Annotated in this window: 53 protein-coding genes and 1 pseudogene (2 of these 54 only partly in view); 35 read left to right on the top strand and 19 right to left on the bottom strand. The window is 58.5% G+C overall.

What is annotated here, in order from left to right; translation table 11 throughout:
* The 6 genes in view from ACIQAL_RS19510 to moaA are tightly spaced (at most 13 nt apart) and all read left to right on the top strand, a layout consistent with a single transcriptional unit that may run on beyond the window.
* Positions 1 to 3676, top strand: partial view of a nitrate reductase subunit alpha gene (locus ACIQAL_RS19510; protein WP_401148439.1) — the 3' portion only. The gene continues 92 nt to the left of window position 1, outside the view; the window shows 3676 of its 3768 coding nt (coding positions 93-3768); the start codon falls outside the window, past its left edge; the stop codon is at positions 3674 to 3676.
* Positions 3677 to 3687: 11 nt separating this feature from the next.
* Entirely contained in the window at positions 3688 to 5226 is a 1539-nt protein-coding gene (gene narH, locus ACIQAL_RS19505) for a nitrate reductase subunit beta (protein ID WP_401148438.1), read from the top strand.
* 2 nt (positions 5227 to 5228) lie between these two features.
* Positions 5229 to 5984: a nitrate reductase molybdenum cofactor assembly chaperone gene (gene narJ / locus ACIQAL_RS19500; protein WP_401148436.1), complete on the top strand. Its 756-nt coding sequence runs from the start codon at positions 5229 to 5231 to the stop codon at positions 5982 to 5984.
* The gene (gene narI / locus ACIQAL_RS19495; protein ID WP_401148433.1) at positions 5977 to 6657 is read left to right on the top strand and encodes a respiratory nitrate reductase subunit gamma; all 681 of its coding nucleotides are present in this window, start codon (positions 5977 to 5979) and stop codon (positions 6655 to 6657) included. The genes narJ and narI overlap by 8 nt, the downstream gene beginning before the upstream one ends.
* A 10-nt stretch (positions 6658 to 6667) precedes the next feature.
* Entirely contained in the window at positions 6668 to 7564 is an 897-nt protein-coding gene (locus ACIQAL_RS19490) for a peptidylprolyl isomerase (protein WP_401148431.1), read from the top strand.
* Positions 7565 to 7577: 13 nt separating this feature from the next.
* On the top strand, positions 7578 to 8570 hold the full coding sequence (gene moaA / locus ACIQAL_RS19485; protein WP_401148428.1) for a GTP 3',8-cyclase MoaA: 993 nt from the start codon (positions 7578 to 7580) through the stop codon (positions 8568 to 8570).
* Positions 8571 to 8594: 24 nt separating this feature from the next.
* On the opposite strand, the gene ACIQAL_RS19480 is transcribed toward moaA, so the two are convergent.
* From ACIQAL_RS19480 to ACIQAL_RS19470, 3 genes are all read right to left on the bottom strand, one after another.
* Positions 8595 to 9908 (bottom strand): MFS transporter, encoded by a 1314-nt coding sequence (locus ACIQAL_RS19480; RefSeq protein WP_401148426.1) that lies wholly within the window; start codon positions 9906 to 9908, stop codon positions 8595 to 8597.
* Positions 9909 to 9981: 73 nt separating this feature from the next.
* Positions 9982 to 10782 carry an IclR family transcriptional regulator gene (locus ACIQAL_RS19475; protein ID WP_401148423.1) on the bottom strand — a complete coding sequence of 267 codons (801 nt, stop codon included), beginning with the start codon at positions 10780 to 10782 and terminating at the stop codon, positions 9982 to 9984.
* 165 nt (positions 10783 to 10947) lie between these two features.
* Positions 10948 to 11355, bottom strand: coding sequence for a RidA family protein (locus tag ACIQAL_RS19470; protein ID WP_401148420.1), 408 nt, complete (start codon positions 11353 to 11355; stop codon positions 10948 to 10950).
* Between the two features lie 183 nt (positions 11356 to 11538).
* On the opposite strand from ACIQAL_RS19470, the gene ACIQAL_RS19465 reads away from it, so the two are divergent.
* From ACIQAL_RS19465 to hpaI, 4 genes are read left to right on the top strand one after another with little or no spacing between them, the layout of a single operon-like run.
* Complete coding sequence (locus ACIQAL_RS19465; protein WP_401148418.1) at positions 11539 to 12426, top strand: amidohydrolase family protein; 888 nt, start codon at positions 11539 to 11541, stop codon at positions 12424 to 12426.
* Entirely contained in the window at positions 12423 to 13289 is an 867-nt protein-coding gene (locus tag ACIQAL_RS19460; RefSeq protein WP_401148415.1) for a fumarylacetoacetate hydrolase family protein, read from the top strand. The genes ACIQAL_RS19465 and ACIQAL_RS19460 overlap by 4 nt, the downstream gene beginning before the upstream one ends.
* The gene (gene hpaH, locus ACIQAL_RS19455) at positions 13286 to 14104 is read left to right on the top strand and encodes a 2-oxo-hept-4-ene-1,7-dioate hydratase (protein WP_401148412.1); all 819 of its coding nucleotides are present in this window, start codon (positions 13286 to 13288) and stop codon (positions 14102 to 14104) included. The genes ACIQAL_RS19460 and hpaH overlap by 4 nt, the downstream gene beginning before the upstream one ends.
* 32 nt (positions 14105 to 14136) lie before the next feature.
* Positions 14137 to 14925, top strand: a complete 789-nt coding sequence (gene hpaI, locus ACIQAL_RS19450) for a 4-hydroxy-2-oxoheptanedioate aldolase (RefSeq protein WP_401148410.1) — start codon at positions 14137 to 14139, stop codon at positions 14923 to 14925.
* 77 nt (positions 14926 to 15002) lie between these two features.
* Here the strand turns inward: hpaI and ACIQAL_RS19445 are convergent, their stop codons facing one another.
* On the bottom strand, positions 15003 to 15758 hold the full coding sequence (locus tag ACIQAL_RS19445) for a DNA-3-methyladenine glycosylase I (RefSeq protein ID WP_401148407.1): 756 nt from the start codon (positions 15756 to 15758) through the stop codon (positions 15003 to 15005).
* A gap of 33 nt (positions 15759 to 15791) precedes the next feature.
* Positions 15792 to 16727, bottom strand: a complete 936-nt coding sequence (locus tag ACIQAL_RS19440) for a LysR family transcriptional regulator (RefSeq protein ID WP_401148405.1) — start codon at positions 16725 to 16727, stop codon at positions 15792 to 15794.
* Between the two features lie 133 nt (positions 16728 to 16860).
* Between ACIQAL_RS19440 and ACIQAL_RS19435 the strand changes: the two genes are divergently transcribed.
* A complete protein-coding gene (locus ACIQAL_RS19435; RefSeq protein WP_401148402.1) occupies positions 16861 to 17250 on the top strand; it encodes a tautomerase family protein in 390 nt (129 codons plus the stop codon).
* A gap of 75 nt (positions 17251 to 17325) precedes the next feature.
* Here ACIQAL_RS19435 and ACIQAL_RS19430 read toward each other — a convergent pair whose 3' ends face one another.
* Positions 17326 to 18210 carry a LysR substrate-binding domain-containing protein gene (locus ACIQAL_RS19430; protein ID WP_401148400.1) on the bottom strand — a complete coding sequence of 295 codons (885 nt, stop codon included), beginning with the start codon at positions 18208 to 18210 and terminating at the stop codon, positions 17326 to 17328.
* Between the two features lie 174 nt (positions 18211 to 18384).
* Between ACIQAL_RS19430 and ACIQAL_RS19425 the strand changes: the two genes are divergently transcribed.
* Both ACIQAL_RS19425 and ACIQAL_RS19420 read left to right on the top strand, forming a co-directional pair.
* The gene (locus ACIQAL_RS19425) at positions 18385 to 19227 is read left to right on the top strand and encodes a class II aldolase/adducin family protein (protein WP_401148398.1); all 843 of its coding nucleotides are present in this window, start codon (positions 18385 to 18387) and stop codon (positions 19225 to 19227) included.
* A gap of 46 nt (positions 19228 to 19273) precedes the next feature.
* Entirely contained in the window at positions 19274 to 20581 is a 1308-nt protein-coding gene (locus tag ACIQAL_RS19420; RefSeq protein ID WP_341957961.1) for an MFS transporter, read from the top strand.
* Between the two features lie 111 nt (positions 20582 to 20692).
* Here the strand turns inward: ACIQAL_RS19420 and aldA are convergent.
* The 4 genes and pseudogenes from aldA to ACIQAL_RS19400 form a co-directional block, all read right to left on the bottom strand.
* Positions 20693 to 22124 (bottom strand): annotated as a pseudogene (aldA, locus tag ACIQAL_RS19415) (aldehyde dehydrogenase).
* Between the two features lie 18 nt (positions 22125 to 22142).
* On the bottom strand, positions 22143 to 22940 hold the full coding sequence (locus ACIQAL_RS19410; protein WP_401148395.1) for an HpcH/HpaI aldolase/citrate lyase family protein: 798 nt from the start codon (positions 22938 to 22940) through the stop codon (positions 22143 to 22145).
* 22 nt (positions 22941 to 22962) lie between these two features.
* Positions 22963 to 24147: an L-rhamnonate dehydratase gene (rhmD, locus tag ACIQAL_RS19405; protein WP_341957955.1), complete on the bottom strand. Its 1185-nt coding sequence runs from the start codon at positions 24145 to 24147 to the stop codon at positions 22963 to 22965.
* 16 nt (positions 24148 to 24163) lie between these two features.
* Positions 24164 to 25462, bottom strand: a complete 1299-nt coding sequence (locus ACIQAL_RS19400) for an MFS transporter (RefSeq protein WP_401148392.1) — start codon at positions 25460 to 25462, stop codon at positions 24164 to 24166.
* A gap of 275 nt (positions 25463 to 25737) precedes the next feature.
* Here ACIQAL_RS19400 and ACIQAL_RS19395 point away from each other — a divergent pair, with 275 nt between their 5' ends.
* On the top strand, positions 25738 to 26682 hold the full coding sequence (locus ACIQAL_RS19395) for a LysR family transcriptional regulator (protein WP_401148389.1): 945 nt from the start codon (positions 25738 to 25740) through the stop codon (positions 26680 to 26682).
* 272 nt (positions 26683 to 26954) lie between these two features.
* Here the strand turns inward: ACIQAL_RS19395 and ACIQAL_RS19390 are convergent, their stop codons facing one another.
* From ACIQAL_RS19390 to ACIQAL_RS19370, 5 genes are all read right to left on the bottom strand, one after another.
* Positions 26955 to 27842, bottom strand: a complete 888-nt coding sequence (locus ACIQAL_RS19390; RefSeq protein ID WP_401148388.1) for a dihydrodipicolinate synthase family protein — start codon at positions 27840 to 27842, stop codon at positions 26955 to 26957.
* Between the two features lie 30 nt (positions 27843 to 27872).
* Entirely contained in the window at positions 27873 to 28655 is a 783-nt protein-coding gene (locus ACIQAL_RS19385; RefSeq protein WP_166594532.1) for an aldolase, read from the bottom strand.
* A gap of 158 nt (positions 28656 to 28813) precedes the next feature.
* A complete protein-coding gene (locus tag ACIQAL_RS19380) occupies positions 28814 to 29542 on the bottom strand; it encodes a type 1 glutamine amidotransferase (RefSeq protein ID WP_401148386.1) in 729 nt (242 codons plus the stop codon).
* 80 nt (positions 29543 to 29622) lie between these two features.
* A complete protein-coding gene (locus tag ACIQAL_RS19375) occupies positions 29623 to 30666 on the bottom strand; it encodes a homoserine dehydrogenase (protein ID WP_401148383.1) in 1044 nt (347 codons plus the stop codon).
* A gap of 13 nt (positions 30667 to 30679) precedes the next feature.
* Positions 30680 to 31111, bottom strand: a complete 432-nt coding sequence (locus ACIQAL_RS19370; protein ID WP_166594530.1) for a VOC family protein — start codon at positions 31109 to 31111, stop codon at positions 30680 to 30682.
* Positions 31112 to 31312: 201 nt separating this feature from the next.
* Between ACIQAL_RS19370 and ACIQAL_RS19365 the strand changes: the two genes are divergently transcribed.
* A complete protein-coding gene (locus ACIQAL_RS19365) occupies positions 31313 to 31663 on the top strand; it encodes a GntR family transcriptional regulator (RefSeq protein ID WP_401148381.1) in 351 nt (116 codons plus the stop codon).
* Positions 31664 to 31676: 13 nt separating this feature from the next.
* Complete coding sequence (locus ACIQAL_RS19360; RefSeq protein ID WP_401148378.1) at positions 31677 to 32801, top strand: PLP-dependent aminotransferase family protein; 1125 nt, start codon at positions 31677 to 31679, stop codon at positions 32799 to 32801.
* Positions 32802 to 32954: 153 nt separating this feature from the next.
* Here the strand turns inward: ACIQAL_RS19360 and ACIQAL_RS19355 are convergent, their stop codons facing one another.
* Positions 32955 to 34334 carry an NAD-dependent succinate-semialdehyde dehydrogenase gene (locus tag ACIQAL_RS19355; protein WP_401148376.1) on the bottom strand — a complete coding sequence of 460 codons (1380 nt, stop codon included), beginning with the start codon at positions 34332 to 34334 and terminating at the stop codon, positions 32955 to 32957.
* Positions 34335 to 34818: 484 nt separating this feature from the next.
* Here ACIQAL_RS19355 and ACIQAL_RS19350 point away from each other — a divergent pair, with 484 nt between their 5' ends.
* From ACIQAL_RS19350 to ACIQAL_RS19290, 13 genes are all read left to right on the top strand, one after another.
* Positions 34819 to 36072, top strand: coding sequence for an OprD family porin (locus tag ACIQAL_RS19350; protein WP_401148374.1), 1254 nt, complete (start codon positions 34819 to 34821; stop codon positions 36070 to 36072).
* Between the two features lie 191 nt (positions 36073 to 36263).
* A complete protein-coding gene (locus tag ACIQAL_RS19345; protein WP_401148372.1) occupies positions 36264 to 37484 on the top strand; it encodes a CaiB/BaiF CoA transferase family protein in 1221 nt (406 codons plus the stop codon).
* Positions 37481 to 38272 carry an enoyl-CoA hydratase-related protein gene (locus tag ACIQAL_RS19340; protein ID WP_401148369.1) on the top strand — a complete coding sequence of 264 codons (792 nt, stop codon included), beginning with the start codon at positions 37481 to 37483 and terminating at the stop codon, positions 38270 to 38272. The genes ACIQAL_RS19345 and ACIQAL_RS19340 overlap by 4 nt, the downstream gene beginning before the upstream one ends.
* Before the next feature lie 30 nt (positions 38273 to 38302).
* A complete protein-coding gene (locus ACIQAL_RS19335; protein WP_401148368.1) occupies positions 38303 to 39094 on the top strand; it encodes an enoyl-CoA hydratase/isomerase family protein in 792 nt (263 codons plus the stop codon).
* A 53-nt stretch (positions 39095 to 39147) separates the two neighbouring features.
* Entirely contained in the window at positions 39148 to 40473 is a 1326-nt protein-coding gene (locus tag ACIQAL_RS19330; protein ID WP_401148365.1) for an MFS transporter, read from the top strand.
* Positions 40474 to 40509: 36 nt separating this feature from the next.
* Positions 40510 to 41409 (top strand): LysR substrate-binding domain-containing protein, encoded by a 900-nt coding sequence (locus ACIQAL_RS19325; RefSeq protein WP_401148362.1) that lies wholly within the window; start codon positions 40510 to 40512, stop codon positions 41407 to 41409.
* A gap of 72 nt (positions 41410 to 41481) precedes the next feature.
* Positions 41482 to 42420, top strand: coding sequence for an AraC family transcriptional regulator N-terminal domain-containing protein (locus ACIQAL_RS19320; protein ID WP_401148361.1), 939 nt, complete (start codon positions 41482 to 41484; stop codon positions 42418 to 42420).
* A 325-nt stretch (positions 42421 to 42745) separates the two neighbouring features.
* Positions 42746 to 43093, top strand: a complete 348-nt coding sequence (locus ACIQAL_RS19315) for a hypothetical protein (protein ID WP_401148358.1) — start codon at positions 42746 to 42748, stop codon at positions 43091 to 43093.
* Positions 43094 to 43304: 211 nt separating this feature from the next.
* Positions 43305 to 45206 carry an integrase gene (locus ACIQAL_RS19310; RefSeq protein ID WP_401148356.1) on the top strand — a complete coding sequence of 634 codons (1902 nt, stop codon included), beginning with the start codon at positions 43305 to 43307 and terminating at the stop codon, positions 45204 to 45206.
* Positions 45203 to 46168, top strand: a complete 966-nt coding sequence (locus tag ACIQAL_RS19305) for a TniB family NTP-binding protein (RefSeq protein ID WP_401148354.1) — start codon at positions 45203 to 45205, stop codon at positions 46166 to 46168. The genes ACIQAL_RS19310 and ACIQAL_RS19305 overlap by 4 nt, the downstream gene beginning before the upstream one ends.
* A 362-nt stretch (positions 46169 to 46530) precedes the next feature.
* Positions 46531 to 48303, top strand: a complete 1773-nt coding sequence (locus tag ACIQAL_RS19300; RefSeq protein ID WP_401148351.1) for a hypothetical protein — start codon at positions 46531 to 46533, stop codon at positions 48301 to 48303.
* Positions 48304 to 49168: 865 nt separating this feature from the next.
* Positions 49169 to 49684, top strand: coding sequence for a hypothetical protein (locus ACIQAL_RS19295; protein WP_401148350.1), 516 nt, complete (start codon positions 49169 to 49171; stop codon positions 49682 to 49684).
* Positions 49677 to 49937 (top strand): hypothetical protein, encoded by a 261-nt coding sequence (locus ACIQAL_RS19290; RefSeq protein WP_401148348.1) that lies wholly within the window; start codon positions 49677 to 49679, stop codon positions 49935 to 49937. Before ACIQAL_RS19295 ends, ACIQAL_RS19290 begins: the two co-directional genes overlap by 8 nt.
* Positions 49938 to 50113: 176 nt before the next feature.
* On the opposite strand, the gene ACIQAL_RS19285 is transcribed toward ACIQAL_RS19290, so the two are convergent.
* The gene (locus tag ACIQAL_RS19285) at positions 50114 to 50581 is read right to left on the bottom strand and encodes a helix-turn-helix domain-containing protein (RefSeq protein WP_401148345.1); all 468 of its coding nucleotides are present in this window, start codon (positions 50579 to 50581) and stop codon (positions 50114 to 50116) included.
* 1008 nt (positions 50582 to 51589) lie between these two features.
* Between ACIQAL_RS19285 and ACIQAL_RS19280 the strand changes: the two genes are divergently transcribed.
* The 3 genes from ACIQAL_RS19280 (at position 51590) to ACIQAL_RS19270 (ending at position 53747) form a co-directional block, all read left to right on the top strand.
* Positions 51590 to 52324: a metallophosphoesterase gene (locus tag ACIQAL_RS19280; RefSeq protein ID WP_401148343.1), complete on the top strand. Its 735-nt coding sequence runs from the start codon at positions 51590 to 51592 to the stop codon at positions 52322 to 52324.
* A 23-nt stretch (positions 52325 to 52347) separates the two neighbouring features.
* A complete protein-coding gene (locus ACIQAL_RS19275) occupies positions 52348 to 52659 on the top strand; it encodes a hypothetical protein (RefSeq protein WP_401148600.1) in 312 nt (103 codons plus the stop codon).
* A gap of 404 nt (positions 52660 to 53063) precedes the next feature.
* On the top strand, positions 53064 to 53747 hold the full coding sequence (locus ACIQAL_RS19270) for a DUF6957 family protein (RefSeq protein WP_401148340.1): 684 nt from the start codon (positions 53064 to 53066) through the stop codon (positions 53745 to 53747).
* 83 nt (positions 53748 to 53830) lie between these two features.
* On the opposite strand, the gene ACIQAL_RS19265 is transcribed toward ACIQAL_RS19270, so the two are convergent.
* Positions 53831 to 54232, bottom strand: a complete 402-nt coding sequence (locus ACIQAL_RS19265) for a hypothetical protein (RefSeq protein ID WP_401148338.1) — start codon at positions 54230 to 54232, stop codon at positions 53831 to 53833.
* 648 nt (positions 54233 to 54880) lie between these two features.
* Between ACIQAL_RS19265 and ACIQAL_RS19260 the strand changes: the two genes are divergently transcribed.
* The gene (locus tag ACIQAL_RS19260; RefSeq protein WP_401148336.1) at positions 54881 to 55231 is read left to right on the top strand and encodes a hypothetical protein; all 351 of its coding nucleotides are present in this window, start codon (positions 54881 to 54883) and stop codon (positions 55229 to 55231) included.
* Between the two features lie 322 nt (positions 55232 to 55553).
* Here ACIQAL_RS19260 and ACIQAL_RS19255 read toward each other — a convergent pair whose 3' ends face one another.
* Positions 55554 to 55748 carry a CopG family ribbon-helix-helix protein gene (locus ACIQAL_RS19255; protein ID WP_401148334.1) on the bottom strand — a complete coding sequence of 65 codons (195 nt, stop codon included), beginning with the start codon at positions 55746 to 55748 and terminating at the stop codon, positions 55554 to 55556.
* Positions 55749 to 55857: 109 nt separating this feature from the next.
* On the opposite strand from ACIQAL_RS19255, the gene ACIQAL_RS19250 reads away from it, so the two are divergent.
* Together ACIQAL_RS19250 and ACIQAL_RS19245 are read left to right on the top strand one after the other, a co-directional pair.
* A complete protein-coding gene (locus ACIQAL_RS19250) occupies positions 55858 to 56190 on the top strand; it encodes a hypothetical protein (protein ID WP_401148331.1) in 333 nt (110 codons plus the stop codon).
* 98 nt (positions 56191 to 56288) lie between these two features.
* Positions 56289 to 56719, top strand: the 5' portion of a protein-coding gene (locus ACIQAL_RS19245; RefSeq protein WP_401148328.1) for a ProQ/FinO family protein. It continues 79 nt past the right edge of the window; only the first 431 of its 510 coding nucleotides appear in the window; the start codon lies at positions 56289 to 56291; its stop codon lies beyond the right edge, outside the window.

Below are 56719 nucleotides of genomic sequence, written 5' to 3'. Positions count from 1 at the left end.
CTGGGAAAACGTCTATCGGTCCCGCTGGCAGTACGACAAGATCGTGCGCTCGACCCACGGCGTGAATTGCACCGGTTCCTGCTCGTGGAAAATCTACGTGAAGAACGGGCTGATCACCTGGGAAACCCAGCAAACCGACTACCCGCGCACGCGCAACGACCTGCCCAACCACGAACCGCGCGGCTGCCCGCGGGGTGCCAGTTACAGTTGGTACATCTACAGCGCCAACCGGCTGAAGTACCCGAAAATCCGCAAGCCGCTACTCAAGCTGTGGCGTGAAGCCCGGCAGACCCTCGCACCGGTGGAAGCATGGGCGAGCATCGTCGAAGACAAGGCCAAGGCTGAGTCCTACAAAAGCAAGCGCGGCATGGGCGGCTTCATTCGTTCGACGTGGGACGAGGTCAACGAGATCATCGCCGCGGCCAACGTCTACACCGTCAAGCAATATGGGCCGGACCGGGTGGTGGGGTTTTCCCCGATCCCGGCCATGTCCATGGTCAGCTACGCTGCCGGTGCCCGTTACCTGTCGTTGATCGGCGGGACCTGTCTGAGTTTTTACGACTGGTACTGCGATCTGCCACCGGCTTCGCCCATGGTCTGGGGCGAGCAGACCGACGTGCCGGAGTCCGCCGACTGGTACAACTCCAATTACATCATCGCCTGGGGTTCGAACGTCCCCCAGACCCGCACGCCGGACGCGCACTTCTTCACGGAGGTGCGTTACAAGGGCACCAAGACGGTGGCGATCACCCCGGATTACTCGGAAGTCGCCAAGCTCACTGACCTGTGGCTCAACCCCAAGCAAGGCACCGATGCTGCTCTGGCTCAGGCCTTCAATCATGTGATCTTCAAAGAGTTTCATCTGGACCGGCCCAGTGCGTATTTCACTGAGTACGCCAAACGCTACACGGATTTGCCCGTATTGGTGCTGCTCAAGCCGATGCTGGGGGGCGCGCCAGGCAATGGCTACCAGCCGGACCGTTTTCTGCGGGCTTCTGATCTGGCCGGCAACTTGGGTCAGGAGAACAACCCGGAATGGAAAACCATCGCCCTTGATGCGGACGGCGAACTGGTGTCGCCACAGGGCTCGATCGGTTATCGCTGGGGCGAGCAGGGCAAGTGGAACATCTTGCCCCGTGAAGGCGGGGCCGGGCGCGATGTCGATCTGACCCTGAGCCAGATTGGCGGTGACGTGGCCGAGGTTGCTTTCCCGTACTTCGGGGGGCAGGCCCACGACCACTTCCAGCACGTGGCCGGTGAAGCGGTGCAGTACCGCCGGGTGCCGGTGCGCAACCTGATTCTGGCGGACGGGCGGCAAGTCAAAGTGGCCACGGTGTTCGACCTCTCTGCGGCAAACCTGGCCATCGACCGAGGCCTGGGCGGTGCCAACGTCGCGCGCTCCTATGACGATGCCGCCGTGCCGGGCACCCCGGCCTGGCAAGAGCGAATCACCGGCGTCAGCCGTGAAAAAGCGATCCAGATCGCCCGGGAGTTCGCGGACAACGCCGACAAGACCCGTGGCCGCTCGATGATCATCGTCGGCGCGGCGATGAACCACTGGTACCACATGGACATGAACTACCGCGGGCTGATCAACATGCTCATGCTCTGCGGTTGCGTGGGTCAGACCGGAGGTGGCTGGGCGCATTACGTCGGCCAGGAAAAGCTGCGTCCGCAATGCGGCTGGCTGCCGCTGGCGTTCGGTCTGGACTGGAGCCGTCCACCCCGCCAGATGAATGGCACCAGCTTCTTCTACGGCCACAGCTCGCAATGGCGGCACGAGAAGATGAGCATGCACGACGTACTCTCGCCCCTCGCCGACAAACGCGAATTCCCCGAGCACGCGCTGGATTACAACATCCGCGCCGAACGTGCGGGCTGGCTGCCGAGCGCGCCGCAATTCAACACCAATCCGCTGAACATCTGCCGAGACGCCGCCGCTGCCGGGATGCCGCCCAAAGATTACATGGTCAAGGCGTGGCAGGACGGCTCGATCCGTTTCGCCTGCGAACAGCCAGACAACCCGGTCAACTTCCCGCGCAATATGTTCATCTGGCGCTCGAACCTGCTCGGGTCGTCCGGCAAGGGGCATGAGTACATGCTCAAGTACCTGCTGGGCACCCGAAATGGCGTGTTGAACGAGGACATCGGCCAGGTCGGCGCGTGCAAGCCGACAGAGGCCGAGTGGGTGGACGAGGGCGCCATCGGCAAGCTCGATCTGGTCACCACCCTGGATTTCCGCATGTCCTCGACCTGCGTGTATTCCGACATCGTGCTGCCGACGGCGACATGGTACGAGAAGGACGACATGAACACCTCGGACATGCACCCCTTCATTCATCCGCTGTCCGCTGCCATCGACCCGGCTTGGGAGTCTCGTTCGGACTGGGAGATCTACAAGGGCATCGCCAAGGCCTTTTCGTCCATTGCCGAAGGGCATCTGGGCGTCGAACAGGATCTGGTCAGCGTGCCCTTGCTGCACGACAGCGTCGGTGAACTGGCGCAGCCGTTCGGCGGCACGGACTGGAAAACCGCAGGCGTCCCACCGGTGCCCGGCAAGAACGCCCCAAACCTGCAGGTGGTGGAGCGTAACTACCCCAACATCTACAAGCAGTTCACTTCACTGGGGCCGCTGCTGGAGAAGCTCGGCAACGGTGGCAAGGGCATCAACTGGAACACGGAAGAGGAGGTGAAATTCCTCGGCGAGTTGAACTACCGCAGCACCGACGAGGGCATCAGTCAGGATCGTCCGAAGATCGAAACCGCCATCGACGCCGCTGAAGTGATCCTGTCCCTGGCGCCGGAAACCAACGGCCATGTGGCCGTAAAGGCCTGGGCGGCACTGTCGAAGTTCACCGGCATCGACCATAGCCACCTTGCCTTGCCCAAGGCCCACGAAGCGATCCGGTTCCGGGATATTCAGGCGCAGCCGCGCAAGATCATTTCAAGCCCTACCTGGTCGGGTCTGGAAGACGAGCATGTCAGCTACAACGCGGGCTACACCAACGTTCACGAAAACATTCCGTGGCGGACGATCACCGGGCGCCAGCAGTTCTATCAGGATCACCCGTGGATGCAGGCGTTCGGTGAACAATTGATGAGCTACCGGCCGCCGGTCGACACCCGGACCATCGCGGGCGTGAAGGGCAAACACAGCAACGGGCAGACCGAAATCGTCCTGAACTGGATCACCCCGCACCAGAAATGGGGCATCCACAGCACGTACAGCGACAACCTGTTGATGCTCACCCTGAGCCGCGGCGGCCCGATCATCTGGCTGTCCGAGGTCGACGCGAAACGCGCGGGCATCGAAGACAACGACTGGGTCGAGTGCTTCAACGCCAACGGTGCGCTGACCGCCCGTGCGGTGGTCAGCCAGCGGGTCAAGGAGGGCATGGTGATGATGTACCACGCTCAGGAACGCATCGTGAATGTGCCTGGCTCCGAGACCACCAAGACCCGGGGCGGCCACCACAACTCGGTCACCCGCGTGGTGCTCAAACCGACCCACATGATCGGCGGCTATGCGCAGCAGGCCTACGGTTTCAACTATTACGGCACGGTCGGTTGCAACCGCGACGAATTCGTCGTGGTGCGCAAGATGGCCAAGGTCGATTGGCTTGACGGATCGGACGGCGATGACCTGCCGCGTCCTCTGCCAACCGAGATCGAGTGAGGAGCGCTGTCATGAAGATTCGTTCACAAGTGGGCATGGTCCTGAATCTGGACAAATGCATCGGCTGTCACACCTGTTCGATCACCTGCAAGAACGTGTGGACCAGCCGAGAAGGCATGGAATACGCCTGGTTCAACAACGTCGAAACCAAACCCGGCATCGGCTACCCGAAAGAATGGGAAAACCAGGATAAGTGGAAAGGCGGCTGGCTGCGCAACGCCAACGGTTCGATCACGCCGCGCATTGGCGGCAAGTTCCGCGTGCTGGCGAACCTGTTCGCCAACCCCGATCTGCCGACCCTCGACGACTACTACGAGCCGTTCGATTTCGACTACCAGCATCTGCACACCGCACCGCTGGGCGTGCATCAGCCAACAGCACGCCCCCGGTCGCTGGTGTCCGGCAAGCGCATGAAAAAAATCGAGTGGGGCCCGAACTGGGAAGAAATCCTCGGCACTGAATTCGCCAAACGGCGCAAAGACAAGAACTTCGATCAGATCCAGGCGGACATTTACGGCGAGTACGAAAACACGTTCATGATGTATTTGCCGCGCCTGTGTGAGCACTGCCTCAACCCGGCGTGCGCAGCGTCCTGCCCCAGTGGGGCGATCTATAAGCGCGAAGAAGACGGCATCGTCCTGATCGACCAGGAAAAATGCCGTGGCTGGCGCATGTGCATCAGCGGCTGCCCGTACAAAAAGATTTACTTCAACTGGAAAAGCGGCAAGTCCGAGAAATGCATTTTCTGCTACCCGAGGATCGAAGCCGGCATGCCGACCGTGTGTGCCGAAACTTGCGTCGGGCGGATTCGTTACCTGGGCGTGCTGCTGTACGACGCCGATCGCATCAGTGAAGTCGCGAGCACCCCTCACGAGCGAGACCTTTACGAGCAACAACTGGAGATTTTCCTCGATCCGAACGATCCGGCGGTGATTCGCCAGGCCCTGGAAGACGGCGTACCGCAATCGGTGATCGACGCGGCGCAACGCTCGCCGGTCTACAAAATGGCGGTGGACTGGAAGCTGGCGCTGCCGTTGCACCCCGAGTACCGGACGCTGCCGATGGTCTGGTACGTCCCGCCGCTGTCGCCGATTCAAAACGCCGCCGCAGCGGGCACCGTTGGCATGAACGGGGTGATCCCGGACGTCGACAGCCTGCGCATTCCGTTGCGCTACCTCGCGAACCTGCTTACGGCGGGCGATGAGAAACCGGTGAAGCGGGCGCTCAAGCGCTTGCTGGCCATGCGCGCCTACAAACGCTCCGAGCAGGTCGATGGCATCCAGGATCTTCAGGTTCTGGACGATGTGGGGCTGAGCGTGAGCCAGGTCGAAGAGATGTACCGCTACCTGGCCATTGCCAATTACGAAGACCGGTACGTGATCCCCAGTGCACACCGCGAAGAGGCCATGAGCGATGCTTTCGCCGAGCGTTCCGGGTGTGGCTTCAGTTTCGGCAGTGGCTGCAACGGGACGTCGGATACCAATCTTTTTGGCGCGAAGAAGGCCAATCGCCGGGACATCATCAACACCGTTCAGCTGTGGGAGGAGTGAGCATGCGCATTCTAAAGGTGATTTCATTGCTGTTGGACTACCCGGCTGAACACCTGGTGGACGGCAGGGCAGAGTTGGAGCAAGCCATCCTTCAAGCGCGGGAAATCAGCCCGTCTCAACGGGGCGCGTTGTTCCAGTTGCTGGCGCTGATCTGCAATCAGGACTTGATGGATGGCCAGGAGCACTACGGTGCGCTGTTCGGCCGAGGCCGGGCGCTGTCGTTGCTGCTGTTCGAACACGTCCATGGAGAGTCCCGCGACCGGGGGCAGGCCATGGTCGACATGCTTGCCCAGTACGAATCCGCCGGGTTTGCCATTGGTGTCAAGGAGCTGCCGGACTACCTCCCGTTGTACCTGGAATACCTGTCCACGCGCCTAGATCTGGAGGCTCGCGAGGGCCTGGCCGATATCGCCCACCTGTTGGCGTTGCTGGCTGCGCGGCTTGAAGAGCGCGAAAGCGCCTACGCCAGTTGCTTCCGGGCGCTGCTGCAAATCGCCGGTGCCGAACCCGTAGAGGCCGTTGCCCAGTTGCGCGAAAAAGTCGCGGCCGAACCCCGGGACGACTCTTTGGAAGCGCTGGACAAAGTGTGGGAGGAAGAGGCAGTGGACTTCATGCAGGCGGAGCAGCAGGACCGCTGTGGCGTCACGCCAAACGCACCGGGCAAGGCCCGGGAAGAAAGCGCTGTGCCGTTGCACTGGGTGGATTTTCAGGATCAAAGACCGGCCAGCGCGCCGGACGAGGAGGTGGGTCATGTCTAAATGGAATTTGCTGGCGTTCGGCGTCTATCCCTACGTGGCACTGGCCGTCTGCCTGATCGGCAGTTGGGCGCGGTTCGACCTCTCGCAGTACACCTGGAAAGCCGGGTCCAGCCAGATGCTCTCCAACAAGGGCATGCGCTTGGCGAGCAACCTGTTTCACATCGGGGTGTTGTTCGTGCTGGCCGGACATTTCGTCGGTCTACTGACCCCGGCGCCGATCTACCACACGGTCATCAGCACTGAAAACAAGCAGCTGCTGGCCATGGTTTCCGGCGGCATTTTTGGCGGGTTGTGCCTGATCGGGTTGCTCATGCTGATTCATCGACGGCTCACCGACCCACGGGTTCGTGCGACGTCGAGCGTGTCGGACATCCTGATTCTGTTGGTGCTGCTGGCTCAGTTGGTGCTCGGTCTGCTGACCATTGTCGCCTCCACCCAACACCTGGACGGCTCGGTCATGGTGTTGCTCGCTGAGTGGGCGCAGAACACGGTGCTATTGCGTCCTGAAGAGGCCGCGGCCGCCATCGCGCCGGTCAGCCTGGTGTACAAGCTGCACGTGTTTCTGGGGCTGACGCTGTTCGTGCTGTTTCCGTTCACGCGGTTGGTGCACGTGGTCAGCGCGCCGATCTGGTACCTCGGTCGACGCTATCAGATCGTTCGGCAGAGAGCGTAAGGAGACGATCATGTCAGAAGCATGTGGATGCGGCAGCGGTTGCGGCTGTGCGCCTCAAGAACCGTTGAATGCCGCTGCGTCGGAGTCGCCGGCCCCTCACGCCGAGGTGATTGCCAGCAGCGAGCAGGAATGGCCCATCGTCTCGGTCAACGAGGTGCCGATTACCCCTCAGGCCATAGCGCTGGAAGTGCAATATCACCCGGCGGGCAGTCGTGAAGAGGCGGTCTACAGTGCGGCGCGGGCATTGGTGATCCGTGAGCTGTTGCAGCAACGGATCGCTGCGCTGGGCCTGTCATTGCAGATCGGCCCAGGAGAAAACGAAGAGGAAGCGGCCACGCGGTTACTGCTGGAACGTGAGGTGCCGGTGCCCGTCTGCGACGAGGCCACCTGTCAGGGTTACTACGAACGCAACCAGGCGCGCTTCCACAGCGCGCCCTTGCTCGCGGTGCGGCACATCCTGCTCGAATGTGCCCCGGACGACGATGAGGCCCGCAGCTTGGCGTTGACCCACGCAGAAGCCTTGCAACAGAAATTGAGCCAGTTTCCCGAGCAATTCGCGGAGCTGGCGAAGGCTCATTCCGCGTGCCCGTCGAGGGCACAGGGAGGGTCTCTGGGGCAGATCAGCAAGGGCCAGACCGTTTCGGAGCTCGAACGTCAGTTGTTCGCCTTGCCGATCGGTTTGGCCGACGCGCCGTTGGAGAGCCGTTATGGCTGGCATGTGATCAGCGTCGATCAGCGGGTCGAAGGTCAGCCGTTGCCCTACGAGGCCGTCGCACCCGCCATTCGCACTCTGTTGCAGCAAGGGGTATGGCAGAAAGCGGTGGTGCAGTACCTGCAAACCCTCATCGGTGCAGCGGATATCCGCGGCATTCAACTGCGAGGCGCCGACTCGCCGCTTGTGCAGTAAAAGGAGGCAGAACATGAACACGCTGATGCAGGACGGCTTTGGTCGACACATCGATTACCTGCGGCTGTCAGTGACCGACCGCTGTGATTTTCGCTGCGTGTATTGCATGGCCGAACACATGACCTTCCTGCCCCGCCAACAGGTGCTCAGCCTTGAGGAACTGCATCGGGTGGCCGCCGTGTTCGTGGGATTGGGCGTGCGCAAGATTCGGCTGACCGGAGGTGAGCCCCTGGTTCGCCCTGGCATTGTCGAGCTGTGCCGCCGCATCGCAGCGTTGCCAGGGCTGCGCGAGTTGGTGATGACCAGCAACGGCTCGCAGTTGCAGCGGCTGGCGCGGCCTCTGGCAGAGGCCGGTGTCAAACGCCTGAACATCAGCCTCGATAGCCTGGACCCAGAGCGCTTTCGGGCGATCACTCGTCACGGCGACCTCGATCAGGTGCTGCGCGGGGTCGAGGCCGCAACAACGGCCGGATTCGAGCGGGTCAAGCTCAACTGCGTGGTGATGAAGGGACGCAATCTGGATGAGGTGCTGCCGTTGGTGCGCTACGCCATCGAGCAGGGCATCGACATCACCTTCATCGAAGAAATGCCGCTGGGGGAGGTGGGGCGGGCGCGGCAAGAGGCGTTCTGTTCCAGCGATGAGGTTCGGCACCTCATTGCCCGTGAGTTTTCGCTGCATGAAAGTCTGGAAAGCAGCGGTGGCCCGGCGCGCTACCTGCGTCTGACCGATCACCCGGACACCCGAATCGGTCTTATCTCGCCCCACAGTCAAAACTTTTGTGCCAGTTGCAATCGGGTGCGGATGACCGTCGAAGGGCGTTTGCTGTTATGCCTCGGCCATGAAAATGCCCTCGACCTGCGCGCGTTGCTGCGGCGCCACCCGCTGGAGGACGGGCCGTTGATCGACGCCGTGCAGGACGCGTTGCGCAGAAAGCCGCTCCGGCATGAGTTCGACCCTCACGGCGACGTCCAAGTGGTGCGCTTCATGAACATGACAGGAGGCTGAACCCGCCCTCTATCTTTTAACCTCTCAAGCAGGTTTCGAATACCTGAGCATTACGACCACCGCTCCCAGCAACAGCGTCACCGCGATCAGATAAATGCCAGCGGCATAGAAACCGGTAGCGCTTTTCGACCAGCCGATAATCGCCGGACCGATCATGCCCGCGACGTTGGCCAGTGCGCTGATGGCGGCGATGCCGATGGCGGCCTGTTGTTTGCTCATGACCGACGCCGGGATGCTCCAGAACACCGGCATCGCGCCATAGGTGAAAAAAGCCGCGAGCATCAGCACCGAATACGAGCTGAAACCCGATACCCATTGCGAAGCGATGACGCTGTAGGCGAGGGCGCCTGCCACCAGGGCGGCGGCGACGAAGCGGCGTCGCTGCATGTAGCGATCGGACAACCACCCCATCACAATCATGCCCATCGCACCCACGGCGTACAGGCCTGCCGACAGCATGGCAATCGTGCTGGTGGTGCCGCCGACCGCTTCCTTGATGAAGGACGGCGCCCAATAATTCAGCACGACCATCGACATGACTATGGCGAAGTAGACGAAGCCCAGCGCCAGGGTCACGGGGGACCGCAGCGTAGTCAGCAATCGGTGGTTGACGACGGTTTCGCGGGGGCCGGTCTGCTCGCGTTCAATGGCGTCGATCAGCGTCTGTTTTTCGTCGCTGTTCAGGTGTTTCGAGGTGGAGGGTTTGTCATCGAGTACGACCCACGCCAACACGCCCAACAGCACGGTGATGCCGCCTTCCATGATGAACATCCATTTCCAGCCGCTCAGACCGTGCCAGCCGTTGAAATAGACCATCAGAAAACTCGACAGCGGGCTGCCGATGACCCCGGCAACGGGAATCCCCAAAGTGAACCACGAGGTGATCCGGCCGCGCCGTGATGCCGGAAACCAGTAGCTGAGGTAAAGGATCATGCCTGGCAGAAACCCGGCCTCGGCGATGCCCAGCAGGATCCGCGCCAGGTAAAACCCGCCGACGCTTTGGACCAGCATGAAGCCCGCCGTGACCAGCCCCCACAGCACCATGATCCGGGTCAGCGTGAAACGTGCGCCGAAGCGTTCCAGCATCATGTTGCTGGGCACTTCGAAGAGGATGTAGCCAATGAAAAACAGCGATGCGCCCAGCCCGTACTGTGCCGCGCTCAGGCCAATCTCGGCACTGAATTCCAGGTGCGCGATGGCGACGTTCGAGCGATCGATGTTGCACAGGACGTAGCAGATGAACAGGAACGGCAGGATACGCCAGGCGATCCGGTTCAATAGCGCGTCCGAGCTGGACACGGCGGGTTCTACGACAGAGCGATGCAGGTCGGTGCGCATCTACGGTTCCTCTTATTATTCGAGTGGGAACAGAAATCGGAATGAAGCGGATTGGTGCAGTTGAACGTGCGAACTAGTGCTCTCGGGCGGTGAGGCGTTTGCTGATCAAGGCGGCCTGTTCGGCCAACGTGGCGGCCGTCGCGGGCACCCGGTCTTGCGTCAGGTTGCTGGCGACAGCGGCCACGCTCAGGGCGGCAACGATTTCTCCCGCAGGCCCGTAAATCGGCACCGAAACAGCGGCCGTGCCTTGGGTGACGCCTTGCGCGGCGTAAGCAAACCCTCGTGCCTTGGCGGCAGTGATGCGTGATTTGATCTCGTCAAGGGTGAGGTTGGACGTCTCCAGACGCGCCTTGTCCAGTTGCAGCAGGTATTCGGCCTCTTCATCGGGCAGGCCGCACAGCAGCACCACACCGGCGACGCCGACACCCAAGGGCCTGCGGGTGCCGACGTCGATGGACATCACCTTGATGGGGTAGCTGCCGAGACGCCGGTCCAGGCACACCGAGTCTCGACCGCTGCGCACAGTGATGAACACCGTGTCGCCCAGTTGATCGCTCAAATACTGCAAGTGCGGCTCAGCCAGTTTGCGCAGCGGCGAACGGGAAGGGCGGGCCAGCGCCAGCATGGAAATCTCTCCGCCCACTCGGTAGCGGCGGGTCACCGGGTCCTGTTCCGCCGCATTTTCATCGATCAGCGCTTGCAGCAGGCGGTGCACCGTGGGCCGCGACAGTTGCGTGTGACGCACCACGTCGACCAGCCGCATGCCTTGCTCCTGGCCCAAAGCCAGGATGCGCAGCACCTGAAAGGCTCGGGTCAGCGAGCGCACGGTCGACGTGTTGTCACTCATGTCAGTGGGTGTTGGCTGACGGCTCATCGGCGCCTCGAAGCGGGTGGTCGGTCAGTTGAACGTGCCCGCGATGAACGCGGCGTTGGTCTTCACGTTGCTCTTCACGTTGCTCTTCACGTTGTTCTGCATAGTGGTGCGGCTCACACGTCCTGAACAGACGTGGCGGAAGATTTCGTTCCGCAGCGTGGACTTTTATCTGGCCTGTGGGGTGCGGATTTCATCGACCCAGGCGGTGAACTCACACTGGATCAGAAATTTTGAGGGCGTCGCGGCCTGAATGGCGTGGCGTGCCGGGCGGTTGTCCGGATCAGGAAACAAACTGAGCCAGTGCGCGTTCAAGGGGCCGCGCTGATCCCGGTCCTGCATCCAGACGGTCATTTTCACCATGTCGTCCGGAAAGGCTCCAGCGGCCTGCAAGATGGCTTTGATGTGGCTGAACATGTGCTGGCATTGGCTTTCGAGGTCCTCGGGCAATTCCCCGGTTTTCGGGTCGTTGCCATTGATGATGCCGGTCATCAGCAGCGGGCCGCGGCGGCAGGCGGCCGGAATCGGATTGGTGTGGGAAAACTGATCCAGGTGAATGGTTTGGCGATGGCTCATGACGTACTCCGCAAAACGCGATAAGGCAGAAGGGTGACGTTATTGATAGCGATCCCTGCCGCGGTGCCACAAGCCGCATCCTTGCAAAGAGTCCACCAGCCGGAATCAAATCCAAGAGGCCCGTTGCTGGACTGCCGAGCCGTTCTTACAGTCGGATCAGGTTCTCCAACACGAGCACACCCCATGCCTGACTACCTGCCGTTTGATCCCCATCCCCGTGCACCGGTGCCCCTGCCGCCGGCGTTGTCCTGCGATAGCCAGTTTCACGTGTTCGGCCCTCGGGACCGTTACCCGATCCAGCCGGAAGCCGCGTACAGCATGCCGTCCGCCACGTGGGAAGTGGCCCGCGATCTGCATCGCACATTGGGCATCCAGCGCGGTGTGATCGTGCAGGCCACCACCTACGGGGCCGACCACAGCGTCGTGTTGGACGCTCTCGAAGGCCTGAATGCCGGTGGAGGCCCCCGTCGTTACGTAGGCTGTGCAAACGCCGCCGTATTGATGGACGGCCATGAACGCCAGCTTCAACGCCTGCACGACGCCGGGGTGCGCGGTGCGCGATTCAGCCGCGCCGGGCTGGGCATCAGCTTTTCCCCGGCAGAACTGCGCCGGGCGCTCGACCTTGTTGCCGAGTTGGGCTGGTACGTCAAAGTGCAGCCCTCGGCGGACGGCGTCGTCGAGCAACTGAAAGATTTCGAACACCTCAAGGTGCCGGTGGTCATCGATCACATGGGGCGCGCCAAACCCTCGCTGGGGCGAACCGACCCGAGTCTCGACAGGGTGCTGGGACTGCTGGGCGAAGGCCATTTCTGGGTAATGCTGTCGCTGTCCGAAAAAATCTCGACTCAAGGCGAACCGTGGGACGACGTTCTGCCGCTCGCCCAGACGCTGATCGCCGCTGCACCCGAACGTTGCCTGTGGGGCAGCGACTGGCCGCACCCCCTCTCAACGAAACAACCGCCGAACGAGGGGGCGTTGATGGAGCTGCTGTATCGCTTCGCCCCTGACCCCACGACCTTGCAGCGCATTCTGGTCACCAACCCTGCCCACCTCTTTGGATTTGAGCCATGAAACTGATCACGTACACGCACGCAGGTATCAGCACGTGGGGCGCCGTGGTTGACGACGGCGTGATCGACCTCGGTCAGCGCTTTCCTGAGCTCGACGGCGTCGCTGCGCTGCTGGGAGCACCGGCTCAAGTGCTGGCCGACGTCAACACCCTGGTCGCGGGCGCTCAGGCGGACTGCCCGTTGTCCGCCGTCACGTTGCAACTGCCGGTCCCGGCGCCGAAAAAGATTTTCTGCATCGGGGTCAACTACGCCCAGCGCAATGCCGAATACAAGGACGGCAGCGAGCTGCCGAAATACCCGAGCATTTTCATGCGCGTGCCGGATTCCTTTTCGGCCCCGGATCAGGCGTTGCTCCAGCCCCATGAGTCCCGGCAGCTGGATTACGAAGGGGAGATTGGTATCGTCATCGGCCAGGGCGGTCGCCGCATCCCGGCCGATCAGGCGCTGGCTCATATCGGCGGCTTGACCTGCGTCAACGAGGGCACGATTCGCGACTGGGTACACCACGCCAAATTCAACGTGACCCAAGGCAAGAACTTCCACCGTTCCGGCTCCTATGGGCCGTGGGTGGTGACGGCTGACGAATTTCCGGAGGGCTACGGCAATCTTCATCTGCTCACGCGCGTGAACGGCGAACTGCGCCAAGAGGACACGACAGCCCGTTTGATGTTCGATTTCGGCCACCTGATTGCCTACCTTTCGACGTTCACCACGCTGGAAACCGGTGACCTGATCGTGACCGGCACCCCGACCGGGGCTGGCATCCGTTTCGACCCGCCGCGTTTCCTGCGACCGGGCGATGTGGTGGAAGTCGAGGTGGTGGGCGTGGGCGTGCTGCGCAACCCTGTGGAGCAGGAATCATGAAGCCGGTGCTCACGCTTGAGCAAACGTGGCACGCCGTCAGGCAACTGGCGCACGCCGAACAGCACCGCCAGCAATGTCGGCAGTTTTCCCTGCAATACCCGGACATGAACCTGGCGGACGCCTATGCCATTCAGTCGGCGTGGATCGAACACAAAGTCGCCTCGGGCCGCCAGGTGAAGGGGCACAAGATCGGCCTGACGTCCAACGCCATGCGTCGCGCCGTTAACATCGATGAGCCGGATTTTGGCGTGTTGCTGGACGACATGTTTTACGCCGACGGCGCACGCATTCCGACTGAGCGTTTCATTGAACTGAAAATCGAGGCGGAACTGGCGTTCGTGTTGAGCAAGCCGCTGTCCGGGCCGGACTGCACGCTGTTCGACGTGCTGGAGGCGACGGCCTACATCACGCCCGCGCTGGAAGTGCTGGATGCACGCATCCAGCGCCGGGACAGCGAGACCGGACGCACGCGCACGGTGCTCGACACCATCAGCGACAACGCGGCCAATGCCGCGATCATTCTCGGCGGACGGGCGTTCAAGCCGAGCCTCGTCGACGCGGACATCCGCCGGATTGGTGCCATCGTCAGCAAAAACGGCGAGGTCGAGGAAACGGGACTGGCCGCCGGCGTGTTGAATCACCCGGCGTACGGCGTGGCCTGGCTGGTCAATCGACTGCACGCCCACGGCGTGGGGCTGGAGGCCGGGCAGGTGATCCTCGCCGGATCGTTCATCCGGCCCATCGATGTGGTCCGTGGCGACACCGTCATGGCTGATTACGGCGAGTTCGGCACGGTGTCGTGCCACTTCGCCTGACCCGCTTTGTTTTTCCACCGCAGGTGACGCCCATGAACGAATTCAAACAGCGCCTGATGGCACGCCAACCGCAGATCGGCCTATGGCTGGGACTGGCAGATCCTTATTCTGCCGAGCTGGCGGCCAATGCCGGCTTCGATTGGCTGCTGATCGATGGCGAGCATGCGCCCAATGACCTGCGCAGTGTGCTGAGCCAGTTGCAGGCGGTCGCGCCTTACCGATCCCGGCCTATCGTGCGCCCGATGTCCGGCGACGCTGCGCTGATCAAGCAACTGCTCGACATCGGCGCGCAAACCTTGCTGGTGCCCATGGTCGACACCGCCGACCAGGCGCGAGCGCTGGTGCGTGCCGTGACCTATCCGCCTCAGGGCATTCGTGGCATGGGAAGTGGCATGGCCCGGGCGTCTCGCTGGAACGCCATCGCGGATTACCTGGATCAGGCGGACGACGCGGTATGCCTGCTGGTGCAAGTGGAAAGCCTGGAAGGCCTGGCCAACCTTGACGCGATCATCGCGGTCGAGGGCGTGGACGGGGTCTTTATCGGTCCCGCCGATCTCTCGGCTGCGATGGGCCATCGCGGCAACCCCGGGCACCCCGACGTGCAGGACGCCATCGAGCACGCCATCTTGCGGATCTGCGAAGCGGGCAAAGCGGCGGGCATTCTCACCCCAGACGAACGTCTTGCACGGCGCTATCTGGAGCTGGGCGCGACGTTTGTTGCCGTGGGTGTCGATACGACGGTACTGATGCGCGGCCTCAAGGCGTTGTCCAGCCGATTCAAGAGTCTGGATACGCCGCCGTCGCCGACTGGCGGGTATTGAGCACCCGACGGTGGCCTGTCGCTGCATCGCTCTACCGACGGCTGCGCCTCGACAGCGGAAGGGACGACGGCAGCGTCCTATGTTCGAGGCGCGCCAGGCGTTGAGCGACCCACATGGCGTGGTACACCAGAGCTGCTCCACACCCCCGAACTGCCACGGCGGTGGCTCTGCATCAGGTGGGTGTCCACGATGCCGGTGGCTTCCATCAAGGCGTACATCGTTGTTGGTCCCACGAAGGCGAATCCCGCTTTCTGCAACGCTTTGCTCAGCGCCAACGACTCGGGCGAGGTCGTCGGCACTTCGGCCATGGTCCGGGGTTCAGGCGTTACCTCGGGCTGGAACGACCAGATGAATGCCGCCAAGCCACCGCGTTCGCGAAGCGCGAGGGTCGCTTTGGCGTTTTTGATGGTGGCCAACACCTTCGCGCGGTTGCGAATGATCCCGGCATCGGCCATGAGGCGCTCGATGTCGTGCTCATCGAATGATGCGACCACCTCCGGATCGAACTGCTTGAACGCACGCCGGAAGGCTTCACGCTTACGCAGGATGGTGACCCAGGACAACCCGGACTGAAACGCCTCAAGGCTGAGGCGCTCGAAGAGCCCTCGTTCGTCACGCACAGGCATGCCCCACTCGGTGTCGTAGTAATCGCGCAGAAGCGGATCGGTCGTCGCCCAGGGCGGCCTCACCAGACCGTCTTCGCACTGGACGGCGTGAACGGGTTTGGCTTGTGCAACGCGTGGCGCCCGTTTGCCTGCACCAGCACCTGTGCCTGGCCCGGTCGCCGGGGAGGTCGATGGGCCGACGTCGGTTTTAGGAGATTCGTCTTTCATGGATCAGCGCTACCGAGGTTGGCATTCATGGGTCTAAAAACCTGTGTGGAAACATGACCGTAAGTATTCCACCAGCGCGGTCACCGAACGAGGGATCTGGCGAGAATAGGGGCGAATCAGATAAATCTCTTCGGCGAATGCGCCTTTCAGCGCCCAATGCCCCAGTACCGGCACGAGCGACCCATTGTCCAGGGCGGCCTGCGCGCTGAAGTCCGGAAGCAGGGCGATGCCCAGGTGTTGAAGCGCGGCATCGCGGAGGGCCTCGCTGTTGTTGGTCGCGAAGTTCCCGGTGATGGGCACCGTCAGGCGTTCCCCGGCGCGCTTTCCCTTGGCGGGACGTTCGAACGTCCAGGCGGGGGCATCCACGCCGCGTGGGTAAAAAAGACAATTGTGATCAACCAGCCCCATCGGGTTATCGGGTTGGCCGTGGGTTGCGAGGTAGGCAGGGGTAGCCACCAGGACCGATCGTGTATCGCAGAGTTTCCAGGCGACATGAGTGTCGGGCACCTGATAGCTGTGGCGCACCGCCAGGTCATACCCTTCAGCCGCCATGGAACTGAGATGGTCCGAGACGTCCAGTTGCACGCGCACGTCCGGGTGCCGCGCAAGAAAACCCGACAGCCGAGGCACGAGGTGTTGGCGAGCGAAAGCCACTGGCGCGGTGAGCCTCACCAGACCGCGTACGGCCCCGGCAGAATCCCTCACTTGAGAAAAACTGTCGGCAATGTGCGCGAACGCGCCACGGACTTCCCGCACCAGAGACTGCCCTGCATCCGTCAGGCGAACGCTGCGGGTCGTGCGTTGCACCAAACGATGCCCGGTGGCTTTTTCGAGCTCTGAAATCCGCTGGCTCACCGCTGATTTACTGACCCCCAAGCGCGTGGCGGCAGCCGTATAGGTGCCGACCTCTTCGAGAATCGCCAGCCAGTGGATGTGGGACCACAGGCCTTCCGCGTCAGATTTCTGCATGATTCGATTGTTCTCTACAGGAAACAATGAATTCAATAATCCCATCTCGTCCAGAACAATACAAAGGGCTATCGTCGCTTCATCGCCTGGCTTTGACCGGGCACACCCCTGAGCCATTGTTGAGGTAACTGTCATGCCACTGATCACGATTGACCTGGTTGAAGGCCGCTCGGATGAGCAACTTCAAACCCTTCTGGACACCGTGCACCGCGCCATGGTCGACGCGTTCCAGGTGCCTGAGCGCGATCGTTACCAGATCGTCAACGAACGACGTCCGGGGCGACTGATCGTTGAGGACACAGGGCTGAATATCCCCCGGACCCACAACGTGGTGGTCATCAGGGCGGTGAGCCGACCCCGTACCGAAGAGTCGAAAACCAGGTTCTACCAATTGTTGGCTCAGTTGCTCAAAGAGCGTTGCGGCATCGAGCCATCCGACCTGATGGTGTCCATCGTTACCAACTCGGATGCGGACTGGAGCTTTGGGCATGGCCGCGCCCAGTTTCTGACGGGAGAGCTCTGACTCGAACATGGCGATGTTCAGAACCGTGACCCGCCAGGCGACTGAGGAGGAGGGCATGCCCCTTTTTCCTGGGACCTAGTGAATCTTGCTGAACAGCCAGGTGGAGAACAGTTTTATTTTTTCCAGATTGCGCTCACTCGTCCGGCACGACAGAAAGTGCGTTTCGCATTCGATGGCTTTGAACTGCCCCGCGCCCAGTTCGACCAAGGCGCCGCTGGCCAACTCGCGTTCGGCCAGTCGCACGGTTTCCAACGCAATCCCCATGCCGTCGACGGCGGCGGAAATGGCCAGGGCCCCCCGGTCGAACGACTGCCTTGGCCGATCAGGAAAGGTCAGCCCGTTGAGCTTGAACCAGTCTTTCCACGTCACGCGGCTCAGTTGCGAATCGATCAGGGTCAGGCGGGTCGCCAATTCCCGGGCCGAAAGGTCGGCCCGCAAGGAAGACGGCGCCACCATCGGGATAATCCGCTCGACGCCCATTGGCTGCACCACGATGCCAGAACGGCTGACGGCCGTCTTGTATGAAATGGTGAGGTCGATCTCGCGCATCTGAATCAGGTCGATGGGTTCGGCGCCCGTGGACAAGCGAATGGTGATGTCCGGGTGTTGCTGCGTGAACTCCGGCAGGCGCGGCCCCAGCCATTTTGCCGCCAGACTGGGGGCGCAATGCAGCGCGAGAACTTGGGCGCCGCGTTCCAGCGAGACATCCTGGCACGCCGCTTCGAGCACATCGAAAACCCGCTCCAGGCTGTCGTAGAAACGCTTCCCTTCGGCGGTCAGTTCGACCCGTCGGTTTCGGCGGTAGAACAGCGGACGGCCGAAGTATTCCTCCAACTCCTTGACCTGATGGCTGATCGCCGATTGTGAACGGTGCAGCTCCTCTCCCGCCTGCGTGAAGCTTTCCAGTCGGGCGGCGGCTTCAAAGGCGCGCAACAGCACAAAATTGGGGATGCGTCGCATCAGTTATGTCCCATTAAATCGTTAATCCCTGAATGGCATTCATGCTTCTATGCATAGACATCGTTTGTCAAGGATGCCCCGCGTGCCGATCATGGCCCCCAAGCGCGACGCGTCATTTACGCCCGAAGCGAACGCTGGCGCGCAATCTCCATAACAATAAATGAGGTGCCTGACATGTCTGAAGTCCTGGATTTGCCGTTGAAAGCGGTTTCCAAACCCGAAAAAGTGTCGATCTATCAGCCTGATCAGGTGGGGCTGACGTTTCCCGAACTTCCCGTGTTTTCCAGCCACGCCGAACACCGCCAGCACCTCAAGGAGCGTCTGGTCGCCGCCTGCCGTGCCTTCGCGATTCATGGTCTGGATTACGGCTTCGCCGGTCACCTGACGGTCCGCGATCCTGAGCATGCGCACCTGTACTGGACCAACCCGATGGCCGTGCATTTCAACAAGGTCAAGGTGTCGAACCTGATCTGCGCCGACCACCATGGGAATGTGGTCGAGGGCAGCTACGCGATCAACCGCGCCGGGTTCGTGTTGCATGCGGCGGTGCATGAGCAGCATCAGGACATCGTCGCCATGTGCCACGCGCACACCGTCTACGGCACGGCGTTCGCGTCTCTGGCCAAGCCTCTGTTGCCCATCTCGCAGGACGCCTGCGCGTTCTTCGAGGACCACGTGGTGATCAGCGATGAAGCAGGGAAAGTGGCCGTGGAAGTGCAGGGCGGTAACAAAGTCGCCAACGCGTTTGCCGGGGTGAAAGCCGCCATTCACCAGAATCACGGCCTGCTCACGGCCAGCCGCCACAGCATCGATTCGGCTGCGTTCTGGTTCATCGCGCTGGAACGTTGCTGCCAGCAGCAGCTGCTGATCGAGGCCACCGGCGCGACCCCAAAACTGGTAACTGAAGAGCGTGCGCGCTACAGCCGCGAGCATGTGGGCAGCGAATACATCGGCTGGCTGCATTTCCAGACGCTGTGGAGCGACCTCGTCGAGACCCAGCCGGACATGTTCGACTGACTCCGCATCCCCGTCCTGACAATAACAATAAGTGGGAGATAGACCGATGGCCGAAGCAGCCCCTGCCGTTTTCGCGACCGGCGAAACGCGCACGCACGACAGACTCTATGGGCGCCTGACCCTCAGGCTCCTGCCGTTCCTTTTCATGTGTTACGTGTTCGCCTACCTGGACCGGGTCAACGTCGGGTTCGCGAAATTGCAGATGCTCGATGATCTGGGGTTCAGTGAAACCATTTACGGCTTTGGCGCCGGGGTGTTTTTTCTGGGGTATTTCCTGTTCGAAGTCCCCAGCAACATCCTTCTGCACAAGGTCGGAGCGCGTCGCTGGATCGCCCGGATCATGATCACCTGGGGCATAATTTCAGCGTGCATGGTGTTCGTAACGACGCCGATGATGTTCTATGTGCTGCGTTTCCTGCTCGGCGTGGCCGAGGCCGGATTCGTACCGGGCATTCTGCTGTACCTGACGTACTGGTTCCCGTCCTCCCGGCGCGGAAAGATCACCGCGATGTTTCTCACCGGGATTCCCATGGCGGGTGTGATTGGCGGGCCACTGTCCGGGCTCATCATGTCAACGACCCAGGGCTGGCACGGTCATTCGGCCTGGCAATGGCTGTTCTTTCTGGAAGCGATTCCCTCAGTGCTGGCCGGTATTGCGGTGCTGTTTTACCTGCAAGACAAGATCGACGATGCGAAATGGCTGACCCAGGACGAGAAGCGAACGCTGCAACAGAACCTCGCGGCCGAGGCCACGCAATCCGACGACCATTCGGCGTTTGGCGCCTTCAAAAACAAAATGGTCTGGCTGCTGAGCCTGGGGTATTTCGGGCTGATGATGGGCCTTAACGGGATCACGTTCTGGCTGCCCTCGCTGATCAAAGGCGCGGGCATTCAAAGTGCGGCGACGGTTTCGATCATCACCACCATCCCCTACGCCTGTGCGGCCATCGCCATGATCATGATCGGTCGTCGTTCTGATCTGCACCGCGAACGTCGCTGGCATGCCGCGATTCCGGCGCTGGTCGGCGCTTTCGGACTGGTGCTCGCCACCTGGGCTGGCGCAAACCCGGTGCTGTTGACGATGTCGCTGGCCATTGGCGCGATGGGCGTCATGAGCGGCATGAGTCAGTTCTGGTGCCTGCCGCCTGCGTTTCTCAACGGCGCCGCTGCCGCTGCCGGGATCGCGATGATCAACTCCATCGGCAACCTCGCAGGTTTCGCCAGCCCGTACATGATCGGCTGGGTCAAGGATGCAACGTCCTCCACCGACTATGCGCTTTACGTCATCGCCGCTGCGCTGGTGCTGGCCGCCGGGGTGTGCTTGTCGTTGTCGAAGCAGCAGGTGAATCGGTAACCAAACGCTCCGGACCGGGAAGTTTGGCCAGGGCAACGGAATGCGCTGAAACAGCGGTAGGGAAAGGGCGAGGAGGGGCATCACGCTCGCGCAGAAATGCCCCTCAGCGGGTCAGGCTTGCAGGTAGACGACGTGGGTATGCGTGTACTCATAGAGGCCATGTTTGCCGTCAGCCCCACCCACACCCGACTTGCGGACCCCGGCATGGAAGCCTTGCATCGCCTCGAAGTTTTCACGATTGATGTAGGTTTCGCCGAAATCGATTTCCCGCATGGCGTACATGGCCTTGCCCAGGTCTCGTGTGTACAGGGAAGAGGTCAGCCCGTATTCGCAGTCGTTGGCCATGGCGATCGCTTCATCCAGATCATCGACGATTTGAATCGGCAGCACCGGCCCAAAGATCTCTTTGCGCATGATCTCCATCTCGGCGCGGCAGCCGGTCAGCACGGTCGGTTGGAAGTGAAATCCCTGCCCCAGGTCCGCGACCTTGCCTCCGGTCACCAGCGACGCCCCTTGCTCTTGGGCTTTCTTGACTTTGGCCGCCACGCTGTCCAGCCCTTGACGATTGATCAGCGGCCCCATCTCCACGGTGGTCGGCCAATGGGTCGCCGTAGCGAGTGGCGGCCATGGCAGCGCTTATTTTTTCAATGAATTCGTCCGCCACTCGGCGCTCGACGTAAACCCGTTCAGCGCAGTTGCACACCTGGCCTGTGTTGATGATGCGCGAGTCGCGGATCGCCTTGACCGCCAGCGCTATGTCCGCATCGGCAAGCACGATGGCCGGCGCCTTTCCCCCTAGCTCCAGATTGAGCTTGGTGATGTTGGGCGCGGCGGCACTCATGATCCGCGCACCGGTTTCAACGCTCCCGGTGAAGCTGATCATGTCGACGCGTGGGTTCGCCGTCAGTGCAGCCCCAACGCGGCCGTCACCGCATACCACGTTGAACACGCCTGGCGGCAGGTCTGTTTCAGCCACCAACCGGGCGAACTCGAAGCAGTTGTTGGGGGTTTCCTCGCTGGGCTTGATCACGATGGTGTTGCCGGTGACAAGCGCCGGGGCCATTTTGCGGGCAATTAAAAAGAACGGGAAATTCCACGGCAGGATGCCTGCGACGACGCCCAGCGGTTTGCGAAACATGAAGATGTTCTCGCCCGGCCGGTCGCTGGTGATGATCTCGCCTTCGATGCGACGCGCCCATTCGGCCATGTAATCGAGATAGTCGGCGGTAAAATTGACCTCGACCTCCGCCAGACCATACGTTTTGCCCTGTTCCAGCGTGATGGTGCGGGCCAGATGGGGCACGTTTTCACGCAGTTTTTTCGCAATGCTACGCAGGTGCCCAGCCCTTTCGTTGGCGGGCTTGCGAGCCCAGTCCCGCTGTGCCGAACGGGCGGCAGACAGCGCCTGGTCGACGTGATCGGCATTCGAGGCCGGTACTTTGGCCAGCAGCGCACCGGTGGCAGGGTTAAGCACATCAAAATGCTCGGTGCCGGGGACGAACTCACCGTTGATGTAGTTCTCGTACACGGGTACTGACGTCATGGTCGGGCTCCTTTCCAATCAATAGGTTTTGGATGCAGCGTGTTGTTCAGTGTTGCGGTAACGCGCCAGGTTGCTGAGCGCCGCCTGGCGCATCAGGCTGATGTCGATGGCCACCGCAATGAACTGACAACCCCATTGTTGGTAGCGGCGTGCGTCTTCTTCAGCGGGTGCGAGAATTCCACAGACCTTGCCCGCCGCAATCGTTGCGTCAACGGCACGGCGAATCTTCTCCTGCACGTGCGGGTGTGATGGATTGCCAATGTGTCCCAGGCCCGTAGAAAGGTCCGCCGGGCCAATGAAGATCGCATCGACGCCCTCAACAGCGGCGATCTCCGCCACATTGTCGACGCCTGCGCGGGACTCGATCTGCACGATCAGACAGAGTTCTTCATGGGCGGTATTGATGTATTCCGGTACACCGTCCCAACGCGTGGCCCGGGTCAGGCCACCGCCGACGCCGCGAATACCATGGGGTGGATAGCGGGTGGCCTGAACCAGGGCGCGGGCCTGTTCGGCCGTCTCGACCATGGGGATCATCAACGACTGGGTGCCAACATCCAGCAGCTGTTTGATCAGCACCGGATCATGGCCCACGGCGCGAACGATGGGCGCGGTGGAGTAGGGCGCAACCGCCTGGAGTTGCGCCAGGATGGACGGCACGGTATTGGGGGCGTGCTCTCCGTCGATGAGCATCCAGTCGTAGCCAAAACCTGCGGTGATTTCCGCAGCGTAGCCCGTCGCAAATCCGGCCCATATCCCGTATTGCGGTTCACCTTTGGCCAGTCCGGCCTTGAATGCGTTACGCGGCATTTTCATGTCGAACTCCTGTCGAGCTTCATCAGTGCTGGTAAGGGCGATGCAACGCGCACTCGGGATTCAACGTGACACCAAATCCCGGCTGATCCAGTCTAGACAGGCGCATGCGACCGTTTTCCGGGACCGGCTCGCCCAACAACTGTGGGTGAAACATCGGCACCACCTGATCGGCTTTGGGCGCCATCATCAGAAATTCCGCGAACGGACTGTTGGTGCGGGTTGCAACAAAATGGTAGCTGTACACCGAAGAACCGTGGGGCACGACCATGGCGCTGTGGGCATCGGCCAACGCGGAAATCTTGATCAGCTCGGTGATCCCGCCGCACCAGCCGACGTCCGGCTGGATAATGTCGCAACAACCCATTTCCAAGAGCATGCGGAAGCCCCAGCGTGTCGCTTCGTGTTCGCCCGTGGTCACCAGCATGCCCGGCGGGACCGCTTTTTTGAGCGCGGCATAGCCCCAATAGTCGTCAGGGGACAGCGCTTCCTCGATCCATTTCAAGCCAAACTCCTGAGCGCCGTGAGCCAGTTTGGTGGCGTAGTTCAGGTCCAGGCTCATCCAGCAATCGAGCATCAGCCAGAAGTCTTTGCCGACGCGCTCACGCATCACCGCCAGCGCTTCCAGATTCTTGCGCAGACCTTCCTCACCTTCGGCCGGGCCGTGGTGGAGCGGCAACTTGCCGCCAATAAAACCCATTTTCTGCGCGAGGTCCGGACGGGCGCCGGTGGCATAGAACTGCAATTCGTCCCGGACGGCGCCGCCCAGCAACTGGTGCACGGGTTCCTTGCGCACTTTCCCCAACAAGTCCCAGAGCGCCAGATCGATGCCGGAAATCGTGTTGATGACCAGGCCTTTGCGGCCGTAATACTGGGACGAGAAATACATCTGGTCCCAGATCCGCTCGATGTCCGTGACCTTGGCGCCCTCGACGAAGCGAGCCAAGTGTTTCTCGACGATATAGGCGGCTGGCTCGCCACCAGTGGTCACCGCAAAACCGACGTTGCCTTCGGAATCCTCGACCTCCACCACCAGGGTGCCGAGGACGTTAATGCCGAAACTGCGGCGGCTTTGACGGTACTCGGGGTACTTGCTCATGGGCGTGGCGATGTGATCGTCAATCCAGTGACCGTCGCCTTGATCATGGTAGTCGGCACCGCCCCCCCGAAGGACAAAGGCACGAACATGTTTGATGGTTGGAGTGGCCATAATGCGTTCCTTGGAATCAGATCTGGAAGGTGGGTTGCTTGTGAGAACGGGTCGCGCGAGGAGGACGAATGCCCATCACCAGCGCGGCGGAGATCAGGGTCGTGACCGCCAGCAGGTAGAGCCCGGCCGCCGGTGAGTGGAATGCGCCTTCCGCCCAGTTTTTCAGGATGGGAGCAATGAAGCCGCCCACAGCGCCAAAGGAATTGATCAGCGCAATGGCGCCGGCGGCGGCAGAACCGGCGAGGAAGCTGCCGGGAAACGTCCAGAACACCGGTTGCACGGCAATGAAGCCCGAAGCCGCAAAACACAGGGCCAAAATGCCCAGCAACGGACTGGCAAAAGAGACGGACGCCGCGATGCCTAGCCCCGACACCACAAGAGTCAAGGCGGCCACGGTGCGGCGCTGACCCGTGCGGTCGGCAATCGCCGGTATCTTCCACGCCGCGACCAAGGCGCACAGCCAGGGCACGGCGCTGACCAGACCGACCATCAGCCCGACTTTGGTGCCGAGCAGGCCTGCGACCTGACTCGGCAAGTAAAACACCACGCCGTAGACGCTGGCTTGAATCAGCAGATAGATCAGGCTCAGGTACAGGACGGCAGGCTGAAACAGCACTTTGAGCACGCTGCCATGGGACTGTTTGTGGCTGTCCTCGGTGTCGAGCACGGCCTGAAGCTGATGGCGCTCCTGGGCCGTCAGCCACTTCGCATCGGCAGGCCTGTTATCCAGATAGAAATACGCCCAGATGCCCACGGCCGTCGCCATCAAACCCTCGACGGCGAACAGCCATTGCCAGCCATGGCTGCCCAGAACGCCGTCCAGCTCCAGCAGCAGTCCGGACAACGGACTGCCGAAGATGAACGCCAACGGCGCACCGAAATAAAAGAACCCCATGGCCTTGCCGCGCGCGGCGCCAGGAAACCAGTAAGTGAGGTAAAGGATCACGCCGGGAAAGAATCCGGCCTCCGCGACGCCTAGCAAAAAGCGCAGCACATAGAAGCTGGTTTCAGTGTGAGCGAAGACCATCGCCGCCGAAATCAGCCCCCAGGTGACCATGATTCGGCACATCCACAAGCGCGCGCCCACTTTGTGCATGATCAGGTTGCTCGGCACTTCGAGCAGCGCGTAGCCCGCGAAGAACACACCGGCGCCAAACGCGAACGCTGCATCACCGATCCCGGTGTCGGCCTGGAATGCCTGCTTCGCAAAACCAACGTTGGCGCGGTCAAGGAAAGCCATGATGTACATCAGCAGCAGGAACGGAAGCAGCCGCCAGGAGACCTTGCGCAACAAGGACGCGGGAAGAGTGGTCACGTCAGTATCCTTTTTTGGAGTTATTTGACTGCGTAATGTTTAACGAATGACAGGAGGGGGGGAAGCTCCTCAAACGGGCTCAGGCGCAGAGAGGAGGGCCGGTGAACTTCGATCCGGCAAGGCAACGAATGAATAGGGGGCGGGAATAACGTTCATGGTGTGCACCTCAATGGGTGTTGTTTTTTGTTGAGTCGACTGTATGCCTCGTTACGATGCATGACCAATCGAATTAAGCTTATATTCGATACCTTAAGGTTATCGCTCGGGAAAACGGTATGAACAGCGAACGGTCGTCTCACCATCTTTTTGGCCGACTGCGCTACAAGCATCTCCAGATGCTGGTGGTGCTCGGATCAAGTCTGAATCTGCATCGCGCGTCAGTCAGCATGAGCATGTCGCAACCTGCGGCAACACGAATGCTTCAAGAAATCGAAGACATGTTTGGCTGCGAACTGTTCGAGAGGCTGCCCAGAGGGATGCGTCCCACCGCATTGGGAAGCGAACTGTTGCGCTTTGCGGAAGCGGCGCTCAGCGGCCTGGACCGTTGCGCTGCCGACATCGCGGTGCGCAAGCAAGGCGGGTACGGGTATCTGTCCATCGGCACCATCATGGGAGCAGCGCCCGACCTTGTGATGAACGCCGTGGCAGAGCTCAAAGGCCTGAATCCCCAGTTGCGCATCCGCATCATGGGAGACACCAGCGACCAAGTGGTCCAGCTACTGGAACAGGGTCGCATCGACGTCGCAGTGACACGGCGCAACCTTGTGACCGAGCGAGAACAGTATGAATTTGAAGCGTTAGGCAACGAACAGCTGATCGCCGTCGTTCACCGCGGACACCCCTTGGCGAAGCGTCGCAAACTGGAGTGGCATGAGCTGGTCAAGGATTGGCCCTGGATTCTTCAGCCTGAAACCAGCCCGGCGCGCATTGCCATCGATCAGGCACTGCAACAACTGAATCTGCCAACCCCGGCAGACATCATCGAGTGCAGCTCCGTCTACTCGATGCAACAACTGGTTCAGTTGACGGACGCAGTGATGGTGCTTTCTGAATCGGCCATGCGCGATTACCTCAAGATGGGACTGGTCACAGCCTTACCCGTCACACTCAACGCGCAGATGGCGCCGTTCGGTTTGCTGCGTCGCAAAGGAGAACCCGTGAGCCGAGCGTTGCAGCACTTCATGGATTTGTTGCGCAGGAGGAGTGGCAAAAGCGTTTGATGGAAACATGAGTCAGGCACTTTTATCCTCACGGGGAATGAGTCTCCTCAAGCAGGCGCTACCCGCTTTTTCGCGAGGTCGTTCACGCTCGGCCACAAAACTGGCCAGGCTGCCAAACGCAAAACTGTTCCCTCGACAGCCATCCTTCGCCGTTACGGGCGATGGGCTAAAGCCAACCGGATTTTGAAAAAAAACCAACTTGTCGTGACCGCCGCTTTGAGGTTTCTCGGCGGTCTCTGCGAGTAAGAAGGGGCGCCCTCCAAGCCGTTGAGTCAGCGCAGGCTGGTCAGCAGTTTTTGCAAGGCCTGACGGCCTTCATCAGACAGCGGAAATACCGGCAGGCGCGGGTTACCAACGTCGAGGCCACTGGCGCTTAACCCAGCTTTGATCGTCGCCGGTAAGCCACCTTTGAGGATGAAGTCCAACAGCGGCAGTTGCCGATAAAACAACGCACGCGCCTTGTGCAGATCATTGGCCAGCACGGCCGCGTACAAATCGAGATTGAGCTGAGGAATAAGGTTTGGGGCAGCAGTACACCAACCTTTTGCGCCTGCGGCAAATGCTTCTAGCGCCAGAGGATTGCTGCCGTTGTAAAACGGCACTTGGCCGTCGCCGAGCACTTGCAGCTTGTGCATCCGTTGGATATCGCCGGTGCTTTCCTTGACCATAGTGACGTTATCAACGGCATTGAAAATGCGGAGAATCAACTCAACCGACATGTCGGTGCCGCTGGTGGCCGGATTATTGTAAAGCATGATGGGCAGGCCGATGCTCTCACCAATGGCGCGGTAATGAGCGAGGATCTCTGCTTCGCTGAGTTTCCAGTAAGACGCCGGGAGCACCATCACGACGTCGGCCCCATGGGCTTCGGCAAATCGCGCGCGACGCACTGCTTTGGCGGTCGTCAAGTCTGACACGCTGACGACCGTAGGGACGCGCCCGGCCACACGCTTGATGCTGTATTCGCTGACTTGATCCCATTCTGAATCGCTCAGGTATGCACCTTCGCCGGTGCTACCGAGCGGCGCGATAGCGTGAACGCCGCTGGCGATCAGGCGATCAATGGATTGTCCGAGCGCGTCTAGGTTGATGCTGTCGCCGTCGACCGAGAACGGGGTGATTGTGTAACCGATGATGCCGTGAATGGGTGAAGTGGACACAATGTCTCTCCTTATGAAAAAGCGGTGAATTCAGCTCAGGCAGTCAGCGTGCTGACGCAGGGTTTGCCGGACGTAGTAGTTGAAAGTCGCAGCGTACCGTTTGGGTCTTGCGATCCAGTCGTGCGCTTCGCGGCCTAGCTCGGGTTGGATGGGCTTGATGTCGCCTGCGGCCATCGCCATGAGTTGAAGCCTGGCGGCGCGCTCTATCAGTTGCGCAATGACGCAGGCTTCTTCGATGCTCGTCCCTGTTGACAGCTGACCATGATGCGAGAGCAGGACTGCGCGCTTGTCGCCCAGTGCACCAGCGATCAGTTCGCCTTCTTCGTTGCCCACTGGAATACCCGGCCATCCTTCAAGAAACGCACAATCTTCGTACAGAGGACAAAGATCCATGTGTGAGACTTGCAGCGGCACTTCAAGCATCGACAAGGCTGCGACATGAGTAGGGTGGGTGTGAATGATGCAGTTCACATCCGGTCGAGCACGATACACCCAGCTGTGGAAGCGGTTGGCCGGGTTAGCCATGCCATTGCCTTCAAGCACGGTGAGATCTTCGTCTACCAACAGCAGATTACCGACAGTGATTTCGTCGAATCCGAGGCCTAATTGCTGTGTGTAGTACGTGCCTGGTGTAGGGCCTCGAGCAGTGATCTGACCTGCCAGCCCCGAATCGTGTCCGTTCTCGAACAGGATGCGGCACGTCAGCGCCAGTTTTTGGCGGGCGGTCCAGGTCGTGTCTGCGAGGTTGTTTTGCATCTGGCTCAACGCTTGGCTGACCAGTTGGTCCTTGGATAATTCGAGTGTCGTTGCCATACCGTATCCTCTGAATCATGGGAACTTGACGAAGTTTCCGTTCGGGGAGTTCTAACGACGTGCGAGTGGCTTTACACGCGCGCAGGCGTTAGCTCAATAACGCCTCTGGCGCCATAGAGATGCATTGCTTGAAGAGCGTTGGAGTCGTGAAGTGAGACTCAGCGGGTCATTGCTAGCAGGTGGTGTCCAGACCGCTTATCGATACCTTGGGTGATATAGGAGAGCAGCTCTGCCATCAGATGTTCCAGTGCGCTGAAGCGCTCGTTGGACGCGGCGCGAATGACCTGTTCCGATTGCACGAAGTTGCCTTCCGTCAGGTCGCCAGCGCAATGAACAAGCATTTTCTCGATGCTTTCACGGGTCATTTCCATATGGAACTGCAGGCCAATGACTCGACGCCCCAACTGGAAAGCCTGGTGTTTGCAGACGACGCTCTCGGCGAGGTTGACCGCTTCGTCAGGCAGGTCGAATGTTTCGCCATGCCAATGCAAGACGCTGACCGTGTTCGGGAAGTTGAAGGTGCTTGAAGAATTATCCGTGGCATGGATAGGGTGCCAGCCAATTTCCTTTTCAGGGCCGGGATACACGCGCTTCCCCATCGCGGAAGCAATGAGTTGGGCACCCAGACAAATTCCGAGGACTGCAACACCTTCTCTGATCGCCTGAGCAATGAACTGTTTTTCCTGAATAAGCCATGGCAACTCCGCCTCGTCGTTGACACTCATGGGGCCGCCTAAGGCAATGATTAAATCGAGCTGTTCCACCGCCGGGAACTTGGCCGCTTCATAGAGGCGGGTATAACTGATGGTGGCCCCTTGTTGTTTGAGCCAGTTTTCAATGTTTCCCAAGCCTTCAAAGAAGGCGTGTTGCAAGACATGGACGCGCATGTGAATTCCTCTTGCGCACAGTTGACGGTGCGGGAGTGGTGATGAAGATTTGATAAAAACTTTGAAGACCACAACTCAATTCAATACTGTGCGGCCATCAGCAAGTGCTCGAAGTCTTTCAATGCCGCAGCCGCAGTGGCAGATGGGCTCGTCAGACCGATGGCAGAGATTTCTCCCATGACGTCGGTACTGACTCGAATTGCCTTCATCCGAGCGCTCACCTGGGCAAATGGATGGTCCAGCGGATAGGTTCTCAGCTCTACCGATGCCGTGACCCTCGGCCCGGTGTTGTCAATGCGACCGACAAGTTTGGGGACGACACCGGCGACCTTCCAACGCTGTATATCTGAAGGTGTGATCTGATTGATGCCTTCGCGAGGGATGTCATGGAGTTTCAAGTTGGCGCCGAAGCCTGCATTGGCCAAGATATTGATCTTGCAGGCTGTGTCCCAGCCTTCCAGATCGAAGCGTGGGTCCGGCTCCGCCATGCCGAGTTGTTGCGCCTGAACGACTGCATCGGCGTAGCTGACCCCGTGCATCAACTTGCTGAGGACGAAATTGCTGGTCGCGGTGACGATTCCTTCGATCTCGAGAATCCGGCAACCGACAAGGTTGTATTGCAGCAGGTCAATGGTCGGCAACGCTGCGGAAGTCGCACCACTGATCTTCAGCTGTGCGCCATTGGCCCGAGCCAGCTCTGCGAGGCCTGGAAAGTCAAAGACCAGCGCACCTTTGGAAATCGAAATGGCATGCGAGCCGGCGATTAATGCTTCCCGCAGATAACGATATCCCGAGCCACCCGTCTGGTAATCCGTTGGACCCGCCTCAATTACGACGTCAGCCCCGGCGCGCTGCAAGAAGCCGTCACCGGTCAGGCCAGGCTGCAATGCCAGCGCTGCCAAGTCATCCAGAGGCAGCCCTTCGTGGTTGATCAAGCCTGCACGGGAGCCGCACACCGCCACGATACGAACGTCGGCATCGTAAAGTGTCTTATAGCGCTGATTACGCTGGTGGATCATCTGGGCCACGGTTTTGCCGATAGCACCGAAGCCGGTTATGGCAATGTTCCATCTTCGCATGGTGGGCGTCTCGTTTTCAGAAGTAGGCGGGTGCGGATAAGCCATTCAGGCGTTCGGGTTATTTGGCGAACAAACTATTTATATCCGCGAATGCTTTGAACTCAAGCGCATTGCCGCTTGGGTCCAGGAAGAACATGGTGGCCTGTTCGCCAGGCTCACCCTTGAAGCGAATGTACGGTTCAATAATGAATTGCGTGCGCGCCGCCTTGAGCCTGTCGGCCAGTGCCGTCCATTGCTCCATCGTCAGCAACGCACCGAAGTGGCGGACAGGCACACCATGACCATCAACGCTGTTGGTCGGGCTGACCCCCGTTTCTTCCGGAGCCAGATGAGCGACAACCTGATGACCATAGAAGTCGAAATCAACCCACTGAGCAGAGCTACGGCCCTCGGAGCAACCGAGCAACTCACCATAAAATTGGCGGGCAACGGCAATGTCGTGCACAGGAAACGCAATGTGGAACGGGAGAAGCTGTGGGGTCGTCTGCATACTGGTTTCTCGCCTATAGGTAACTTAGTCAACGGAGATCCGCGCCGTTTGCGCAGTCAGCTTATCTACCAAGCGTTCAAGTAAGGCATCAGTTGGATGCTGTCCGTGCGCTAGGGATGACTAAAATGCTACCTTCTGCCTGGACCCTTTGAATCATCCAGATTAAAAAACCTGAATGGTCCAGAAGTTGGAGATTCGTTCATGACTAACAGTTGGGATATCAGTATCGACATCGACCGCGCTGCGAGCACGTCGCTCAATATGCAGATCGTGGCTGCATTGACGGACCGTATCAGGTCAGGGCTATTACGGGCAGGAGATGCTATGCCAAGCACCCGCGAACTGTCGGCCCGGCTCGGTGTGAATCGGAAGACCCTGATCCTGGCTTACGATGAATTGATAGCCCAAGGCTGGCTGGTCAGCCACGAAAAACGCGGCACGTTCGTTTCGCCGGAGCTTCCGGTGTTCAAGCAAGAGCAGCGAGTGGCGGCAGTAGCACAACGACTGTCGGGCCGTCTGGCAGAGCCCGCCTACCTACCTACCTTACGGTGATGAACATCTGCCGGTGAGCGTACTTGATGAGGACTCAACGGATTTTAGCGATGGGGCACCCGATACTCGCCTTATCCCCTTTGAAGACCTGTCCAAGGCCTTTCGAATTGCGCTTATGGAGTCTGCCCGGGGTAATCGGATGGGCTACGGTGATCCACGAGGCCTAAGCACCTTGCGAATTGAGTTGGCGACCATGCTCCGAGCCGAGCGAGGTATCAATGCAGAAGAAGACACCTTGTGCGTCGTTCGGGGCAGTCAGATGGGTATCTATTTAGTTGCGAAAATCCTAGTGCGTGCGGGCGACAACGTGGCGATGGAGCGACTGAGCTATCCTCCTGCCAGAGAGGCTTTTCGAGCCTGTGGGGGCTTGGTGCACAGCGTCAAGCAAGATGAGTTCGGGATGATTCCGGACGACCTTGAGCGGGTGTGCCGCAGCCATCGTATCCGTGCTATTTACCTCACCCCGCATCACCAGTTCCCAACCACAGTGACGATGCCCATTGATCGTCGGATGCGCCTGCTAGCCATGGCCGAGCAATTCGATTTCGTGGTGATAGAAGATGACTACGATCACGAATTTCACTTCTCGCACAACCCGATGCTACCCATGGCGAGCATGGATCAAAGTGGCCGTGTCATCTACGTCGGTTCTTTGAGCAAGATTCTCGCACCCGGTTTGAGAGTCGGTTATGTAGTGGCTCCTGCGTCGGTCATCAACCGGCTGGCAAACCAGATCATGCTCATTGACCGGCAGGGCAATACGGTTACCGAGCGGGCGGCTGCACAGCTATTGCAAAACGGTAAGCTGAAGCGGCATATCCGCCGGGCGCTGAAGGTCTACGAACAACGTTGTCAGTCAGCGGTGCAAGCGGTTCAGGAAATCCTGGGAGACACTGTTCACGTCACCCCTCCCAGCGGCGGGCTGGCGCTATGGGTTCGATTTTCTCAGCCACAGAATATGCAACTGTTGGCGAAGCTAGCGTTGCAGAATAAAGTTAGAATTCTGCCAGGCAGCATGTTCTGCGATGACCCCTCGGACGTTCAAGCAATGCGTCTGGGTTATGGCAGTTTGAATGAGCGCGAATTTCGGCTGGGTATCGAGCGTTTGCGTGATGCGATGGAGAAAGATCGCCATTGAAGGCTGTAGCCAATAATTGCAATTGCCGTCCTGATACCGAGTTTTCTGTTGTTTGATCGATGGCTGAATGTCGACACGGCAAGTCCATTATCGGCGCTAGAAGCGAGAGGCAGCGCGAAGTGGATCGTGGCACTTCGCGCCGCCGAGGGACGATTACAGCTGTGCGCCGGCGAGCAGCACGTATTTCACGTGAACGTATTCCTCGATGCCGTAATAGCTGCCTTCACGGCCATAGCCGGATTGCTTGATGCCGCCAAACGGAATCGACACGGTGCCCACCGAGCCCGAGTTGAGGATGACCATACCCGCTTCAAGCTGACGAGACAGTCGCAGCGAACGCCCCAGTGCGCTGGTATAGGCGTAGGCAACGAGGCCGAATTCGGTCTGATTGGCGCGCCGGATGACTTCCTCCTCGCTCGAGAACGAGTAAACAGCGAACACCGGGCCGAAAATTTCATTCTGTGCTAACGGTGAATCGTCCGTCAGGCCGGTGAGGATGGTCGGCTCGTAGAACAACCCGCCCTTGGCGTGGGGTTTGCCGCCCAACAACACCGTCGCACCTGCTGCCTTGGCCTGTTCGACCAACGCCCCGACTTTCTCGAAACCGGTTTTGTTGATCATCGGACCGACCACGAAGTCTTCTCGAAGACCCTGATCGACATCGATTGCCATCACAGCCGCTTTCACTTTTTCGATGAATGCGTCGATGATCGTGTCCTGCACGAAAATGCGGTTCGGCGAGATGCACACCTGGCCCGAGTTACGTAGTTTGGCGCCCACCAGCCCCTTCACTGCTTCATCGATATTGGCATCGTCGAACACGATGAAAGGCGCGTTGCCGCCCAACTCCATGGTCATTTTTTTGATGGTCTGCGCACATTGTGCCGCCAGCAGCTTGCCGACGTTGGTGGAACCTGTGAACGAGACTTTGCGAATGCGCGGGTCGGAGGTGATGATCTCGCCGATCTGCTTGGGATCGCCCGCCACGACTTCCAGTACACCTTCCGGTATGCCGGCTTTGCGGGCGTGCTCCAGCAGTTTGAATGCGGTCAGCGGCGTGTCTTCCGCCGGCTTGATGATCATGGTGCAACCGGCCGCCAGTGCAGTCGCGACCTTGCGGGTGATCATCATGAACGGGAAGTTCCACGGAGTGATAGCGGCAACCGGGCCGACCGGCTCTTTGGTCACCATCACCGAGGCGTTCTTGTCGTGGGTGGGGATGGTGTCGCCATAGACGCGCTTGGCTTCCTCGGCATACCACTCGATGAACCCCATACCGTAATCGATCTCGCCACGGGCTTCGGTCAGGCACTTGCCGTTTTCTTTCGACATCAATTCGGCGAACGCTTCCTTGTCAGCCCTGACGCTTTCGAACCAGCGACGAAGGATGTCGCCGCGTTCTTTGGCGAGTTTGCCGGACCACTCAGGGAACGCTGCACAGGTACGGTCGACGGCAGCGTTAACTGCTGCTGCATCGCTCTGTGGAACACGGCCGACTTCGCTGCCATCTGCGGGGTTGTAGACGATTAACATGGGCTGATCTCCAATCGTTGAATATCGATTCAGCGGAAAAAGCTGAGGGCCCACGGTACGGTGAGGAGGCTGCGCTGCGAATGCCGGTTCATCTCCATTGCTTGCCTAATCCTATTGCCGGGATTGGGCTTGGGAGCGAACCCGCCGTCAACGCCTGCTCATTTGGGGTGATCCTCGATACCTGCATCACCCTCACTCCACGCCGTCGGATTAACAAAAACTCAAGGCCGCCGTGAAAGAAAATCGATAGCGACGATGGGCATGATGTTTCTAAGCTCGGCGCGCCGGAGGTTGCTGCACGGTCATCAGAAGCGCATTCAGAAGCGCGTTCCACACCCTGTCATTTCACGCGCTTCATCTCAGCGAACGTGATGCCGTGCGGTCTTGTGGCGCAGCGAATCAAGCTCTCTCAAAAACAATAAAAACCGGCTGGTTTCAGGGCGCGGCATTCATTGTCGTGCCCGGGAACAGCGTTGGAGACCTCATGAAAAACAAGAAAACAATGCGTGCCACTGGCGGTGTGCTGATGCTTTCAGCCTTGGCGGCAGGGGTCCGGGCTGACGGGTTCAGCGAAGACAGCCGAGCCACATTCATCACGAAAAACTTTTACTTCAACCGAGACTTTCGCGACGGCCCCGGGCAAAGCAAGCGCGACGAGTGGGGGCAGAGCTTTCTGATCGATTACCGCTCGGGTTACACGTCAGGGGTGGTAGGCGTCGGTATGGATGTGCTGGGCATGGTGGGGTTGAAACTGGACTCCAGCCCCGACCGCACCAACAGCGGCCTGTTGCCGGTGCACAGTGACGGCCGTGCGCCGGCTGAATTTTCCAAGGGCGGCGTGATGGGCAAAATCAGGGTATCCAGGACGGAGCTTAAATTCGGTAACGGTTTCACGACCGTGCAACCGACGCTGGTCGGCAACAACGGCCGGATGCTGCCGCAGACCTTTCAGGGCGTCACCCTGGATTCCACCGAAATCAAATCCCTTTCACTGACGGGGGTGCGTTTCGACCGCGAAACCGACCGGGCGAAGACCGCCTCGGAGGACCTGGCGCTGTTCAGCAAAAATGGACGTTTCCAGGGCATTATCGAATCCGATCACTTCACCATGGGCGGTGGCACTTACACCTTTTCGCCGCAATTGGCAGTGACCTACCAGCGTGCCGAACTCGAAGACATCTACCGCCAGCACTACGTTGGCCTGATGCATACCACGCCAGTGGGCGAGGGCACGTTCAAGAGCGATGTGCGTTATTTCGTCAGTGACGAAGCGGGTGCCGGGAAGGGCGGCAAGGTGGACAGCCACTCGCTGAGCGGTGCTTTCACCTACAGCCTCAAAGGCCATGCCTTCACGCTCAGCGCCGTTCACAACGGTGGCGACACCGCAGTTCCTTACGTGAATGGCACTGACATCTATCTGCCCAATTTCGTGTTGATCAATGACTTCGACGAGCCCCAAGAGCGCTCTTGGCAAGCACGGTATGACCTTGATTTTGCCCGCTTCGGCGTCCCGGGCCTGACCTTCAGGACGCTGTACGTCCGCGGGGACAACATCCGCCTGGCCAGCGGCGAGGAGGGCAAGGAATGGGAGCGCGACGTCGAGGTGCAGTACCTGGTCCAAAGCGGCCCGTTGAAGCACTTCGGCGTGCGCTGGCGAAACGGCATGGCGCACAACAACTTCGCGCGTGACGTCGATGAAAACCGCCTGATCCTGACCTACACGCTTGCGCTTTTCTGACCTTGATCAGCGACCTGGGCGGCAAACGCGGTGACGCTTGCCGCTCGGGTAAAACGTGTGCTGGTGCGCGCTGCCGAGGCGCTTAACAAAAACTCAATCCCCCCTGCTCATAAAGTCGATAGCCGCCTTTGGACGGCTTTCCCTATCCTCGACCCATTACAAAAAACGAGCACGTACAGGTGCGCAACCGGATGTTGAAGATGCTGACCAACAGCTTGAAAGACATAAAAGTCGTGGACTTTTCGCATGTTGTGGCGGGACCGGTCTGCGGCATGTTGCTGGGTGACATGGGCGCCGACGTAATCAAGGTCGAACCGTTGGACGGTGAGCTGGGGCGCGCGATCGGCCCTCCCTGGCAACAGCGTCAGAGCGTGACCTCGCTCAGTGTGAACCGCAACAAGCGAGGGATTGCGCTGGACCTGAAAAGCGATCGTGGCCGCACGATCGCGCTGGAATTGATGCGTGATGCCGATGTGGTCATCGAAAGTTTCAGGCCCGGCGTGATGGCCCGACTAGGCCTGGATTACGCCTCGGTCAAGGCCACCAATCCCGGTGTCATTTATTGCTCGGTGTCCGCCTATGGCCAAACGGGCACCTGGCACGACCGCCCCGGGGTCGACGGCATCATTCAGGCCGTCACCGGTTTGATGAGCATGCTCGGTCACCCCGATTCGAACCCTTCCAAGGTGCCGATTCCTATCGCCGACATGGTGACGGCCTACCTGTCGACCATCTCGATACTGGCCTCGCTCAACGGCCGTCGGCAGCAGGGGCAGGGCGAGCACCTGGATGTGAGTTTGTACAACTGCACATTGATGCTGCAGCACCTGTCGTTAAGCAGCTTTCTGGCCACCGGGCAGGTCCCCGAAAAAACCGGCAGCGCCGCGCCGTACGCTGCACCGAACGAAGCGTTCAAGACCGCCGATGGCTGGATCATGGTGGCGGCTTATCATCCGGTGCGCTGGACGGCACTGTGCGATCTGCTGGACTTGCCTGAATTGATGCAGGACGAACGTTTCATCGACAACCCGGGCCGAGTGCAGCATCGGGATCAGCTCCACCGGTTGCTTGAGCAACGGTTCATTGGCGAAGCCTCTGCGCACTGGCTGCCGCAACTGGAAGCCCGGGACATTCTGTGCGCGCCGGTGGCAGGGTACGACGAACTGACCGCGACCGAACACTATCGCCAGAGCGGCGTTGAAGTTGAACTGCCCCAGGCGGATGCGGGCGTACTCCGCATGCCGGGCTTTGCCATCAATAGCCACCCCGACGCGCCGCTCAACGCCCCCCCCGCCGTGGGCGAACATACCCTCGAAATTCTGCAAACACTGGGGTACAGCGAACGCCAGATAGCGGAATTCGAAGCCGCAGGCGCCATCGGTGTACGCCCACGTCAGGAGTCCTGCGCATGACCACCCCCCTTGTCACGCTGCCCTTTGTCACCCTTGAGCATCAGGGCGCTGTCGCCCTGGTTACCCTGACCAGTCCCAACGGGCTGAACGCCCTGACCCATGAGCTGATGACTGCACTGGGCGATACCCTGCAAACGCTGGATGAAGACACCCAGACCCGGGCGATTGTCGTGACGGGCTCGGCCCGTGCCTTCGCCGCGGGCGCAGACATTCAAGCCATGGCGCAGATGACGTACGCCCGCGCCGTCAACGAAAACTTCCTGGCGGCTGAATGGCAGCGCGTCAGCACGCTGCGCAAACCCTTGGTGGCGGCCGTGCGCGGCTACGCACTGGGCGGCGGCTGCGAATTCGCGATGATTTGCGACATCGTCGTGGCGGGCGAGACCGCGGTATTCGGTCAGCCAGAAATCAAGCTCGGCCTGGTGCCTGGCGCGGGTGGGACTCAACGTCTTCCGCGGGCGGTCGGCAAGTCGTTGGCCATGGAAATGAACCTGACCGGTGAATCCATTAGCGCTGCCCAGGCATTGGCGGCGGGCCTGGTATCTCGAGTGGTGCCGGACGTGGACGTCGTTAATGCGGCGCTGGCGATCGGGCAGTCAATCGCGCGGCATTCGTTGCCGGTGCTGATGGCAGTAAAGGCTGCCACCTGCCGAGCCTTCGAGACGTCGCTGGCGGAAGGACTGGCCTACGAGCGCAGCGCTTTTCACGTCTGCTTCGCACTCGACGACCAGCGCGAGGGTTGCGAGGCGTTTCTGGAGCGACGTGTACCGCATTTCAACCATCGATAAAAAACCGACGACCCTTAGAGAGTATGTTTCATGAATCCTGAAAAACACGATCTGGTACTGATCGAACAACGTGGTGCTGTCCTGTACCTGACCCTCAACGGCAGCGATACCGGCAACGCCCTGACAACGCCGATGTGCGTGGCCCTGGCCGAGGCACTGGAAGGCATTAATGGCCGTCCGGATGTTCATTGCGTGGTGCTGCGCGGCAGTGGTCGGCATTTTTGCACCGGCGGCAACGTCAAGGACATGCAAAGCGGGGAAGACCTGATGCAGGGCGCCACCGAGGACGTGCTCGAGAGTCTGCGCCGCTACCTGCACCGCATTACGCTGGCGATGCAAGCGGTGGACGTCCCGGTGATCGCTGCCATCAACGGCTCGGCCATTGGCGCGGGGCTCGACTTGAGCCTGATGTGCGACCTGCGGGTTGCCGTGAAAGGCGCGCGCCTGGCTGAAAGCTTTTTGCGTCTCGGGTTGATCTCGGGCATCGGCGGCGCGTGGTTCTTGACCCGTGCAGTCGGGCTGGCCAAAGCGATGGAAATGACGCTGACCAGCCAGTTCCACACCGCTGAAGAAGCCTTGCAGATGGGGCTGATCAACCGTGTGGTGGATGCCGAAGCGCTGGACAGCACCGTCGAGCAACTGGCAACGACCATTGCCAGTGCGCCGCCGAAGGCCTTGCGCCTGGCCAAGCGCCTGGTGCGTCAGGCCGCGAGCAGCGACCTGCCTCAAGCGTTGGAATCAGCAGGCGCCGTTCAAGCCATCTTGCTTTGCGGCGCTGAACACAAGGCTGCCGTTAAAGCGTTCCTTGCATCGACACAGTGACGACTGACCGCGTCGATCTTTCGTCGCAGCCCATAACAATAAGGACCATATCAATGGACATCGCCGCAACCGCTGCATCTTACCGGCCCAGCATGTCACGCGTGGTTGGCACTGCCAGCTTCGGCACCATGCTCGAATACTATGACTTCCTCGTTTATGTCGCCTTGGGCAGCACCTTGCGTGCCTTGTTTTTGCCTGAGTTCGACCCCTTCGTCTCGTCGATTCTCACGGCAGGCACCTTTGGCGTTGCCTACCTGGCGCGACCGCTGGGCACGCTGATCTTCAGTCCCATGTCTGATCGCATCGGGCGCAAACGTGCGTTCGTCATCACCCTGGTGCTGATGGGAACGTCGACCGTGCTGATGGGGTGTTTGCCGACCTATCAGTCGGCGGGGATCTTCGCGCCGGTGTGCCTGCTTGTGCTGCGCATCATTCAGGGGATCGCCCTGGGTGGCGAGTACGGTTCGGCGGCGGTGTACGTCATGGAGCATGCACCCCGTGAGCGGCGCGGCCTGTTTACCAGTTTCCTGCAGAGCACCGCCAGCCTGGGCTTGTTGCTGGCGCTTCTGGTGGTTTCCTTGCTCAATGTTTACCTCACACCCGCCGACTTTGCTGCCTGGGGCTGGCGGGTGCCTTTTCTTGTTTCGGCGCCGATCGTGCTGGTCGCGACGTACATTCGCCTCGGGATGGAAGAAACGCCCGTTTTCCAGGCGCTCAAGGAGGAGGGCGGTGTATCGCGCTCACCACTGGCGGACACCCTGACCAGCCGAGCCTCATGGAAGAACCTTCTGGTGGCGGTATTCGGTGCTCAAGGGGGCACGTCCGTCACCTTGTACACCTCGATCATCTACATGCTGTATTTCCTGCAGAACGTGCTGGCCGTGCCCGTGTACGAAGCGAACCTGTGCGTCGGCGTCGCCATCCTCATTGCGGCGCCCTTGTATCCGCTGTTCGGCGCCCTTAGCGACCGGTATGGGCGGGCGTGGATCATGTTGGTCGGCATGGTGTTGTGGACGGGCGCCGCGTATCCGTGTTTTGCGCAGATTGTAGCTTCGGCCAGGATTCAGGCCTGGCCAGGGTTGATCGCGTGCATCACGTTGCTCGCTGCGTTGACGGCGATGGTCATGGCGCCGCTGCCTGCGTTCATCGCTGACAGTTTTCCGCCGCAGAGCAGAACCACTGGCTTCGGGCTTTCGCAGCAGATTGGCAACATCCTGTTCGGCGGTTTCCTGCCTATGATCAGCTTGGCGCTGGTTAACTGGAGTGGCAACCCGCTGGCCGGCATCGTCTATTCGATCGTGTCGCTTCTGCCGTGCATTCTGGTTGCAGCGATCTGGGGTGTCCGCATTGACCGCCAGCGCAGTTCCGATACTCAATAGGCCCGTCGATCCGCTCTGACAGCCTGGAGATTCTCAGTGAACATCAACGGCGCCCATTCCCGCCCCTTGCCGCCGCTCAACCCGCTCAAGGCATTTGAGGCCACGGGTCGTTCGCTCAGCGTCACACGTGCGGCGGATGAACTGTCGGTGACGCCTGCCGCGGTAAGCCGACAGATCAAGGCGCTGGAGGATTATCTGTCTGTGCAGCTTTTCCGGCGCATGCCTACGGGCTTGGAGTTGACGGCTGCAGGCGAGCGTTATCTGGCGGATATCGTGCCGTTGTTTAACGCCCTGCGCGAGTCCACCAATGCCATTGTCGGTGGCTCGACGCGGCGTCAGTTGCTGAAGATTCGTGCACCGGCGACCTTCGCGGTGCGCTGGCTGATTCCGCGCTTGGCGGGGTTCCATATTGCGCACCCGGCCATTGACGTGCAGTTGACCACGTCACCTGCCGCGCTGGATTTCGAGCACGAAGACCTCGACGGCGGCATTCAGTTGGGCGGCGGCGACTGGCCGGGGATCGGCACCCAGATGCTGACCCGCAACGAGTTGGTGCCTGTGGTGAGCGCGAGTTTTGCGTCGGATCTGCGGGCCCCCGAAGAGCTCGTCGATCAGGTGCTCTTGCATTCCCTCGCCCGGCTGGACGACTGGGCGTTGTGGCTGCGTGAAGCGGGTGTGCCTCAAGTCAACCCGTACCGAGGCATGCGCTACGAAACCTCGCTACTGGCATACCAGGCCGCTATCGAAGGCCACGGTGTGGCCATCGCTCAGAAGTCGCTGGTGAGTAAAGAGCTTGAGGCCGGATTGCTGCGCATGCCCTTTGACCTGGTTATCGATCGGCAAAGCTTTTCGTATTACTTCGCCTGGCCAGTGAACAAAACCGAATCGACGGCGCTCAGCACGTTTCGTGAATGGCTGAGCCAGCGGGCTGAATGAAGCTCACCCATCACAATGGGAAGCCTTGACCGCTCTACCGATAGCTGAACGCGGCGAGCAGGAGGATCGAACATGAGTAATGATGCACAAACGACTGAGCGCATGGTCCAGTTGATGGAGCAACTGGCACCGCTCGAAGGCTACAACCTGAGCCCCCTGGATGACATACGTTTTTTGCGTTCAAACCGCCCGCTGACCCGCACCCCCGTGCTCTATGAGCCTGGCATTGTGATCTTGTGTCAGGGCCGCAAGCGCGGTTACCTGGGGGACGACGTCTACATTTACGACGCCCAGCACTATCTGGTGGTGTCGGTGCCGGTGCCGTTCACGATGGAAACCGACGCCAGCGAAGAAGAACCCATGTTTGCTGTATACATGCGACTGGATTTCAAGCTGGCAGGCGAGCTGATTCTGGAGATCGATGAGACATTCGGCCCGACGGCAGCTCCCCCAAAGGGCATGTATTCCTCACCGATGGACGACCGTTTGCGTGAGTCCACCCTGCGCTTTCTTGCCGCCATGAGTCACCCGGTCGATGCGCAGATCCTCGGCCCGTCGCTGGTTCGCGAAATTTATTATCGGATCATCGCCGGCGAGCAGGGCGGCTCCATGCGTGCTGCACTCAGTAAGCAGGGGCACTTCGGCAAAGTCACTCGCGCCATCCGCAAAATCCACAGCTCTTATCAGGAGCAGTTGAACGTGGAAGCACTGGCGCAGGAGGCTAGCATGAGCGTCCCCAATTTCCATCTGCACTTCAGAACGGTTACTGACTCTTCCCCCATGCAGTACCTGAAGTCGACGCGGCTGCACCAGGCACGTTTACTGATGTTGCGTAACGATGTTTCGGCGGCAGCCGCGGCGTTCGATGTCGGCTACGAAAGCGCCTCGCAATTCAGTCGGGAATTCAAACGCTTTTTCGGTCGCACGCCTCATGCGGAGGTCGCGTGGATGAAGGCGACATATGCATTACCTGAGCCCAGTACACCGTCGATCTTCGTCTCTTCGCATTAGAGGTGACGGCGGGGGGCGATGTTTCGGCGTAAGCCAGTACTAGCTCAACGTGTTCGCCTGGAACCCGTGTGATGGACCTGTTCAATTTCACTTATCTCCGGCCATTCCCTAACCCCTTGAAATCACGAAACCAAAAATTTCGCTTTCACTAAACTCCGGCAATTTGAACCAAAAAAACGGTGATAAATGAAACCTACTCTATATAAATCAATAGGTTACATATCTCCGGTAATTTGGACAAGCGGTCTACACCGCTGGCCTCCTGCGTCTATTCTTTCCTCCAATAGCTTTCCGACCATACCGGTCGCTACCTTGGAGTCGAGCAATGACCTACGTAGGAGCTTTCGCCAATTCGGACATTCACCCAGAGCTGCTTATCGTCACCAGCATCCATAAGCCGCCTCGCGAGTTAGTTCGACTATGCAGGCTTTCGGATGGTGTCCGGCTTACGCTGCCCCCTTCGCGCGTGAGTGTCATCCCTGACGGCACCGGTGCGTTTGAAGAGCACATGGCTGTTGAAATCAAAAAAGCTCGGAAGCTCTACAGCGCTCAAGTTGCTCAAGAATCGCCTCAGAACGAGGGTCATTTTATGGATGAGTACCTCGAAATCACGTCCTTAGCTGACGCCAGCTATCGGCTTCCTGCCATAACTACGTACCTCACTCCAGCATGAATATAAGAGGTTTGCCCATCCTGAATATTCCATCGCCGTTTGCTGGAGACATATCTGCGTACGATGCGACCTATTGGGCCTTCCGCGCCCAACGCTCGGTTTTGTACGATCGCGATTGGGGGCCTACCGCGGCCATCTCTTCCAGGCTGAACTGGAGCAGCTGAAAGGCGATAAATACAGCACTAAAGACAAGTTACGGCAGCAGTGACCGATGGAATTCAAAGTCGGCGAGCCCGTGTTCAGCAAAGATCGCAGTGGCCTTTTCACGGTTACTGAATACGATGTTGCATCGGACAGCTATATCGTCCAAGCCTCAGACAGGCTGACAGGGCCTTTCCTCGCGCCACGGGGTAGCTTGGAGAAAATCAATTCAGAGGCTACAGATCGTATACGTGTTCAGACGCTGGCTGATGCCGAGCAGCGTGCGAAGGAGGACAGCGAACCCAAACCAGCGTCCCGCTACACACCTGAGCAGATCTTGGTGGCTAAGGCGAGAGAGCGAGTCATCAAGCCCTTGCACGAAGCTGCAGAGGTGACGAAAGAAGATAAGCAACACGCAATGACGAAGCTAGGCATTAAGTTGACAACTCTTAATGATCTTTTATCGAAATACCGTAAGTGGCCCAGTTGGGAATCTCTTATTCCTGGCAAACCAGGGCGACGCAAAGGCGATACCCGTTTTGATAAGGATATCGAAGACATCATAGCTACTGCTATCGTCGAGGATCATACTGGCCCAGGTGGGACAGTGAAGGCTGTCATAAATGGAGTTCGTGCTCGCTGTTTGCAACGTAATCAGAAAGCTCCGGCAGATGCGACCATCCGCAGACGATACGCCCAGATTTCAGCTCGCCAAGCTCTTGCGAGCAACAAAGGAGTGAAAGCTGCGCGTGACAAGTTTGATACGTTCGATAATGGAGTCTTGACCACTCACGCTCTGCAGATTGTCCATGCAGATAACAGCCCGCTAGACTGTCACGCCGTGGATCCTGAAACTGGAGAATGGCTCGGTAGACCCAACCTGACGATAATTGTGGATGATCATACTCGGTCATTCCTAGGGTTTTCGCTTTCGTATCGATACCCATCCAGAAATACTCTTGCTGATGCTATGTTGATGGCCTTAACGCCTAAGGTCGACCTTCTTGTAGAATTTGGACTTTCGGGATCGTATTTCTGGATACAGTACGGCGCCGGAGAGGTATATCGTGTCGATGGCGGCGGGGATTTGAATGCAAAAACTGCTTTAGCAGCGCTAGCTAAACACGGTATAGAGCCTGACAATCGAATGCGCCCCCAGAGTGGAGGAGAGGTCGAACGGGGATTCGGCAAGATAAATCCTTTTTTTATGCAAAGGTTGAAAGGTGCGATAGCCTCTAATCGAAAGATTGCACGTGGCGAAGATCCCCAGTCTATGGCGACGTATAGCGTTACTGACTTATTTATACTAATCATAACTCAGATTTGTATTTGGCATGAGACTCCCGGAGATGATGGCTTTACTCCAAACCAACTGTGGATCAAAAGCTTTGGAGTCCAGGATGGGGTGATAAAAGCTCCAAGGACTGTGAAGGATCCTCTTCAGTTTAGAATAGATGCCATGCATGAGTGCTATGTCAGAGTTCGGCGTGAAGGGATATTAACTTTAGGTCTGCTTTATAAAGTTGGGCCATACAGAAATAAAGTTGGCGCGCGTGTCCGGGTCAAACTTGACCATAACAACCTAAGGCGTGCCTGGGTTGAGTTTGAAGATAAATGGCATGTAATAGAGCTGAAGAATAACGAGGGTATCGACAAGAGTCATCCACTCTATGTTCCAAAAACGATGTGGGAGTGGAATATCAAGCGAAAGTCTGGTCTGCCCCGGGGCGAGGTGACCGATGTTGGACTGCACATGATTAATGATCAACGAGATCTGATGAAAACCCTGGTTACTGATCGCGAGCGGAGAAGGCTCGAAGAATCAGCTGCTCTGCGGGAGCGTGTGGCGTCTACGTTGCTCCCTACAGGCCTCGACAACGCTACAAAAGGTGTCGGCGACAAAAAACCTGAGGATGGCACTCAACGGCAGCGCGGCCCAGCCCCTCCGATGATGGGAGATGATGACCTATGAATCACCTCAATGAAAAGACTCAGCAACTGTTGGAATTGCCTCGCGAGGAGAGGGCCCTGGCCTGCATGCGCGAGATTTTCCTGCTGCACCCTACGGCGATGGCAGCTGAACAGAGTGTCCAACGGTTGTTGTCTTTGCCTCGTACCACCTCTAACCCCGGCATGTCCTTGGTCGCGCTCCCTGGTCTCGGAAAATCTTCATTGGGGCAACGGTGGCAAACGCAAAGCTCCATGCCGGAATCTGAGTGGGCGGGAAAAGTAATCTACATCGATCTCGTCAAGAACATTGCAAACCTCAACATCATGAAGCTCTTCCTGGCCGAGATTGGTACTAGGTTCCATAAAAGACCCCTTAACCAATCTTACCGGGACGTAGCGACGGCACAGAGGCTGATCAGGGAAAAGAACGTGCGCGGTGTGTTCATCGATGAGATCCCGCTGGTAGAACAGACGTTGTCGGAGAAGCGGATGAACCGAGAGTACGGAGCGATCAAAGGCTTTGCTGGCGCCGACTGGCAGCTAAATGTGATCCTGAGCGGGACACCTAAAGGGCTGAACAAGGTCTATGGGGAGGACGACACGTTGAAGTCCCGATTCAACCTCAGGGTGGCCACGCTCGCACCATGGGACAATGATTTTGAGGGTGAGTCGTTCATCCGAGGCTATCTGTACTACATGCCCCTGATGCAGCCATCAGTCGTGAATGACACTCTCTTGGCCAATCTGAAAACGTACGCCAAGACGACGGCTTTGGTCGATGGAGCGTACATCACATACTGCTCCCGCCGCGCGCTCAGAGATATCTTGGCGGAGGCTTGCCGTATGGCGGTGGAGAGCGGACAGGAATACATCAATGCCGACAGCATCATTCGCGCCTGGAACAGCATGCAGGGCAAGAACAGTGCTCTGAAAGAACTGAACATCCGGGAAGTCGCTGCGCAAGCGAATATTCCCGAACCCTGATATGAACCAACATCGGCGCCGTCATGCAGATGCCCCGAGCGGATTCAGCAGCACTGCTGTCGCTACCGACCTTGCTAGTCCAGCAAGTGTGATGGGCTCTTGCAGAGTCTACAAGAGCCCGAACAAACTTCAGGAGGACTCAATTTTTGGTCAGGCACGACACCCTTGAGTTTTGGTCTGATGACTCTGGCAACCAAGAAGCGCTGGACGACTGCCTCGATCTCTTGACTTGTCAGCGTGAGCCGGCGGTACTTGGTCGACGTGAAGTTTTGATGATCCTTGCAGAGCCTGGTTGCGGAGCCACGGCCTTTTCTAGGCAACTCAATTTCCAACTGGGGGGACGGGGACAACGGGTTCTACTGATGAACAAGGTCTCTGTCCTTGATCCTGGCCGCTTCAAATCCAATCTGGACGTCTCGCTTCAGATTAATGAAATTAGCAAAAAGGCTGGGTCTACCTCGGCTAGCCTGCATCGCTTGCAGCGAGCTGTATTGAAAGCCCGGCATTACGACACCTTCATTGTTCACGACCTTGAGAATTACGGGAGCGATGAGGTTGATGAGTCGATTAATGCGGCGGCTATTGTCGAGCTTATTCGAGGTAGCCCCGAGGCCAGATTCGTGCTCATGGGTGTCCCCTCTAAGGCTGGATGGATGAAGGTCGCGTTGAGAGATGCCAATATCGAAAGCAGAACGTTGCACCTGCTGCCGATGCCCGCTGACGCGCGGTTCGGTCACTTCATCACAAGTCTGGCTTTACGTCTCCAGCAGCCTTGCTCGGTAGAACGTATAGATGAGATAGATGTTGCTGCTGTGCATGCAATGTCGAAAGGGAAGGTAGGACTAGCGGTAACGACATTGATGCAGCAGATCGTCGATCGCTCTACAGAAACGTCAACCGACCACATCGAACACCGCAAACCCCACGAAGCGCACCAGCACCATTACGTAGCCGAGGTTACGTCTGAAATCTCCACCATGTGGGTCGAGGCTTATCAGGAAGATGAATCGGTTTCCCGCGATCATGGCGAAGCGGTAGGTAATACAGGAAGCGGTAAGCATACACCTGTCATCGCAGCGGAGCCATTTATGACGGATCTGCGGCATTCTTTTCCAGCCATAGACAACGAGTCTTTCTCCTCCTGGGTGGCGAGACTCAGCATGGTGGTGACGCACAGCTCTGAGCACATGCTGGTTGAGGAGCTCATTGAACTCTGCAGTAAGGGCGGAGCCGACCCTGACATGCAATTCGGCAATCTTGACCTGCTTCGATCGCTGAGCGTGGCAGATCGACTCTACATATCCGAGCACTTTAGAACGTCCGTGGCTGAGCTGATCCCCTACCAGCAGGCTCTCAATTACTGTCCAGCATGCTTCACATGCGATCTCGCAGCGGGTGTAAGCCCGGCCTGGCGACTTGAATGGCGACAGGCGCGACGGTGTGTATGTTTGCGGCACGCTGCGCCCGTGTTGCTTGAGAGACTCGGTACGTCGGGTTTCACGCTCTTGGACAAGGCCTGGCGAGCTTACGCGGAGTACATCGACAGCCCAGCCTCCAGGCTCACGACCAAATTTCCCCTTCAGCACTCATCTTCCAATCAGGCAGGGAAGGACAGCGATCGTCTTGTTGCATTGACGGCCAAAGTCCAATCCTGGTTCGAGGGGTTATCGGCTACGACTTCGCCTTCCGCAGATGCCGCAGAGTTCTTGTTGGCATGCTGGCTTCAAGACTCAAGCGAGACTGGCGCTCAAGGTTTTGCCCGATCGTACTTTTTTTCTCGTCCATCAAAGCCAATATCCGCGACAAAGCGTCAGCAAGGTAAATTGTCAACTCAACTTAAGCCAGACTCAGCGCGGCCTCGTGATGTCGCGGTTGGCTACTGGATGCTGGGAATAGCATTCAATGTGATTGGGTCAGCCGATGCGCTCTTCATAAGAGGCACTACTCAACCGTACTCTATCCCCTTCCCGGTTTCTCGCGACGAGGTTGGGATATTAGGTTTGCTTGCAATCAGTAAGAGGCAGAAAAGGAGTTACTTGGCCTTGGCAAAAACTAGGCTTTGCGAACATGAGTTAAAGAGCATCGCTTGGGCCTTTACAATTAAACGTCAGCGCAAGCGTCGGAACCGCGGATAATGGCGTGCTAACTTGACTTCAATATTATCCACTGTGAAGTTTTGAGAGGTGGCGCCAGCCCATCCCGACTTCGATTCGTTCTTGACCACCTCGATCGCGAAGCCAATCGCTCTACCTCTGAATTACTGAAGCGATCACGGCTGATCTGGCACTGAGCCGCTTGGCATTGTGCTTGGTACCCGACGCGAACCAGGCACAGTGAGAAGCCCGCTCTGACAGACCGACGAGCATGCTGCGATCGTGAACCTAGCAGCAGCTTTCCATTACGCGTGCCCAGGCGAAGGATGACGTCGTTTTAGGGTGATATTGATAGGGGCAGACGCCCGCATTCTGCGCCAGGTTCGGCTTGCTCATGTTTGACTTCGACTACAATCGACATGCCAAGCATGCGGCAAGACGCTGATGTCCTTGGGACTTCTCAACCATCGTGGCGCGGCATGGTTCCCTCGTATCCGTGTATTGGCTTCTATCGGGCAAGACGAGCGGCATGGGAATCAGGCTGATCCATCCGTCCCAGATGGCTTCATTTGTGCTATTTATCAATCTATTGACAAATGGCTGGTGCGAGGGCGTTAGCGCCACCTTTTGACAAAGGGGGTGGGAATTATTTCTTTCTGAGTAACAGTCGAAACGGCGGTGAACATGTCTTGAAGAAAACTCATGTTCCCGGAAATGAGGTCTATGCCTTGTGGTTTGCCATTCCGACAGAAGGTAATGAAAGCAGGCCTTTCGAAACATAATTAATTGAAAAGTAACAAGATTTCATCGTTATTTGTCGGCGTTCGATACAGGTTTTTCTCAAGGTCGAAGGCTATTATACTGGGTACGTCGTCTCTCGAATCCTCTCTCGAAGCCGGAGTCATTGATGGTCAGAACGCACACGCTTGTCGAGTACAGGCTCAAGGAGTTTGAGCTTGAGCAGGCCTTGCGCAACCTCAAAAAGCAGCAGGAAGAGCTTGATTACAAGCTGGACGTAGAGTTTTACCATAAGCTTGAAGAGCTGACCGAGCGCCATGGATACAGCATGACACAGGTGTTTGATCTGCTGATGTCACGGTATGAGGGGTCAGCTGAACAAGCTAGTGGTGGCGCCGGGGATCTGAACGCGAGAACTAATACTGCGCTTCTGGAAATGATGCAGCGCCTCGAGCCGAGACATGATCCATCGCCAGAAGATGTAGACGGCATGCCAAAAAAGTCTTCCACTGAGTGTTCCGCCAAATCAAAATCTAACTCTGAAGTGTATTCAAAGTCAGATCGAAATCCGGCTCAGAAGAGTGGATTTTATTCCCTTAACGGTCGCGGTACGGAGCATGATCTGAATCTGGCGACTGATGTGGAAGATAATGATTCTAAGGTCGGAGGAAAGTCTCATGACTAGCGTGGAAGAGTTTATCGAGCTTAGCAATAGAATAACGATGGAGTATGAGGCGATTGCGCCGCTTTTGCGTGATCCTGAAGTTGTTAAGGTCGCACATTTTTTGGCTGAATTAGATAACTTGGCCGGGGAATATGATTTCAGCTCACTTGAAATAATGGCGCTAATAGATCCTGGCCGCGCGCTGCAACTTGGTGACTCCAGATTTAAACTCGCCAAGACGCAAAAGCGTGGTAAGCGTGCCGTGCGCCAGTGAGTCCCGCCTGCGAACCCCAAGCGTCGCAGCCTCAGTCTTGGCAAAGCATTCGGCAATGCTGACTTCACCTGAATCTTGAGATCTGCTGCGGCCTCATGGCTCGAACAAAAAATGCGCTTGGATGGCGGATGCTCTCAAGCCCTCCAATCATAAGCACCATCAGCACCCTGAGGTCGTCAGTCACGATCGCGCCAATATCTGCTTACCGTCATCTTGTTCACACCCAGATTTTGGGATGTCTGAGCCTGAGTCAGCCCCTGTGTTTTGCATTCCTGAATCGACGCCCTCAAGGCCCGGTCGATCACCCGGCCGGCGGGGCGGGTGAGCAGCTCGCCACCGCTCAATTCAGAGCGGGCAGCAGCCAAGATGCCTTCGGACTCGAAGGCGTTCATCTGTGCGGTAAACTTTGCTATCAGATCATCGACTGTCAGGTCTTCTTTGAGCGCGGTGACCGCTCCGATGAGAGCGAGGGTGCTGATGCCCAGCGCGTCCGACAAATCCTGCAGCTTGTCCAATGTAGGGCTCGACTTGCCGTGCTCAAGCTGACTCAGGTACTGACGATTGCTCCCCTCGGGAATTGACTCCTGGGTCAACCCTTTATGAGCTCGCAGCGCGCGAAGGATCGCGGCTAAAGGTACCTTCATCGACACAGGCATTCCTCAAAACCGAGGATGTAGCCATGTTGTGCCGTAACACTCTACCGTATATAGTAGTCGTACAGTTACGGCGTTAGCGCGTGGCTCGACCCATCCCTGCGTGGGTACGGGCAGGCGGGTGAGCGCAACGGCTCAGGGCGACATCTCACTACCAGATATCAATTTAGCCCTAAACCGTGATTGTGATTTTTATCCTCTCGGCCTAGGCAAGCAGCAGAGTCCATGTCAGCAGAGGTTACGTCTGAGTGTCGGTAGTCTGCTGCGGTGTGGGCCTCGAGACTGGATGAGCCGCCAGTGCTGAGGCGGTTCACCGCAATGGGTACTTGGTGGGGAGGCGGGCACGGGCGGGCAGTTCTTGGTTGCCCGCCATTACTTCAAAAACGGAGCTGTCAGCCCTTTTTCGGAGTGCATAGACACAGGACATCAACACAGGGCATCACGTTGGGACAGATCGAGTGAATTGCTATGCCTACAGATTATGAACCCCTAAACACCCATCAGACCGCCGCGGAGATCAAGCCGACCTCGATTCCCGCAAGTGTCGAGCGTGCTATGGGCGTGCGGTTTGAAGTTTCAGCAACCGCTTACATGTGCTGCGCGAGGGTCGATCACGAATTCAACTGCCTGGTAGGTGTGGTTTACCAAGAACAACGAGGGCGTTTTCGAGATGGGGCGACCGTTCGGACGTCCTCCCTACAACGGCGGTTCGAGAGCTGCGGGTATCACGTATTCGAAACGCGTAACGGAAGCACATACGTCGTTTGCGAATGGGCACCGGACGGATTGAGCCCACAATTTTCTGGCGTACGCCACTAGGCATTTGGGACACGAATCCCGCAAGCCCAGCCGTTAAAGGCCGCATGAACTATCAAACGTATTTGAAAACAGCACAGCTCGTAACGGTGCCGGCGAGGTGGTCGAACAGGTGAGCAAATACTCACGCCGTGCAACCTCTAAACCACCTTGAAACACAGCAAATTCCTAAGTGACCGACCGATGAAGCTACGAATTTACTCAGACCTGCATAACGAATTTCACCGCTTCGACCCGCCGGCCGTCGATCCCGACGTCGACCTTGTCATTCTCGCGGGGGACATCGACAAGAAGGCCCGTGGCGTGAAGTGGGCAAATGAAACGTTCCAGTGCAAGGTGACTTACGTAAGCGGCAACCACGAATACTACGACGGCCATATCGACAGGACTCTGCGCAAAATGCGAGATGCCGCAGAAAGCCACGTCCATGTCCTGGAAAATGATTCAGTCATTATCAACGGCGTCCGAATCTTGGGCACAGCAGCGTGGACGGACTTTTCCTCAACGGGCGATCAGGTGGCCGCGAGCAAGATGGCCTGGGAGTGGATGAACGATTTTAACTATATCCGCGTCGATGCGGGTTACCGGCGGCTGCGGCCTGATGACCTGATCACCCGAAATCGCATCGCAAAAGCATGGTTAACCGAAAAGCTTGCCCAGCCTTTTGAAGGCAAAACGATTGTCATAACCCATCACTCACCATCGCCCGCAGTGGTGGGTACCAAGCATGACGGCCACCTTAACGCCGCGTACACCAATGACTGGCCGGGGCTTATCGAAAAGGCAGATCTGTGGGTATTCGGCCATACGCATCAGGCAGTCGATGTCGAGCTAGCGGGCTGTCGGGTCGTCTCAAACCCTCGGGGATACCCGCGAGAGCAGACGGGCTTTGATCCCCTGTTCGAAATACAAATCTGAAGAGCACCGATGTTTTGAAACGAATGATTGGATCGCACAAAATCAACTCACGCATTGCACCGAAGGCGGTCAGCCAAGCGCCGTTACCAGCAGAAGTCGAGCGTGCGATGACCTATGACTGGGGTGTACTTGTCGATGCCTATCTCATGGATGCCGGTCGGGTGGGGGATAGATACGCAGCCACTGTTTTCTGTGACCGCTCTGGCAGAGCCAGCGACGGCACGACGGTCGCAACGCCCGCTGTAGAGCACTTATCTACGCAGGGTGGCTTTCAACTACTACGTGCGGTAGCTGCGTTCGACCATTACGTGATCGTTTCCGAGCTCTCCACCTGAAGAGGTACTGATGGCGAGCGCGATTGAATGGCCAGCGCCCATCTTGAAGGCGTCCTCGGTCAATTTTGCCGAGCCATCACTGCTTACCTGTGGATGCCAGAGGCGATATTTCACTGTGTAATCGGAACGGTTTACATGGATCGCACGGGTCGCTTCAAAGATGGTCGCCTGATTCGAACGTCTGTGGTCATGTCGTTGTACGAAGAGGCTGGGTATGTGGTTGCAGTCACTATCGCCAAGAGTCGATACGTGCTGGTTCACGATCGGGAGCGAGCACATGCTTAGCCTACCCATACTGCATCCCATACCCCACAGGGAAATATTCATTAATCAAACGGCCGGTGCTGCGGCCACTTAATTTTCAGCACTGGCGTCCTCGTGGCGCCGATCAATGGAGTGCCAAGGTGCCTAAATCCGTGGGGCTGTTGGATTTGAGTGGGGAGCTACAGGATGGGGCTTCTTCCAAGGATATTTCGACCTTAGAAGCGCTCGGTGCGAATACCACCAAGGCGGTTTGTGGCCTGTATTCCTGGATTGTCCTTGACGTCCCGGACGCAGATTTAAACCAGGCATCGGCTTCGACGATAACGGAGAGCGGGATGGGAGGGGCTGGGTCTGATAAGTCAGATGCTGACCCAGCTCGCCTTCCGCGGCTGCTCTGCGGCCATTACGTTGAGCACCACAGCCGTGGAAGATTTCGGAAGGGTGACTCGATCTTGGCCGGCTACGCGACCCAATATGACGGTCGTGGCATTTTTCAGACCTCTGATACGATTTACATACTGTTAGGAAAGGGCTTCCGGCGGTCAGCCACTACCAAGACAGCGAGCTTCCTCCCTGAGGGATGGATAAACGCCAGTGAGTTGGTCATGGATCCACCGGGTCGCCCGTCAGGACTCAAGGCATTCAGGGCACTCAATGAGTCTAATGAAAACGTGTACTGCGATCTCCAGATGTCCGTTGAGCAAGCTGGTGAGCTGGCAACCTTGGTCAGGGGGCTTCGCCAGGCGGGGCAGCATCCAAATCTGAAAGAGGTTTTCCAGGCGATAGAGAACGAGCTTGAGACATCCATCGGGAACGCGCGATGACCGGCAGCATTTCTGCCTACCAAGCTAGGCTCAGGACTGGAATCCCCTCAATAGCCGAGACATCCTGCAAGCATCAAGGTCGCTTAGTGAAACCATGCTATGAGCAGCGCAACGCCAACTGGTAGAAGAGATACGTTCTTCAATTTCAGAACCATTCTGCCTAGTCGAGCAGCGATGGCCAGGCGTTGACCCAATTTGGCGAGCCCTTGATAAGCCTCATCGGTGTACACACGCTTGATCCCCAATCTTGAATGTAGGGTTCGCAGGTTGCGGAACAGGTAAGCCAAAATCGGCGCAAAGAAGACCACGACCAGTAGAGGTGCGAGCTCGTCAGGGAAGCCGACGGCGGCGATCGGATCTGTAATCTGCGCGGTTTGGTAGACACCGGCAATCAACATCGTCACTGCGAGGTACGCAATAAGTACCTGCTCTCGGGGTTGTGGATTGTTAAGGGCGGTCATGAAGGTTTTGGCGCGGGTTGACATACCATTATCTCCTCTGGATGTGCTGATTAGACGCCTCGCAGCCCCGGGGCGCAATTACACAGTTGTATCCGATATTTTCTCGCCGCTGGCCGCGTTTTTGTTTGCGCGGTACGTCCTGGTCGAATATAAATTTCGGCCAAGCAGGTGCTGGACTGGTGAGAGCCGGTGTCCAGTCTCTGTGGAATTTTGAAACCTCAGGAACGGGAGACGCTAGGGAATGCCACGGCAAATTCGAATCAACGAAGCGTACTGTGTAGAGTTAGGTGGGACTGTCTCGATTACCGAGGCACGTAGAGCGTATTTTTCCTTGTCTTCGCCCTGGCCCCGTTTCGCTTTTCAATGCTCCGACTCGGGGTGCTAAGCGCTTGACGAGCCGCCGACGATTACGGGCGTCAACTATTCCAGCCTACCGACAGATACCTACACGGCTGCCCATTTTCGCGATCCCGGGGTAGGCCATGCGGAGATTGAAACGCAGGTTTGCGACCTGCGGCAGGGTGGGGTGTTAAGGAGATCGTAAATTTGCAGGCGCAGTCTGCTGCTTTCTCTTTGGTACCAAACCACTGGTTTTTTTAAGAGCACTCTAGGTGCGTCCAATTTGGTACCAGTGTCGTACAACGTGCGTGAATCTTTCCAAACTGAGGTTGCGTGGATATTGATTTTGAAGCGCGGGTATGGAAGAAAGCGTCGCGGATCTTCGGTGCCCGGCTGAGAGACCTGATTGAGGAAGGGATCGATAGTTTCAAGCGTCAGCCTGGACACGATCATCCAACTCGTATGCATGCTTCACAGATCGGGTCGGCGGCATTCGACGCGCTTCAGAACGCTCTGCTCGCGCATGACATGCTCGAAGACGATTGGGGTGGTCACGGCTTCCTTGTGATCAGATCGCACCTCAGACTGCATTTAAGGCACTTTCTTCAGCATCAAATAATGCTTGCCCTCGGAACTGCTGATGAATTTAGCGAGAATCACCTGAGTACGGATCTCGGATTGTGAACATCATGGGGGGTAGCCTGGATGAATTTTCTGGGGAGGCCATATGGGTCATGAACTTCTACCGAGGCCGCTCACGCGGCAAGAGTTCGACTCGATGATGAGCGAGCTGGACGACGCGCAGGCTTGGATGATCGAGCAACTGCGCCGGCGAGCCAATACAGTTCAAGAATCTGCTTGCGACTCGGCAAAACCGAGCGGTGGAATGCTTGGAGGTGAAGCAAGTCAGCCGAGGCTGCAACTGAGCCAGCCGGACTAGACGTAAACCACTATTTTGATGCGTAAACCATCGTGGTTTACACGTTAAAAAGTTAATTTACAGGCGTCAGTGCGGTGCCGATAGCGGCGCTTCGGTGCTCAAACTTTCGGCCCAAGCTTTTACGGCTTGATGGTCTATCACTCTTCCCGAATCTACATCGGCCAGAGCCTTGCGTGTCAGCCGGTTCCGCTCTTCTTCTTGGTCTATCGAAGCTGACAAGGCCTGCTCAGGGTCGTTTGGATCGAGTTGTATAGGATTCATGGGTGTCTAGCTTCGCTCTCGGTGGAAGTAGCCAAGCGTCATCCTACGCTCGCTAGTGTGCGACTGATAGAATCGGAGCAGCAAATATGCCTTACCTCCGAGACGACGCATGACCCATGACCTGACAGAAGAAGAGATGCGCCGAGCGCTTTTCGGTAACGCTGAGCCTGCACCGCAGGTTGCCGCTGCCCCGACTCCAGAACCCGCCCCCGAAGTAGTGTTCGTGAAGCCGGCGGTGCCCGCAGCGAAGAAAAAAGCGGCGAAGGCATTCACTCCGCGACTTCAAGTCACGCTCCGCGTGGGTAACGAGTTTGAAGGCAAAACATTTGAGCTGATCCACGAAGCCGACACTCTCAGCAAGCTTTTGGCGGAGCAAGAAGCGGTGAAGGCGGCTAGGAAGAAATTTCGGTTCGTCGAAGTGATTTCAGTCAAATCTCTGTAGCCGAAGGATAACGTCTCGGCTGATCCGTAGTGCCGTATGCAATATCCTTTCACCCGGCAATGCACCCCGCAATCAACCTTCGAGCAGTGAATAGAACGATGGGTTTTGAACAATTAGCTGAATTACGTGACCGCCTGCGGGCTGAAAAAGAACCGCAAAATGCCGACAGCGCGAGACACATCAAGCACAAGTCTACGCCGCAGGCTAAGCCCCGTATCCAGGATCCGGCTGTGGAAGCGATCTGGCCGTTGCAGAAGCATTTTCCACTGGCGTTCCCTGTGAACCCTGCCCCGAAAGTTCCGCTCAAGGAAGGCATTCTCAAAGATGCTGAGCAGCACCTCGAACTACTCGGCGTGACCAGCGAGCAGCTGAAACTGGGGATCTCTACTTGGTGCCGGGGTGCTCGGTACTGGGCCTGCATGGTGGAGGGTGCGCCGCGCTTGGATTTGAGTGGTCAACCGACAGGCGTTGTTACCGCAACTCAGGCTATCCATGCGAAACAGCAGGCCTCGCGACAACGCGGTCAAGA

Origin of the sequence: Pseudomonas sp. NPDC088368 (genome assembly GCF_044753445.1) — a bacterium.
GTDB classification, from domain to species: Bacteria; Pseudomonadota; Gammaproteobacteria; order Pseudomonadales; family Pseudomonadaceae; genus Aquipseudomonas; species Aquipseudomonas bambusae.
Note: the sequence above shows the minus strand (reverse complement) of the source record. Positions and strands in the feature narration are given on the sequence as shown.

What these genes read in the sequence shown, in the direction of transcription:
- narH (WP_401148438.1), top strand. Translation starts at nt 3,688, where the DNA reads ATGAAGATTCGTTCACAAGTGGGCATGGTCCTGAATCTGGACAAATGC.
- narJ (WP_401148436.1), top strand. Translation starts at nt 5,229, where the DNA reads ATGCGCATTCTAAAGGTGATTTCATTGCTGTTGGACTACCCGGCTGAA.
- narI (WP_401148433.1), top strand. Translation starts at nt 5,977, where the DNA reads ATGTCTAAATGGAATTTGCTGGCGTTCGGCGTCTATCCCTACGTGGCA.
- ACIQAL_RS19490 (WP_401148431.1), top strand. Translation starts at nt 6,668, where the DNA reads ATGTCAGAAGCATGTGGATGCGGCAGCGGTTGCGGCTGTGCGCCTCAA.
- moaA (WP_401148428.1), top strand. Translation starts at nt 7,578, where the DNA reads ATGAACACGCTGATGCAGGACGGCTTTGGTCGACACATCGATTACCTG.
- ACIQAL_RS19480 (WP_401148426.1), bottom strand. Translation starts at nt 9,908, where the DNA reads ATGCGCACCGACCTGCATCGCTCTGTCGTAGAACCCGCCGTGTCCAGC.
- ACIQAL_RS19475 (WP_401148423.1), bottom strand. Translation starts at nt 10,782, where the DNA reads ATGAGCCGTCAGCCAACACCCACTGACATGAGTGACAACACGTCGACC.
- ACIQAL_RS19470 (WP_401148420.1), bottom strand. Translation starts at nt 11,355, where the DNA reads ATGAGCCATCGCCAAACCATTCACCTGGATCAGTTTTCCCACACCAAT.
- ACIQAL_RS19465 (WP_401148418.1), top strand. Translation starts at nt 11,539, where the DNA reads ATGCCTGACTACCTGCCGTTTGATCCCCATCCCCGTGCACCGGTGCCC.
- ACIQAL_RS19460 (WP_401148415.1), top strand. Translation starts at nt 12,423, where the DNA reads ATGAAACTGATCACGTACACGCACGCAGGTATCAGCACGTGGGGCGCC.
- hpaH (WP_401148412.1), top strand. Translation starts at nt 13,286, where the DNA reads ATGAAGCCGGTGCTCACGCTTGAGCAAACGTGGCACGCCGTCAGGCAA.
- hpaI (WP_401148410.1), top strand. Translation starts at nt 14,137, where the DNA reads ATGAACGAATTCAAACAGCGCCTGATGGCACGCCAACCGCAGATCGGC.
- ACIQAL_RS19445 (WP_401148407.1), bottom strand. Translation starts at nt 15,758, where the DNA reads ATGAAAGACGAATCTCCTAAAACCGACGTCGGCCCATCGACCTCCCCG.
- ACIQAL_RS19440 (WP_401148405.1), bottom strand. Translation starts at nt 16,727, where the DNA reads ATGCAGAAATCTGACGCGGAAGGCCTGTGGTCCCACATCCACTGGCTG.
- ACIQAL_RS19435 (WP_401148402.1), top strand. Translation starts at nt 16,861, where the DNA reads ATGCCACTGATCACGATTGACCTGGTTGAAGGCCGCTCGGATGAGCAA.
- ACIQAL_RS19430 (WP_401148400.1), bottom strand. Translation starts at nt 18,210, where the DNA reads ATGCGACGCATCCCCAATTTTGTGCTGTTGCGCGCCTTTGAAGCCGCC.
- ACIQAL_RS19425 (WP_401148398.1), top strand. Translation starts at nt 18,385, where the DNA reads ATGTCTGAAGTCCTGGATTTGCCGTTGAAAGCGGTTTCCAAACCCGAA.
- ACIQAL_RS19420 (WP_341957961.1), top strand. Translation starts at nt 19,274, where the DNA reads ATGGCCGAAGCAGCCCCTGCCGTTTTCGCGACCGGCGAAACGCGCACG.
- ACIQAL_RS19410 (WP_401148395.1), bottom strand. Translation starts at nt 22,940, where the DNA reads ATGAAAATGCCGCGTAACGCATTCAAGGCCGGACTGGCCAAAGGTGAA.
- rhmD (WP_341957955.1), bottom strand. Translation starts at nt 24,147, where the DNA reads ATGGCCACTCCAACCATCAAACATGTTCGTGCCTTTGTCCTTCGGGGG.
- ACIQAL_RS19395 (WP_401148389.1), top strand. Translation starts at nt 25,738, where the DNA reads ATGAACAGCGAACGGTCGTCTCACCATCTTTTTGGCCGACTGCGCTAC.
- ACIQAL_RS19385 (WP_166594532.1), bottom strand. Translation starts at nt 28,655, where the DNA reads ATGGCAACGACACTCGAATTATCCAAGGACCAACTGGTCAGCCAAGCG.
- ACIQAL_RS19380 (WP_401148386.1), bottom strand. Translation starts at nt 29,542, where the DNA reads ATGCGCGTCCATGTCTTGCAACACGCCTTCTTTGAAGGCTTGGGAAAC.
- ACIQAL_RS19375 (WP_401148383.1), bottom strand. Translation starts at nt 30,666, where the DNA reads ATGGCTTATCCGCACCCGCCTACTTCTGAAAACGAGACGCCCACCATG.
- ACIQAL_RS19370 (WP_166594530.1), bottom strand. Translation starts at nt 31,111, where the DNA reads ATGCAGACGACCCCACAGCTTCTCCCGTTCCACATTGCGTTTCCTGTG.
- ACIQAL_RS19365 (WP_401148381.1), top strand. Translation starts at nt 31,313, where the DNA reads ATGACTAACAGTTGGGATATCAGTATCGACATCGACCGCGCTGCGAGC.
- ACIQAL_RS19355 (WP_401148376.1), bottom strand. Translation starts at nt 34,334, where the DNA reads ATGTTAATCGTCTACAACCCCGCAGATGGCAGCGAAGTCGGCCGTGTT.
- ACIQAL_RS19350 (WP_401148374.1), top strand. Translation starts at nt 34,819, where the DNA reads ATGAAAAACAAGAAAACAATGCGTGCCACTGGCGGTGTGCTGATGCTT.
- ACIQAL_RS19345 (WP_401148372.1), top strand. Translation starts at nt 36,264, where the DNA reads ATGTTGAAGATGCTGACCAACAGCTTGAAAGACATAAAAGTCGTGGAC.
- ACIQAL_RS19340 (WP_401148369.1), top strand. Translation starts at nt 37,481, where the DNA reads ATGACCACCCCCCTTGTCACGCTGCCCTTTGTCACCCTTGAGCATCAG.
- ACIQAL_RS19335 (WP_401148368.1), top strand. Translation starts at nt 38,303, where the DNA reads ATGAATCCTGAAAAACACGATCTGGTACTGATCGAACAACGTGGTGCT.
- ACIQAL_RS19330 (WP_401148365.1), top strand. Translation starts at nt 39,148, where the DNA reads ATGGACATCGCCGCAACCGCTGCATCTTACCGGCCCAGCATGTCACGC.
- ACIQAL_RS19320 (WP_401148361.1), top strand. Translation starts at nt 41,482, where the DNA reads ATGAGTAATGATGCACAAACGACTGAGCGCATGGTCCAGTTGATGGAG.
- ACIQAL_RS19315 (WP_401148358.1), top strand. Translation starts at nt 42,746, where the DNA reads ATGACCTACGTAGGAGCTTTCGCCAATTCGGACATTCACCCAGAGCTG.
- ACIQAL_RS19310 (WP_401148356.1), top strand. Translation starts at nt 43,305, where the DNA reads ATGGAATTCAAAGTCGGCGAGCCCGTGTTCAGCAAAGATCGCAGTGGC.
- ACIQAL_RS19305 (WP_401148354.1), top strand. Translation starts at nt 45,203, where the DNA reads ATGAATCACCTCAATGAAAAGACTCAGCAACTGTTGGAATTGCCTCGC.
- ACIQAL_RS19300 (WP_401148351.1), top strand. Translation starts at nt 46,531, where the DNA reads ATGAACAAGGTCTCTGTCCTTGATCCTGGCCGCTTCAAATCCAATCTG.
- ACIQAL_RS19295 (WP_401148350.1), top strand. Translation starts at nt 49,169, where the DNA reads ATGGTCAGAACGCACACGCTTGTCGAGTACAGGCTCAAGGAGTTTGAG.
- ACIQAL_RS19290 (WP_401148348.1), top strand. Translation starts at nt 49,677, where the DNA reads ATGACTAGCGTGGAAGAGTTTATCGAGCTTAGCAATAGAATAACGATG.
- ACIQAL_RS19285 (WP_401148345.1), bottom strand. Translation starts at nt 50,581, where the DNA reads ATGAAGGTACCTTTAGCCGCGATCCTTCGCGCGCTGCGAGCTCATAAA.
- ACIQAL_RS19280 (WP_401148343.1), top strand. Translation starts at nt 51,590, where the DNA reads ATGAAGCTACGAATTTACTCAGACCTGCATAACGAATTTCACCGCTTC.
- ACIQAL_RS19275 (WP_401148600.1), top strand. Translation starts at nt 52,348, where the DNA reads ATGATTGGATCGCACAAAATCAACTCACGCATTGCACCGAAGGCGGTC.
- ACIQAL_RS19265 (WP_401148338.1), bottom strand. Translation starts at nt 54,232, where the DNA reads ATGTCAACCCGCGCCAAAACCTTCATGACCGCCCTTAACAATCCACAA.
- ACIQAL_RS19255 (WP_401148334.1), bottom strand. Translation starts at nt 55,748, where the DNA reads ATGAATCCTATACAACTCGATCCAAACGACCCTGAGCAGGCCTTGTCA.
- ACIQAL_RS19250 (WP_401148331.1), top strand. Translation starts at nt 55,858, where the DNA reads ATGACCCATGACCTGACAGAAGAAGAGATGCGCCGAGCGCTTTTCGGT.